This is a genomic window from Fibrella aquatilis, from assembly GCF_017353255.1.
GTDB lineage: Bacteria > Bacteroidota > Bacteroidia > Cytophagales > Spirosomataceae > Fibrella > Fibrella aquatilis.
This window is the reverse complement of record NZ_JAFMYU010000018.1, coordinates 115,343-158,576: the sequence shown is the minus strand read 5'-3', so window position 1 is coordinate 158,576 and position 43,234 is coordinate 115,343. Positions and strand designations below refer to the sequence as shown.

Annotated in this window: 43 protein-coding genes (1 of these 43 only partly in view); 31 read left to right on the top strand and 12 right to left on the bottom strand. The window is 50.3% G+C overall.

The genetic code is table 11. The features are described 5' to 3' along the window. Nucleotides 1-58 precede the first annotated feature (58 nt). Complete coding sequence (locus J2I48_RS20140) at nt 59-925, bottom strand: sugar phosphate isomerase/epimerase family protein (RefSeq protein ID WP_207337288.1); 867 nt, start codon at nt 923-925, stop codon at nt 59-61. Nucleotides 926-1,121: 196 nt separating this feature from the next. Here J2I48_RS20140 and J2I48_RS20135 point away from each other — a divergent pair, with 196 nt between their 5' ends. Together J2I48_RS20135 and J2I48_RS20130 are read left to right on the top strand one after the other, a co-directional pair. After that, on the top strand, nt 1,122-2,030 hold the full coding sequence (locus J2I48_RS20135; protein ID WP_207337287.1) for an LEA/WHy family protein: 909 nt from the start codon (nt 1,122-1,124) through the stop codon (nt 2,028-2,030). 118 nt (nt 2,031-2,148) lie between these two features. Further along, nucleotides 2,149-3,597, top strand: coding sequence for a dihydrolipoyl dehydrogenase family protein (locus J2I48_RS20130; RefSeq protein ID WP_207337286.1), 1,449 nt, complete (start codon nt 2,149-2,151; stop codon nt 3,595-3,597). Nucleotides 3,598-3,666: 69 nt separating this feature from the next. Here J2I48_RS20130 and J2I48_RS20125 read toward each other — a convergent pair whose 3' ends face one another. The 3 genes from J2I48_RS20125 to J2I48_RS20115 form a co-directional block, all read right to left on the bottom strand. Then, complete coding sequence (locus tag J2I48_RS20125; protein WP_207337285.1) at nt 3,667-5,199, bottom strand: serine hydrolase; 1,533 nt, start codon at nt 5,197-5,199, stop codon at nt 3,667-3,669. A 114-nt stretch (nt 5,200-5,313) separates the two neighbouring features. Beyond that, on the bottom strand, nt 5,314-6,612 hold the full coding sequence (locus J2I48_RS20120; protein WP_207337284.1) for a lytic transglycosylase domain-containing protein: 1,299 nt from the start codon (nt 6,610-6,612) through the stop codon (nt 5,314-5,316). A 99-nt stretch (nt 6,613-6,711) separates the two neighbouring features. Continuing rightward, nucleotides 6,712-7,323 (bottom strand): DUF6134 family protein, encoded by a 612-nt coding sequence (locus J2I48_RS20115; protein ID WP_207337283.1) that lies wholly within the window; start codon nt 7,321-7,323, stop codon nt 6,712-6,714. 165 nt (nt 7,324-7,488) lie between these two features. On the opposite strand from J2I48_RS20115, the gene J2I48_RS20110 reads away from it, so the two are divergent. Beyond that, nucleotides 7,489-9,561, top strand: coding sequence for a fibronectin type III domain-containing protein (locus J2I48_RS20110; protein ID WP_207337282.1), 2,073 nt, complete (start codon nt 7,489-7,491; stop codon nt 9,559-9,561). Nucleotides 9,562-9,593: 32 nt separating this feature from the next. Then, nucleotides 9,594-10,406 (top strand): SDR family oxidoreductase, encoded by an 813-nt coding sequence (locus J2I48_RS20105; RefSeq protein WP_207337281.1) that lies wholly within the window; start codon nt 9,594-9,596, stop codon nt 10,404-10,406. A 270-nt stretch (nt 10,407-10,676) separates the two neighbouring features. On the opposite strand, the gene J2I48_RS20100 is transcribed toward J2I48_RS20105, so the two are convergent. The 4 genes from J2I48_RS20100 to J2I48_RS20085 form a co-directional block, all read right to left on the bottom strand. Then, a complete protein-coding gene (locus J2I48_RS20100) occupies nt 10,677-11,276 on the bottom strand; it encodes a hypothetical protein (protein WP_207337280.1) in 600 nt (199 codons plus the stop codon). Nucleotides 11,277-11,485: 209 nt separating this feature from the next. Beyond that, nucleotides 11,486-12,490: a hypothetical protein gene (locus tag J2I48_RS20095; RefSeq protein WP_207337279.1), complete on the bottom strand. Its 1,005-nt coding sequence runs from the start codon at nt 12,488-12,490 to the stop codon at nt 11,486-11,488. Next, the gene (locus J2I48_RS20090) at nt 12,487-14,388 is read right to left on the bottom strand and encodes a baseplate J/gp47 family protein (RefSeq protein ID WP_207337278.1); all 1,902 of its coding nucleotides are present in this window, start codon (nt 14,386-14,388) and stop codon (nt 12,487-12,489) included. The genes J2I48_RS20095 and J2I48_RS20090 overlap by 4 nt, the downstream gene beginning before the upstream one ends. Nucleotides 14,389-14,538: 150 nt before the next feature. After that, nucleotides 14,539-14,979, bottom strand: coding sequence for a GPW/gp25 family protein (locus J2I48_RS20085; protein WP_207337277.1), 441 nt, complete (start codon nt 14,977-14,979; stop codon nt 14,539-14,541). 270 nt (nt 14,980-15,249) lie between these two features. Between J2I48_RS20085 and J2I48_RS20080 the strand changes: the two genes are divergently transcribed. The 23 genes from J2I48_RS20080 (at nt 15,250) to J2I48_RS19970 (ending at nt 34,815) form a co-directional block, all read left to right on the top strand. Beyond that, nucleotides 15,250-15,705 carry a type VI secretion system contractile sheath small subunit gene (locus J2I48_RS20080; RefSeq protein WP_207337276.1) on the top strand — a complete coding sequence of 152 codons (456 nt, stop codon included), beginning with the start codon at nt 15,250-15,252 and terminating at the stop codon, nt 15,703-15,705. A gap of 38 nt (nt 15,706-15,743) precedes the next feature. Next, nucleotides 15,744-17,135: a type VI secretion system contractile sheath protein TssC gene (locus tag J2I48_RS20075; RefSeq protein WP_207337275.1), complete on the top strand. Its 1,392-nt coding sequence runs from the start codon at nt 15,744-15,746 to the stop codon at nt 17,133-17,135. A gap of 69 nt (nt 17,136-17,204) precedes the next feature. Beyond that, nucleotides 17,205-18,464, top strand: coding sequence for a hypothetical protein (locus J2I48_RS20070; protein ID WP_207337274.1), 1,260 nt, complete (start codon nt 17,205-17,207; stop codon nt 18,462-18,464). After that, nucleotides 18,461-18,886 (top strand): hypothetical protein, encoded by a 426-nt coding sequence (locus tag J2I48_RS20065; protein ID WP_207337273.1) that lies wholly within the window; start codon nt 18,461-18,463, stop codon nt 18,884-18,886. The genes J2I48_RS20070 and J2I48_RS20065 overlap by 4 nt, the downstream gene beginning before the upstream one ends. Before the next feature lie 54 nt (nt 18,887-18,940). Next, nucleotides 18,941-19,363: a hypothetical protein gene (locus J2I48_RS20060; RefSeq protein WP_207337272.1), complete on the top strand. Its 423-nt coding sequence runs from the start codon at nt 18,941-18,943 to the stop codon at nt 19,361-19,363. 26 nt (nt 19,364-19,389) lie between these two features. Next, the gene (locus J2I48_RS20055; protein WP_207337271.1) at nt 19,390-19,620 is read left to right on the top strand and encodes a hypothetical protein; all 231 of its coding nucleotides are present in this window, start codon (nt 19,390-19,392) and stop codon (nt 19,618-19,620) included. 112 nt (nt 19,621-19,732) lie between these two features. After that, nucleotides 19,733-20,134: a type VI secretion system tube protein TssD gene (gene tssD / locus J2I48_RS20050; protein WP_207337270.1), complete on the top strand. Its 402-nt coding sequence runs from the start codon at nt 19,733-19,735 to the stop codon at nt 20,132-20,134. A gap of 28 nt (nt 20,135-20,162) precedes the next feature. Next, nucleotides 20,163-20,573, top strand: a complete 411-nt coding sequence (gene tssD / locus J2I48_RS20045; RefSeq protein ID WP_207337269.1) for a type VI secretion system tube protein TssD — start codon at nt 20,163-20,165, stop codon at nt 20,571-20,573. Nucleotides 20,574-20,653: 80 nt separating this feature from the next. Continuing rightward, nucleotides 20,654-22,354: a type VI secretion system Vgr family protein gene (locus tag J2I48_RS20040; RefSeq protein WP_207337268.1), complete on the top strand. Its 1,701-nt coding sequence runs from the start codon at nt 20,654-20,656 to the stop codon at nt 22,352-22,354. A 141-nt stretch (nt 22,355-22,495) separates the two neighbouring features. Next, nucleotides 22,496-22,924, top strand: a complete 429-nt coding sequence (gene tssD / locus J2I48_RS20035; RefSeq protein WP_207337267.1) for a type VI secretion system tube protein TssD — start codon at nt 22,496-22,498, stop codon at nt 22,922-22,924. 127 nt (nt 22,925-23,051) lie between these two features. After that, nucleotides 23,052-23,888 (top strand): hypothetical protein, encoded by an 837-nt coding sequence (locus J2I48_RS20030; RefSeq protein ID WP_207337266.1) that lies wholly within the window; start codon nt 23,052-23,054, stop codon nt 23,886-23,888. Between the two features lie 21 nt (nt 23,889-23,909). Beyond that, complete coding sequence (locus J2I48_RS20025; RefSeq protein WP_207337265.1) at nt 23,910-28,304, top strand: DUF6531 domain-containing protein; 4,395 nt, start codon at nt 23,910-23,912, stop codon at nt 28,302-28,304. Further along, nucleotides 28,301-28,714, top strand: a complete 414-nt coding sequence (locus J2I48_RS20020) for a hypothetical protein (RefSeq protein ID WP_207337264.1) — start codon at nt 28,301-28,303, stop codon at nt 28,712-28,714. The genes J2I48_RS20025 and J2I48_RS20020 overlap by 4 nt, the downstream gene beginning before the upstream one ends. Before the next feature lie 27 nt (nt 28,715-28,741). Beyond that, a complete protein-coding gene (locus J2I48_RS20015; RefSeq protein WP_310587294.1) occupies nt 28,742-29,431 on the top strand; it encodes an RHS repeat-associated core domain-containing protein in 690 nt (229 codons plus the stop codon). 16 nt (nt 29,432-29,447) lie between these two features. After that, on the top strand, nt 29,448-29,795 hold the full coding sequence (locus tag J2I48_RS20010) for a hypothetical protein (protein ID WP_207337262.1): 348 nt from the start codon (nt 29,448-29,450) through the stop codon (nt 29,793-29,795). A 33-nt stretch (nt 29,796-29,828) separates the two neighbouring features. Next, nucleotides 29,829-30,185: a hypothetical protein gene (locus tag J2I48_RS20005; protein ID WP_207337261.1), complete on the top strand. Its 357-nt coding sequence runs from the start codon at nt 29,829-29,831 to the stop codon at nt 30,183-30,185. Nucleotides 30,186-30,228: 43 nt separating this feature from the next. Continuing rightward, nucleotides 30,229-30,702 carry a DUF7716 domain-containing protein gene (locus tag J2I48_RS20000; protein WP_207337260.1) on the top strand — a complete coding sequence of 158 codons (474 nt, stop codon included), beginning with the start codon at nt 30,229-30,231 and terminating at the stop codon, nt 30,700-30,702. Between the two features lie 6 nt (nt 30,703-30,708). After that, nucleotides 30,709-31,437 carry an Imm43 family immunity protein gene (locus J2I48_RS19995; RefSeq protein WP_207337259.1) on the top strand — a complete coding sequence of 243 codons (729 nt, stop codon included), beginning with the start codon at nt 30,709-30,711 and terminating at the stop codon, nt 31,435-31,437. A 68-nt stretch (nt 31,438-31,505) separates the two neighbouring features. Further along, nucleotides 31,506-32,009: a hypothetical protein gene (locus J2I48_RS19990; RefSeq protein WP_207337258.1), complete on the top strand. Its 504-nt coding sequence runs from the start codon at nt 31,506-31,508 to the stop codon at nt 32,007-32,009. 52 nt (nt 32,010-32,061) lie between these two features. After that, entirely contained in the window at nt 32,062-32,241 is a 180-nt protein-coding gene (locus tag J2I48_RS19985) for an RHS repeat domain-containing protein (protein WP_207337257.1), read from the top strand. A gap of 63 nt (nt 32,242-32,304) precedes the next feature. Next, nucleotides 32,305-33,171 (top strand): hypothetical protein, encoded by an 867-nt coding sequence (locus tag J2I48_RS19980; RefSeq protein ID WP_207337256.1) that lies wholly within the window; start codon nt 32,305-32,307, stop codon nt 33,169-33,171. A gap of 236 nt (nt 33,172-33,407) precedes the next feature. Next, nucleotides 33,408-33,944 carry a hypothetical protein gene (locus J2I48_RS19975; RefSeq protein ID WP_207337255.1) on the top strand — a complete coding sequence of 179 codons (537 nt, stop codon included), beginning with the start codon at nt 33,408-33,410 and terminating at the stop codon, nt 33,942-33,944. Nucleotides 33,945-34,086: 142 nt separating this feature from the next. Beyond that, entirely contained in the window at nt 34,087-34,815 is a 729-nt protein-coding gene (locus J2I48_RS19970) for an Imm43 family immunity protein (RefSeq protein WP_207337254.1), read from the top strand. 203 nt (nt 34,816-35,018) lie between these two features. Here the strand turns inward: J2I48_RS19970 and J2I48_RS19965 are convergent, their stop codons facing one another. After that, the gene (locus J2I48_RS19965) at nt 35,019-35,177 is read right to left on the bottom strand and encodes an HIT family protein (RefSeq protein ID WP_229376553.1); all 159 of its coding nucleotides are present in this window, start codon (nt 35,175-35,177) and stop codon (nt 35,019-35,021) included. Nucleotides 35,178-35,396: 219 nt separating this feature from the next. Between J2I48_RS19965 and J2I48_RS19960 the strand changes: the two genes are divergently transcribed. From J2I48_RS19960 to J2I48_RS19945, 4 genes are read left to right on the top strand one after another with little or no spacing between them, the layout of a single operon-like run. Further along, nucleotides 35,397-37,619 carry a DEAD/DEAH box helicase family protein gene (locus J2I48_RS19960; protein ID WP_207337253.1) on the top strand — a complete coding sequence of 741 codons (2,223 nt, stop codon included), beginning with the start codon at nt 35,397-35,399 and terminating at the stop codon, nt 37,617-37,619. A 7-nt stretch (nt 37,620-37,626) separates the two neighbouring features. Next, complete coding sequence (locus J2I48_RS19955; RefSeq protein ID WP_207337252.1) at nt 37,627-37,857, top strand: hypothetical protein; 231 nt, start codon at nt 37,627-37,629, stop codon at nt 37,855-37,857. Nucleotides 37,858-37,860: 3 nt separating this feature from the next. Next, nucleotides 37,861-40,077, top strand: coding sequence for an AAA family ATPase (locus tag J2I48_RS19950; RefSeq protein ID WP_207337251.1), 2,217 nt, complete (start codon nt 37,861-37,863; stop codon nt 40,075-40,077). Further along, nucleotides 40,078-40,593 (top strand): DNA phosphorothioation-associated 4-like protein, encoded by a 516-nt coding sequence (locus J2I48_RS19945; RefSeq protein ID WP_207337250.1) that lies wholly within the window; start codon nt 40,078-40,080, stop codon nt 40,591-40,593. A 20-nt stretch (nt 40,594-40,613) separates the two neighbouring features. On the opposite strand, the gene J2I48_RS19940 is transcribed toward J2I48_RS19945, so the two are convergent. The 3 genes in view from J2I48_RS19940 to J2I48_RS19930 are tightly spaced (at most 46 nt apart) and all read right to left on the bottom strand, a layout consistent with a single transcriptional unit that may run on beyond the window. Continuing rightward, on the bottom strand, nt 40,614-41,567 hold the full coding sequence (locus J2I48_RS19940) for a protein kinase domain-containing protein (RefSeq protein ID WP_207337249.1): 954 nt from the start codon (nt 41,565-41,567) through the stop codon (nt 40,614-40,616). A 2-nt stretch (nt 41,568-41,569) separates the two neighbouring features. Then, nucleotides 41,570-42,667, bottom strand: coding sequence for a DUF262 domain-containing protein (locus tag J2I48_RS19935; protein WP_207337248.1), 1,098 nt, complete (start codon nt 42,665-42,667; stop codon nt 41,570-41,572). A gap of 46 nt (nt 42,668-42,713) precedes the next feature. Next, nucleotides 42,714-43,234: the end of a phosphoadenosine phosphosulfate reductase family protein gene (locus J2I48_RS19930; RefSeq protein WP_207337247.1), read on the bottom strand. Its footprint extends 598 nt past the window's final position; only the last 521 of its 1,119 coding nucleotides appear in the window; its start codon lies beyond the right edge, outside the window; its stop codon occupies nt 42,714-42,716.

Genomic DNA, 43,234 nt, shown 5'->3' with positions numbered 1-43,234 from the left:
GACGCGCCGCACCGGCGGACCGGTCAGCAATACACCCTGGCAAGAAGCATACCTCAATCTAAAAATTCAGCTTCTCCATGTTTTTAAAGCTGACGGCGATGGCTTCGATGGGGGGCTGTTTGCAGACGTCCTGCTCGACGAAGAAGTGCTGGATACCGCCGATCTTACGGGCATCAATGATGCGCTGAAAATCGATGGATCCAGTGCCTACCTCAGCAAATTCACGCTTCTCGGTTTTAGCCATATCTTTCATGTGTACCAGCGGGAATCGGCCGGGGTTTTTCTTAAACAACGCCACGGGGTCCTGCCCGGCAATGGTAGCCCAGTAAAGATCCAGTTCCATCTTCACCAGCTTAGGGTCGGTTCCTTTCAGCAGGATATCGTAACCCAGTTGGCCGTCTACAGGCTGGAATTCAAAGTCGTGGTTGTGGTACACAAACTGGATACCTGCCTTCTTACACACCTCCGCCGACTTGTTGAACAGTTCAGCAAACTGCTTATAATCGTCGGCTTTTTTGCGCTCGTCGGGCATGAGGTAGGCGCAAACCATGTATTTCTGGCCTGCTTCGGCTCCAGCCTCCACAGTCTTTTCCCAGCCAGAGCGGAGTTGGTTGGGCATATAGTGGCCGCTGGGGGTGGTCATACCCAGGCCGGTCAGGTAGGCCTTAAAGTCTTTGGGTGTTTTGCCGAAGAATTTGCCTTCGTTGAAGCCAAACGTTTCCACCTCCTTATAGCCCAGCGCGGCCACTTGTTTCAGCACCCCATCGGGGTCTTTCATGATGGTGTCGCGGAGGGTGTACAGTTGTAACCCAACGTTTTTCAGGGGCTTAGCCTGCGCGTCGAAACGGCTAAGCAGGGGGAATGATAGGGCCAGCGCGGAGGCTTTCAGGAAGTCGGCGCGGGTGGGCAAGGAAGGTCTTGACATGGGTACTTATAGAGTTTATTAGTTGAACGAATCGCCAGGGCGGTTTGGCATTGGATTGAAAAACGGACCAAAAGTCAAACATCAAACTATTTTCAGTCATTACCATACTCAACCGTTATTCAGTGCATCAGTATTCCAAACCATCGTGGAGGCGACCCGTTGAGTGTAGATAGCCACTGACAAACTGCATAACAAAATGAAACGAGGCTGGATTATTGCGCTGACCCTGCTTTTGGTAGGCTGCCTGGGAGCGCTTATTTGGTATAACCAACTGAAAAACAAGGCCCAAGCTGAAGGAGGCGCGTATGATGGTACGTTGAAGCCCCGCCTGGAACTGAGCCGGTTCGATATCAGCGACGTAAGCGACGAGGCCATCAAGTTAAACATGCACTTGCTCATCGACAATCCGTTGCCCGTAAGTTTTACGGCCAAAAAAGTGGATTATATCATCTTCATCGACAACGAGGAAGTAATGCGCAGTGCTTACGAAAAAACCATTTCGGTGAAGTCGCAGGATAGTACGCTGGTGTCACTGCCCGCCCGATTGGAGGTAAAAAAGCTCACAGCATTGTTGAAACGGCTCGAAGCGAAGCATATAGACAGTGCCGACTACCGCGTGGTCAGCGTCTTCGCCCTCGACGTGCCCCTGGCGGGCGAACGCACGTTCACCAATACGCAGACCAAGCGAATGCCCACCTTTCACATCCCCGAAATCAAGATTACCGATATTGATTTTGGCAAACTGGGTCTGAAAACCACCGACGTGACCGCCAAAATCAGTTGCCTGAATAAGAACAAATTTCCGTTCGAGATTCGGGATACACACTACACCGTCACTATCGACGACAAGGAAATTGCCGAAGGAGACCAGCCACAGCCCATCCGAATCCGGGCACAGGCTACTACCCCCTTTGTGATGCCCACAACGGTGAAGCCCGGCCAATCATTGGGATTATTGCCAAAGATGATGTTCGACCAAAAAAATACCAAAGTGGCTATTGCCTTCCGCTGTAAACTCATTGATCCAAATAAGAACCCCATGTTCAACGATAGCAAGTTTGCCAGCACCATACGCGGTACGCTAGCCGACTTTGTGAAGAAGTAGGGGCTGACGTTAGACACTGGATACTGGACGTTGGATGACAAGCAGTTAGTAGGCCATCTACCATCCAATGTCCAGCGCCTAACGTCCACTATCCAACATCCAGTATCCAACGTCTACTATGAACACGCACTACGACATTATCGTGATTGGGGCCGGGTCGGCGGGGCTGAGCGTGAGCATTGCCATGCGCCGGTTTGGGCTGTCGGTATTACTCATTGATCGGCACGAACGCCGCATTGGTGGCGACTGCCTCAACGACGGCTGCGTACCCAGTAAGGCATTGCTTCACGTCAGCAAGCAGGTGCATCAGGCCCGACTGGCAACCGCCTACGGCCCTACACTGAGCGGCGACGTTGATTTGGCGCGGGTGATGCAATACATACGCGACCGGCAGGACGCGATCCGGGCGCATGAGAATGCCCAATACCTCCTCGACGCCGAATCACTGGACGTAGCAATCGGTACGGCTGCTTTTGTGGGGCCAAAAACGATCAGGATCAATGGCCAGGAGGTGTCGGCGAAAAACATGGTGCTTTGCACCGGTTCGCAGCCGCAGCCGCTTAAAGCCGAAGGGATTGAGCAAGTTAACGTGCTGACACACAAGACAATTTTCGATTTGACCGAGTTGCCCAAACACCTCTTAGTGGTGGGTGCAGGCCCCAACGGTATCGAAATGGCGCAGGCTTTCCGACGGCTGGGTAGTGAAGTAACGGTGGTAGGTCGCGACGAGCGAATTCTGCCCAAAGAACCGGCGGCGGCATCGGCGCTGTTGCAGGAACGGCTGGCGGGCGAAGGCATTCAATTTTTGCTCAACGCCGAGATAGAATCATTCACCGACGCGCACACTGCCCAGGTAAAAGTGGCTGATGGTCAACAACATACCGTACAATTTGATCAGGTACTAGCCACGCTGGGCCGCACGTTCGATTACGGCGACATAAACCTGTCAGCAGCGGGCATTGAACTAGACGACAAAGGCCGATTACGCTTAAACAACCAGTTGCAAACCACCAACCAACACGTATTTGCCGCAGGCGATGCCGCCGCCGGGGCACCCGCCGGTGAGCGGTATTTCTCGCACGCGGCAGCGCTGCACGCGTCGTTGATCATCACCAATTTTATTACGCCTGTTTTCGACAAAAGCCTCAGCTACGACCACTTTTCGTGGGTCACTTTCACCGACCCCGAAGTAGCTACGTTTGGCCTGTCGGCGAAGGAATTGGCCACGCGAAAGATTGCCTTTGACACGATTGAGCACAGTTTTGACAAAGACGACCGCGCCGTGGTGGAAGACAATCAGTATGCCCGCATGTGGCTACTGGTAGAACCTGCGGGCCTCAATCCGCTGAGCCGGAAAATTCTGGGCGGTACCATGGTGGCCCCCAACGCAGGTGAGTTGATTCAGGAACTGATTCTGGCTAATCAGCAGGGCCTACCCATCAGCGCGTTCGTGGGCAAAACCTACCCCTACCCCACCGCTAGTAACGTCAACAAAGCCATTTGGGTCGACACCATCGGCAGCAATATCCCCGGCGCACTGAAAACCGCTGTGCAGTGGCTGTATTAGAAGAAGCAAGAGGTAAGAGGTAAGAAACAAGAGGAAATAGCGATGCCATCACTTTGAGTGATGGCATCGCTATTTCCGCGTGAACCTATAGGCATCATATTCCACAAAATCAGACGCTTTCAGATCAAAGCTCGTAGGCTTGCCATTGGTGAGCAGGAATGTGAGCGGGAAGACACCGAACGCCCGGTTTGCGTAGCTGATGCGGAACGTCTGACCGTCCATGTAGTCAAGCTGGGCAGTCAGGCCGGGGTGGTGTTCCAGCGTCATGGTGAGGCCATTGGCGGCAGGTTTGATCGTTACAGTGCCGTATAGCTCGTTGGTGAATGTGCCCGTGTAAGCTGTCAGGAGCATTTCAGATTTATTCTTTTTGTCAACACGCGCCTGCAATACGGCCAATTCCTGCTGCTGTTTAGCTATTTCGGGGCGGGCGCTATTGAGGAAAAACTGACTGCGGTTGGTGTAGGGCACACCCAGGTAGGCATCCAGAATCTGGTAGCGCAGGGCCTCGAAAAAGTTTTGATCGTCGTTGTTGGTCAGGATCGTGATGGCCAGCTTTTCTTCGGGCACAAAGCAGGTGTTGGTCACAAAGCCAAACGCCCCGCCCGTATGCCAGTACACTTGCCGCCCAGCATAATCGGCCTGGAAAACGCCTAGCCCATAGGCACTGTAATGCACAGGAAACACCGGCGACTTACGGCTACGGGTAACGGTGGTCACATCGCGCGTTTTTTGCAGCACCGCCCACGGCAAAATCCGCTGCCCATCCAGCCGTCCACTGTCGAGCTGCATCATCAGCCAGCGGCTGAGGTCTTTCACGCACGAAACCATGCTACCCGCCGGAGCCAGGTTATCAACGTGATCGTAGGGCAAGCGCGTTAGGGACTGAGTGCCGCCCAGCCCGAAACTGCTGGTATGGGGCCGGGCTATATTGGTGCGGTTTTCGGCCCCTGCCGTGAGCATGTAAGTGTTGGTCATGCCCAGCGGCCGCACGATAGTTTGCTCCACGTACTGTTCCCACGATTGCCCCGTTACGACTGGAATCAGTTCGCCAGCAGTCAGGAAGCCCGCGTTACAATAGCCGTAATCCTGCCGAAACTGCCCGGTGGGTTTTAGCAGCCGCATCCGCCTGATGATTTCGGCGCGGGGCAGGTCAGTATCCCAGAAAGTGAAGTCGCCCTGAAACGTTTTAGTGCCAAAGTGGTGGCTCATCAGGTCGCGGACGGTGACGAGTTGAGTGGCGGCGGGGTCGTAGAGGGTAAAACCGGGCAGGTATTTCGTGACCTTATCGTCGAGCGAGAGCTTCTTATCGGCATCGAGTTTGGCCAGGGCCGTGCCCGTAAACAGCTTGGAGTTGGAGGCAATAAAAAACAGCGTATTCTCGTCTACCAGCTCCGGCTTACCTACCTCCCGAACGCCATACCCCTTTGAAACCAGCACCTTACCATCTTTCACAATAGCAATAGCCAGCCCCGGAATCTGCCAGTCGGTCATGCCACGCCGGATGTAGGCATCCAAGCTATCACGAACAAAAGCAGGCTGCGCCGGAGATTGTCCCAGCGACAGGGTTGCGGTGAAAAGGAGGGGGAGGAGGTTCTTTATCATAAATGCAGAATTGAATGAATAATGTACAATGGCTTCGCGTGGGAACACTCCAGTCGCGAAGCCATTGTACATTATTCATTGTACCGCATCGGCGGACCGATTGTTCATTCAATTCTACAACTTCTCCCAGTTCAGTTGCCAGCCGGAGGCTACGGCGTCGCGCATGGGCATGGGAACACCGCGTTGACGGCTTTTTTCTACGGCTACCAGTTTCAGGGGGAGCGTTTCGCGCGTTTGTGACGATACCACGCGGTCGGCACGGAGGTATACCCGGCCTGAGTTGGGTTCGATCAGTTCGACGTAGGCATAGACCAGATCACCAACCGACAGCGTTTGGCCATCGAACTCCTGAGCATTAACTACTTCAAAGACAAACTGTTGACCTTCTGTCACGCGTTCGTTGGTGAGGCTGCGCGTCCGTACCGAGGGCCAGTGACGGGGGGCGGGGGCAGGCACGTCAGCCGCAATAGGTTTAGCCACTGCGGCTACTGCCGTAGTGATCACAGGCCGCACCTCGTTTAGCCGTACTTCGGTCAGTTTGACTTCGGTGGGGCGGCTGGCAGCGGGTTTTTCAGTGGCCAACATCACCACGGCGTTGGTAGGCAGGCCCGCCATTGTGGCTTCGGCTACCTGCTCGTCGGCCTCTGGGTGAGGCTGCTCAATAGCGGCCAGAATGGTTTGGCGTTCAGTGGGGGTTACCACGCCCGTGCGCTGACTCAGTGCCAACACGGTCCGGCTGCTGAGCAGGTCGGCGTAGTGTTCGGGGCGTGAGAGCAGTTCTTTATAAGCAATGGCCTGATACACATAGCTTACCGTTTCAGCTTTGGCAAACGGCAGCATCAGCGGGTGTTCTGAGGGAAACTGCTTGGCTAGTTGGGCAATGTAGGTTGGCCCGGCGTTGTAGGCCGACGCAGCCAGCATCCACGACCCCGTTTGGCGGTACAGTTCCCAGAGGTATTGGCAGGCGGCGTGGGTGGCTTTCACCAGGTTGTAGCGCTCGTCGTTGCGGCGGCGGGTGCTCAGCCCCAGTTTGCGGGCTGTTTGCGGCATCAGTTGCCAGATACCGGCGGCTCCCTTCCGCGACAGGGCATGCTCGTTCAATTCGCTTTCAACCAGTGCCAGGTATTTTAGGTCTTTGGGAATGGCGTATTGCACCAGAATAGGCTCGATGATGGGGAAAATAACGGCGGCCTGTTTCTGAATCTCCAGCAGATCATCAGTGTAACGGGCGCGGCGGCTGAGGGTCTTTTGCCAGCGTTGCGCTACGGTGGGTAAATATTGGGGGAGTTGTTCGCCGCAAAAGCGCAGGTCATCGTCGGTGGTGAAGGCCTGGGTGGTGGGTTGAGGCTGCGCCATCGCGGCGGGACCTGCCAACAGGCCGAAGCCTGCCGTAAAAAGTAGTAGGTGTTTCATGTATGGGTTGCCTAAGAGGCTGATTAGGTTTCGCATCAATGGGGTTACCCCCGGTACTGCTGTTTCACCACGCCTCTTTGCAAACTCCTCATGCTCAACTCAATCCAGCGGGCGTATTATAAAATTCTTCAGGGCGTTTTTTTTAATCACTTTCGCCAAACGGCCGTGTTCGTAGATGTACTCATCTTCCCGACCACCTAAACTGGCCCTGTAGGCTGAACGGGTGGTCGACGTTAACGTAAAGTCATCACCAAAGTACTCGGCGTATACCCGCTGTTTTCCAGCAGGTTCGCTAAAGTACAACATCGTAACGGTATAATCAATCTTTCGCCGCTCCGTAGTCTTACGGGTGTATTTATACTGATTAGCATCAATGTCGTAATGATCGCCTTTCCAGACAGTACTCGACGCGTAATTACCCTTGTTGGTGTGCGCATCAACGGTGGCATTAATCATTTGCCCATTGCGAAACAGACTCACCACGTTGTAATAAATGGTCAGTTTGTAGATCAGAAAATTCACCTGCACGTCGCTGATTTGGGTGTATACTACCTCATTGCCAGGCATAAACTGGCGCGTGGCGGTCATGGTGCCAATGCGCACGCCCGCAACATCGATAGCAAATCGACGCGTTTCTACAGGGCGTTGTTGCGCCACCGAGGGCTGTTGCACCAGGAACAGGAGTAGTACTAGACAAGTAAGCGGACGCATAACACGAGAGTAAAATAAGCTGCAACAGCCGCATCGGCCCAAGTTTTGGGCGATAGCCTGTTCTTGTAAGTACGTCAGCAATTAATAGCTGGATTGGCCGGAGCACGTTACGCTTTCGCTATTTTAGCAGTGCTTAACCCAAACCTTAACTAACGATGTACCCTCATGATCAACGCTTTACGCCACCGTATTTATGTGTTGTCTGCGCTTACCTGGATCATGCTGGGTGCTACCACCTACGGGAAAGGCAACCACGCTAGTCCTGCTCCCACCGCTAACAACCCCGTATGGCCAACCCTGGCCTGCACAACACCTAACATCTACACGGCCTATCCGTCGGTGAATTCGGTGCAACTGGCCTGGGACAACGTAGGTAGCCCCGCCTATCAGCTCGACTGGCGGGTAGCCGGCGCAACCACCTGGCCTAATTCACTGACAGTCAACAGTAATTCGTACGAACTGACCGGACTAAACGGTATCACGTCGTATGAGGTCCGGGTGAAAGCCCTCTGCGCTGACGGCAGTCAGTCGGCCTATTCAACCATTGCCGGTTTCACCACGCTGGCCTGCCAGCCCCCTACCAATTTGCGCGAGTCGACTATTGGCCCCACCACCGCCGACCTGGCCTGGGATAAACCGTATCCCGTAAGCACGGTGTTTCAGTGGCGGGTGGCGGGTACTACCACCTGGCCCAACTCGTACTCGCTACCTGCCAACGGTGGGTCCAGCTACGGCTACAGCCTCACGGGGCTAACCACCGGCACGGCCTACGAATGGCGCATCAAGGCCGTCTGCTCGCCCACCGACGAGTCGGCGTTTACCAGTCCGCGCTCCTTTACGGCCCAGTGTTCACCCCCTGGCCTGATCTATGGCTCAGACGTTAGTGCCACGGCGGCCACGGTCTACTGGGCTGATATTCAACCCTATAACTACGGTGTGCGGTGGCGGGTGGCTGGCAGCAATACAGCCTGGACCGAAAGCCCGACCATTGCGGGCAATTTCTACACCATTACGGGCCTGGTCAACGCCGTTACCTACGAATGGCAGGTGCGGATGATCTGTAGCGGCACCCCCACCGGGTGGTCGGCCTTAAACACCTTTGCCACCCAGTGTTCGTCTACCTACATCTACGGCATCATCCCCACGGCCACCTCGGCGACGTTCAACGTGGCTACCCGCCCGGCGGTGCGCTACCGGATCGAATATCGGGGAGTGGGTACCACCACCTGGCCCAATGCCTTCACCACTACCGAGTCGACGGCGTTAAGCCTGAGCGGGTTAACGCCCAACACCAACTACGAAGCCCAAAGCACGGTACTCTGCGCCGATGGTAGTCAGGCCCCCCCACCATACACCAGCACGTTCACCACCCTACCCGCCGCCGACCTGTCGCTGGCAATGGCCGTAAGCAAGCGGGCACCCCGACTCAGCGAGGTGGTTGTCTTTTCCATTACGGTGAAAAACAGCGGCCCACAAGCGGCCAATAACGTGGTGGCACAGAGCCTGTTACCACCCAACATGACTTTTGTGGGCAGTGCGCAGGGTGCCGTTTCACACAATAACGGCACCGTAAACATAGCCGTGGGTACGGTGCCAGCACCAGGTTCGGCCACGTTCTCGTTTAGTGCGCTGGCAACTGCACCAGGCATCTACCGCACCGCTGCCCAGCTCACCGAGTCGAGCGTGTACGACCCCGACAGCTACCTCAACTCCGGCACTGCCGACGGCGACGATGATGCCGCCACAGTGGACCTCCGAACGCGGGAAACAGGCAACACGATCTATGTATCGCCCAACCCGATCTTCCGCATCTTGCCGCCCGTACAAACCAATCAACCCGCCCCCGGTGCCACTGAGGCCGATTTAAGCCTGGGGCTGCAATCCGATGTCCGGTCACTTTCGGCGGGGGCAAGACTGAATTTGTCGGTAGTGGTGGCCAACCGGGGGGCACTGGGGGCCACGGGCGTGGTGGTGCAACTAACCTTGCCTGCGGGCTGGCAACTGGCGGCTGGTAGTGGGTTCACGCAGGTAGGGCAAACCGTTACACTCCCGGCTGTTTCCGTAGGGCTTAACCAACTAAGTGCACTGGTCGTGCCGCTTACAGTGGCAGGCAGTGGCGAACAGACCCTCCGCGCCCTCATCACCGCCGCCGCGCAACCCGACCTCGATTCCTCTCATAGCAACGCATTCGGCCTCGGCGAAGACGACGAAGCCACCGTGAGTGTGCGGGTGAGGTAGCGTGTGGCGGTTCATTGCCCTACCTTTGCTTCATGAATCAACCGGTTGTTGTTATTACGGGTGCCTCGTCGGGAATTGGCGAGGCGCTGGCGTTTGCGTATGGGCGTACGGGTGCCGCCATCGCGTTTTGTGGTCGCAAGGCCGATGCCCTCCAGCTTACGGCGAAGGCCCTCACCGAAGCGGGCATTACCAACCTGCCCGTGGTGGCCGACGTGAGCATTGCTACCGACATGCAACGGCTTATGGATGAAACCATTGCGCGCTTTGGCCGGATCGATATCCTGATCAACAACGCGGGTATTTCTATGCGGTCGATGTTTGTCGATGCCGACCCGGAGGTGCTGCGTAAGCTGATGGATATCAACTACATGGGCACGGTCTACGCCACGCGCTATGCCCTGCCGCACATCCTGAAAACGAAGGGGTCTATCGTGGGGATTTCGTCTATTGCAGGCTACCGGGGCCTGCCCGTCCGCACGGGGTATTCGGCTTCTAAGTTTGCCATGAACGGGTTTCTGGAAGCCCTGCGCACCGAGTTGCTGCACACGGGTGTACACGTGCTCACGGCCTGCCCCGGCTTCACGGCCTCGAATATCCGCTTCGCCGCCATCGACGGGCACGGGCAGTCTACTGGCGAAACCGTCCGCGACGAAGCGGGCATGATGACCGCCGAAGAATGCGCCGACCATATCCTCCGCGCCGTCAAAAACCGCAAACGTGAACTGGTACTAACCGCCCAGGGTAAGCTCACGGTATTCCTAAATAAATGGCTCCCCGGATTGGCCGATAAGCTTGTGTATAATACGTTAGCGAAAGAAAATAATTCCCCGTTGAAAAGGAAATAGTTTAGAGTTTTCAGTTTTCAGTTTACTGTTGGCTTTGCCAGATAGGTTGCTGTCGCATAGCCGGAACGCCGGACCGCCTTCGACTGCGCTCAGGGTGACAACAACCTTGAATCATCTCTTTGAGATTGCTTTAGTAGCCGGTCCGGTCACCCTGAGCCTGTCGAAGGGACGGGCGACAGCAACCTACCTGGCGAAGCCAACTGAAAACAGCTATTATCTCATACATATTTTATATAACACACTGATCTATAAATACTTAAAACTAAGCATTCACTCCTTCCAAACAACCTGCTCATCTCCCTTTTCATCAACCATCAGCAGCGTCTGTTCATCGTTCCATCTATAAACAGGCCACAGCGGTGCTAACATCTGTCGATGCAAGATGGGGTAAGGCAACGTAGTTAATGCCGTACAGTCATAAATAACCAATTCAAATGGACAGGCCCAATAACAACCATCTACAGCGATTTTTTTGCCGTCTGGCGATGGATAGATAGTGAGCCAAATAAATGGGTCATCGTGATTATAGTAGCTGATTAATTCACCTAATTCAAGATCAATAATTGATTGCCCACCCTGGCATTCAGGTAATAACAAATAGGGTTTATTATTGCGATATAACCAGGCATAAACCGCATCGTCATGGTCGGCAAAAAACGCTAGAATTGGTGTCTCGGTTGCCGCCAGACAGATGGTCGCTTTTGTTATTACCCAGTTTCGGTCTGTATCAGCCTGGTAATACCACTCAAGCGTAAGTCGGTATACCCCACACGGCGATAACACAACCGTGGGTGGTTCAACAGCCTGATTGGCAACTTCGGCATACCGAAGTACCTCAGCACGGACTTTTTCCAGCGTATCCAGCAGCATATTTGAGTTTACTGTTTTCAGTTGGCTGGCGCGAGCATTTGCTCGTGCTTACTATATGCAAGCATCCGCTTGCACAGCCCGCAAGGGCAATACTGTATTGCAAATTCTAATTACCTCATTGCGCATTCGCGCTGTGCAAGCGGATGCTTGCATATAGTAGGCACGAGCAAATGCTCGCGCCAGCCAACTGTAAACTGAAAACTGTAAACTCAAATGTAGGATGCCACACCCAGGATACTGCTGGGGGTTTCATCGTCGGAGAGGGTGAGGTACTGGTTGGCTTCGTCTACGAGGAGGTGGTCGATTACATCGGTTTCGGCGGGGAGGAAATATTTCGTCAGCAGGTTCATGATCTTCCGGCTGCGACCGTCGGCCAGGAAGTCGTTTAGCTGTTCGGCGTTGAGTGGCCCCACCCTGATCTCGTAGGCGGGCATGGTGTCCTGGTACAGCCCTTCCAGCGAAAAGCCGCCCAGTTCTGCCTTCGACAGCGCGTTGGGCGAGGGCACATCGTCGTCGGCCAGAGTGATCAGGTGTACCAGCGGCGCAATGGTCCTGATTTCTACCGGAACGCCCAATATCAGTTCGTACACCTCTGTCACCAGCACGTTGTTATGCACCAGCCGGTGGGCAATGGGCAGCAGGTGGAGCAGGTTATTGAGTTGCCGAATGTCGAGCAGGTCTTTAGGCAAATCCCAGAACTGCCGCAGCACGTCGCCCTGCCCGTTTGGCGCTTGCGACTGTTGGCGGAGCGTCTGTTCGTTCACCAGATACGTGCGCTCTTCCAACTCCATCAGCAGCCCCTGCAAGTAAAATTCCTGCTCCATGGGCTGAAAAAACTGCCGCGCCCCCCGCTGCCGCCGGGCCTGCTCGTCAATATCCTCGAAAACCTCTTTCTGGTCGCGGGTTTCGTTGCTGGGCTGGTGAAACAGGCCTTCGGGAAGGTAGTCATACAGACCCTCGCGGTTCACCTTCACGTTCAGGTACGTGCGCCGCCCTGGGTCTATCGACGCCTCGCCTTCGCCATACACATCGGCGTTGCCCACGCGGGGTTCGCCGATATCCTTGCGGTAGCTCCGCTCGAAAAGGCCCACCGGATGCACCAGGAGGTCTTTTTTGGGGTCGAACCCCTCGAAATACAGTTCCGCCAGGATCACCTCCAGCCGCACGTCGCTGCGCAGTCGGCTCAGTTGATCGGCATAGTGTTGCAGCTTCATAGCGGACGCAGGGCGGGGGTAAGTGGCTGCATTTTCACGCGGTAGGGCAAGTTCATAGCCGACCGTTCCGACAAATACAGCCGACAGCGATCGCATTCGGCGGCCCACTCGGCGGCAGTCAGGTCGGTGCGGCTGCGGGGAATCACCGTCACGTCGAGGCAGCGCACATAGCCTGCCCCTTCAATCAGGTTTTCGGCAAAAGCCTTCTCTACCGTCACATCGACGGGTATGCCGCCCAGCCGCCCGAAAAAGTACGCTTTGCACTCGGCTTCGATGTCGGCCACGGTCACGAGCCGTTGGCGGGTAAGCAGCGTTTGGCGGAGGTGGTACTCCTTTTCGGCAATGCCCGGCTTGTCGCGACCGCCGGTGGTGGTGGTCACCAAAAACAGCGACGCCGGGTCACTCTTGATGGCGTCGTAGCCCCCGTTGTAGGTCAGCGGCGTACCCGCCCCGATGAAGTTACCTGCCTTGCCGTTGGTGCTCCAGAACTCCATGAAAATGTTGCTGTCGTTCTTGCGCGGCTTGATGAATATGTACGGATGCCCGGCCTTGAAACCCTCGTTGGGCATCGACTGTATCTGCTGCCGGAGGTCTTCGAGGTTGCGGTTCAGCTCGTCCAGGGTCTTTACAAACCAGCCCGTTCCCAAGGCCCGGAACGCTCGATTTTCGTCGAGAAGCAGCCGTTGCACGTGCTCCAGTAGCTCACGGGCGTTGCGCTCATCGAAGCGCCCTACGTCGTGAGGTCGCCACATAAACGTGTTGTCGTCCAGTTCGTTGATGTCGCGCAGGGGCGACGACCGGAACAAATCTTTGCTATCGGCATCGTACACGCGGCGGATAAACAAAAACTCGGCGTCTGACTTCAACGGAAACACGTTCAGGGCCGGATTCAGGCGTTGCTGCTGCCGGTTCAGAAAGCGGTTCATCACCGGAAAACAGTTTAGCCGTACCTCCATGGTGGCCACGGCCCTGGCCGGAAACGACCGGCTCAGCCGCAGTTCGAGCCAGAGTACCTCGCGTTTAAACAGTTGCCGCTGCGCCTCGGTCAGGCTGAAACCGGGCGGGTATAAGCCCACCGCCGCCCCCCACTCCGACCGGTCGGGCAGGTCGCCGAGGGTTACAAACGAACGGTGGTGCTGACTCATAATTTCCTGTTCCAGTAGGTGCAGCACGTCGAGCTGCGGCCCCAGGTGCTCGGCATGAGCCGACGCGCTGATGAAGCCATTGTAGACCGGAACGGGCTGGCCATTAAGGTGCCACGAGGTCTGGTAGGGGTCTTGCAGCTTGCGGTAATACGTGGCTTTCTGCTGCACCGATTCGGTTTCCCAGTCAATATAGAGCGGTAGCCCCGCCACCGACGGCACATAGCTATTGAGTTCCAGACCCAGCCAGACCGACTGATAATCAGTCATAAACGTGGGAACCAACTGCTTCTCATGCTCTACCCGTTCGGGGCCGCCGTATTCAATGATCCCTGCTTCGCTCACCATAAACAGCACCGACCCGTTCACTACGCGGCTCTTCACCACGGGCGAAAAAAAGATGTCAGGGGCTACCCCCTCGCGGGCGGGTGGGCGGTGAAAAAACTGCACCGACGGGTCGAGGTCGGCAAGGGTATCGTCGGGGCGGGCGTGGAGAATGGCGTGGGCGGGGCGGGGCAGATCGACCACCTCCGGGCACATCACGTTGGCCAGCCGGTCTATGATACGTCCCCGCGTTTGTTCAATGGCCTTGGCGGTGTTTTCCAGTTCAAAAGCGCAAGCCTCCATCAAATATGTCACCAGCGGATCGACGGTCTCCACATCTTTGGCCCGCATCTGCCAGACGGCGGCGGCGTGTTGCGTAATCCGCTTGCGAATCTCCTCGCGGCTAAAATCTTTCTGCGTAATAGGCTCCATGGAAGGATTTGGGATTTTGGATTGCGGATTTTGGATTGGGCTGACGCAACAGGATTGGGGATTGGGGATTGTTGCTTTCGCACGGGTTTGCGCTGGCGTAAGCCTGCTCTGGCGAAAGCAACAATCCCCAATCCCAAATCCTATATCCTGTTATCTTATTTTCGAAATAAACGGGGCAACGACCACTTCGCGCTGGTAGACGAAGGGGCGGCGGTTGGAGGGGGCAATCTCGGCCGATATCTTGATAACGACCAGCTTGTGGGCATCGGGCGTGCCTTCGCGGTTCACGCTTACCTCCACCTTCACGCGCTCCAGCCGGGGTTCGTACCGCTTAATTGCCGACCGGAGTGAGTTCTCGATGCGGTCGGTCCAGAGGATATAGATCGAGTCGTTGCCTACGTTAAAATCATCGTCCCAAATGGTGCAGCCGAACTGACTGTCGTAGCGGGCTTCGTTGTACTGCGTGGTGGTGATGAGATAGAGGTTGTTGCGAATCGAATCTTCCAGCGAACAGTGGGTGCTGCGGGCCGGGGCCGACTTTTTCGTCAGCAAATCGAGGCGCAGGGGGAGTTTATAGAAGTCGTCGGCCATACGATAGATTGGTTGGAGTGGAAAGGGGCAGTAAGCATACAGACTACCCTAAAACGATATTTTCTAGTATATTTATATACCTTATGGTCTGTCAGCGCGTTATAGTGAGGTGTCATTTCCTGGAATGGCCTGGCAAAAGGGAGCGGTGACCGTTAACTAAGTACCCTCCCATAATGTGCGAGTAAGCCCATAGGAACAGTTGTCAATATACGTAGCTTTGTTTAATTTAGTCGCTCAATCCATTTTTTTGGTTCGTTAAACAGCTAACTAATGTTCAATTTTGACAATACCATGCCCGGTGCCTGGCCCGGCCTGCGCGAGTTGCCCCCCAGCCTGTCGCCTATCAGCATGAACAAGACGCTGTTCGTGTCCAAGTTCACCGACGAACTGCCCTCGGAAGCTGAAGCAGTTGCTGATATGGAGTCGGTCGACGATGTGCTCGAACACTACAAGCCTGAAGTAACGGTCATGCTCAGCAGCCAGAAGGGCGAACCTATGGCCGAGACTTTCCGCTTTAGTCGCATGGGTGATTTCACGCCCGAAGGCTTCGTAGACCAGAGTGAATACCTCCAGGAGCTAAACGACCAGATGCGCGACCTGCAACGCATCAACTACCAGTTGCGGTCGAACAAGATGCTCCAACACGCCGTGGCCAACCCACAGGTGAAAGCCACCATGCTGGCCATGGTGCAGCAAATGATCGACGAGATCGATCAGGCGAGCTAATCAAAGGCGTTATCCACTCCAAACAGACATATCCTGCCATGGCCGAAGCACAGCAGAATCAGGTTCCCAACCAAAAAACGGCCGAGCGCGAAGCGCCAGTCCGCTCATTTTCGCAGCACATCGCCGAGCTGCAACAACTCAAATTTGGTGGTTTTAAATTGCTGGAAACCGCCATTGAAGGTGCCGACAGCCTGAATCCCGAACGCCGGGCCAAACGCGAGATCTTCCTCAAAGAAGCTGACCGTCGGCGCGACCGGCAAATGCTGAAACGCCGCCTGGAGCTTTGGAAGAAGGTGCTGGAGACCGAAGGCACCGTGGCCGAAATGGCCGAAACCACCCAACAACAGTTCGATACCACCGAAGAACTGTATAAGTCGAACATCAAAGAAATTCTCGATGCCAGCCGCGAACTGGAGGCCACCTACCGGGGCGTGGCGCTGTATTTCGCTAACGCGGCCGTCAGCGGTTTTAAAGTGCGCAACATCGTGTTTGTCAACGCGGGCATCAGTCAGCTCGACCCGGCCAACGTATATAATAATGACACGATTGAGTTTGTCCGCAACGAAATTCACCAGGTCTATAACCGCTTCGACTTGCAGGATAGCTATTCGCTGTTGGTGATTCCGGGCTACCTGGGCAAGAAAACCGTAGTTGATGCCTGGGCCAAGATTGCCTCCGACCACAAGCTCATGCTCATCACCGACTACCGGAACATGGGCGATCTGAAAGACACCATCAAGGAGTTTCAGCGCGAGCGGCTCAGTCAGGACGTGCCCCGCTACGCCAACGCCATGATGACCGTGAACCACCTTATTGGGCGGGGTAAGTACGAAGAATTTGGCGAAGAGGAAGACCTCTACATCGAGCCATCAACGGCTTTAGCGGGCAAAATGCACCAGAACCTCATCTCGCAGGTGTCGGCTGGTTTACAGTTTGGTTCGCTGGAGGAGGTAGACGGCGTACGGATGGATTTGCTCAAGACCGAAGTGGGTGAACTGGAAGGGCTGGGCCTCATTCCGTTCACGAAAGAGTTTGCGCGGATCATCCCATTTTCGGGCAAAACGCTGTTTGCGGGCAACAACGTGGGTTTCAAGACCTATTCGGTGGTGCGCGTATTTGACTGGATCATGAAGGTGATGATGAACTTCCTCAACAAGCGCGCGATGGAAAACTGGAGCGGCAAAGTAGAGAAGCAGCTCACCGACGAGATCGTGGCGTTCCTGGACCGCATCAAAGGTCCCGGCAAGATCATCGACACGTTTGATCCCCCCCGTTTCCGGCAGGACCCCATTCAGCCCGACCGGATCATTGTTGACTTGAACATCACACCCTTCTTCCCGGCCAAGACGTTCATCATCAACCTCACCGGCGAAAAAGGCCGCAACGAGAGCACTGGCCGCCGCGACGACTTTAAAGCGGAGATCAAGTAAGCACGCAATTAGCCTAATGACAGACAACCTTGCCCGGAGGTGCTTTTGGCACCTCCGTCTGGCAAAGCTTTGACTAAACCAGCCGAAATTATGGGTGATCCTAAGAAGATAAAACCAAAAGGTCTGCTGCATAATGTGGCGGGAAGACCAGCATTCACTGATGGACAAATAATGAAGAGTGATAATACTCGCGTCACAATAAATAGAACGTATTATAATCCCTACGTCGAGTTGTTAAGACATATTGAGAAAACTCGTTGCATAAATATTACGATTGTTAATGAGACAAGAGAAAAAATTGACGATGAGTTGTTACAGAAATTGCAAGTAGGTTTACCTCCTGCAATGTTGAAGTTAGGATCACTTCATGTTAGGTATAAATATAGAACTGTGGACAACTGGACTAGTTTGAATAAAGAAATCAATCAGGCTGAAAGGGTAACAGATATAGGTGTGAATGACATTGCCGTATCTATTTCGCATGATACTACTCATGCACTATCAAAAGATCTATCAGTTGCAGTTGCCGACAACACAAGAGTTTCAGGACCTGACAGGCCTAAACAACCGTCTAAACCGCCTGGTTTTAAAGTAAGTGTGTATATTCCACCAGTTTTACTCAAATTAATAGCAAGTGATGCTTTATTATTTGCAGAACGTGTTGAGTTAAATAGCAAAGCTACTAACAGATCGCCAATACAGTTTTCTGATAGAAATTCTCAAATATTTCACAGTCGAACAGACACTGTATCACAGTCATCTACACGTGAAAAAATTAGCGAAGGTCTAGAACTTGTAGAGGGTAAATACAATAACACCAAAGACAAAGTAGATTTGTCGAAATTGGTTATTGAGCAAAGAATGCAGAGAGGTTTGCCTGTTTTTGATATCAACAAGATCAGGAAACAAGCACCTTGGATTGCAAAATCAATAAAAGCGGCAGATCGATTAAGTGAAGATGTTGAGATAATAGAATTGCTCACAACAAAGTCTCTACCTAATAAATTTAAAGGTATAGGAACATTGTCTAACGCTCTTACAGCAATTATGATTGTGGATAAAGCTGCAACGGATACTTGGTCTGCAGCCACTATAGTTGACGGCGTATTTTTAGGCGCTGGACTTATTGCTGCGCTTACTATGATACCTGAAATTATTGCTGGAGTTTTGATTGTGACAGTTGCTTATCAAATAGCTGACCTATTTGTAGAAAAGTTGACAGGCAAGTCATTTGGAGATCTTTGGGATGCTATTTTTCCTAGAAATAAACCATACTCTCCACCAATTTACAGTTTTATTGTTGATAGTAAAACGTCTGCTCTCAAATGATCGACCGTTTACTCATTTTGCTTTTCCTTCCTTCAATCTGTAGAACATCTGCCTATGGTGCGACAGACACACCTATTGAACGCACGGTGAGAATAACTAGCTGGCTTATTCGGTCTCCATTCCATTTTTTTTCAATCTATGGAATTGCGATCCCCATGTTAAAAGGCCCTGGCTATTCTATTCTAAATACCATCTTTCTTGTTATTTTAATAATTGGTCTTTGGGAATTAATATTCAGAAATATGAGACTTGACAACCATATAGCTCAATTTTTTGAAAAACATCGAACTCAAAATCAAGCAGAGCAGCTATATGAAACAAATCCAAGCAAAGCTATTTTATATTATAGATTTGTAATATTTTTTTTTATGTTGTGGTCTTTTTTTTGGATGATGAGTTTTTTGTTTTTTGTACAATGGTAGGTGGTATTAGCTGACTAAAAAGAAATTTATATGTTTATACTCTTGACAAAAAACATGCAAGGAAGATTTCTCATTTATCTTTTTTTGCCATTCGTAAGCTTAGAAACTTATGAGAAACAAACAAGGCCTGTTGACCGTGCTGTTCGTACAATCAGTTACCTAATCAGAACACCCTTTCATGCTTTTCTTGTTTACGCTATTGCTGCACCTATAGCAGGTAGACATGCAGATACTATCAATGTAGGTTTTATTGCATTAGTATTGATAGTAATTTTTGAATTTGTGACCAGTAAATACCTGCGAATTGATCATCTCATTGAAAAAAAATTTGATGAGTATAATAGTCAGTCTCAAGCAGAAGGATTCTACCAGAAGGATTCGAAAAAAGCTGTCGCAATTTCTTGGATAGCGATTGTGCTATTTTTTTTATGGGCATTTATAAGCTTGATCAGCATCATATTTTTCATAAAAAGATGAGAACTCATACAACTTATTCACGTGTAATGAAAATTGTGTTTCCATTTGGTATAGTTCACTTTTTTTTTGAAAAAATTATCATTATAGACAAAGTACTTATTAACGCTTTTCATCGTATTTCAATAGTTGCTATTGCGAATGATTTATTAGAAAGAGAAGATAATAATATAAAAATACAGGCATATTTTACAGCTTTTCTTATGATAGCTTTGTATGTGTTTTGGGGAATGAGTCTGTTGCTTTTCGTAAATTGGTGATGTATATCAACGTCTTTCCCATAACAAGTACATAATTAATGGGTTTTGTTCATGTTATTTTGCGTAATGACCGTTTTTGGCGAATCGTGGTAACAATTTGACAGACATTACTATGGCATCATTCCGAGGGATTCTTAAAGTGGGTGCGTTCACGACAGACGTTAACTTTTTCCATCTGTCTATTTTTCAGTCGATGGATTCGCTGGGGCGGCCGGCGTCGTCTACGCGAGGGGGAAGTATCACGGTAGAATTTAATTCTACCTCAGATGGCGTCGTGGCTGAATGGATGATTAACCCGTCGTTGCGGATGGATGGGTCAGTAACGTTTCTGGACATTAACTCTAAATCGACGCTGCGGACTATCACGTTTAGCAATGCGTATTGCGTGAGTCTATCTGAACACGCCGACAATTCGGGGGGGGGCAATCAGATGACGACCACCATCGTTATCTCGCCCGAAGTGGTCAATGCGGGTAGCGTTAAACTAGACAAAAAATGGCCGCTTACTGAATAAGGGAACCACTTACCAAAACAACAGCAACATGGCAGCAGGTATTAGTGCGAAAATGACGGTTGGCGGGACAGATTACCTGCTTAACACCTGTACATACCAATTCTATCAGCCAACCGACCACCTGGGCCGGGCGAAGGCGGGGGTGCGGAGTGGGCTGATCGAGATCACCATCCTGGGGAACAACCATGATACGTTGACAACGTGGGCAATTAACCCCTTCAAAATGTTCGACGGCGATATTACGCACCTCGACAACGATAAGAAGACAATGAAAACCGTTAGTTTCAAGAAAGCCTACTGCGTGTCGTACCGGGAAACGTTGATCCCAAACTCGGCGGGTATTGCTTACCAGTTTGAATTGGGCATCTCGGCGGCGATGATCACCTACAACGGCGTAGAGCACGACAACCAGTGGTCACACCTGAAAGACACGTATTGAACCGGTAACTAATTCGTAATACATTATTGACAATAGTATGTTGATGTATTCGTAAATTAGCTATCTATTCCATAGATCAAATGGCACAACAAGTCGATGTAAACGTTCAGATCGGGGGTACCAAGATTGAGCACTTTACAAGCCTGCGCATTGACCAGGACTTGTTTACGCATCACACCTTCGAGATTGTGGTGGCGTTTGAAGACCTGGAAGATAAGACCGAATTCTTCTTCAAGCGGGCACACAAAGCGTTGGTAGGTAAACCCGCCACGATCAGCTTTACCCCGCGTGCCAAACTGGTTTCGGCCGATTTCAACTTCATTGGTATCGTTACGGAATTGGCCCTGCTCAACAACAGCGAAATGGTTAATTCCTACGTGATCAGGGGGCATAGCCCTACGGTGATGATGGAAGACGGTCAGCAGCGCCGGGCCTGGACAGAGTCTACGCTGAGCAATATCCTGGGTACGGTAGCGGGCGATTACTCGGGTATCGACTTCAAGGTTGCCCCGCAGTATGGTGCGCTAATCGACTACAAAGCGCAGTATGACGAGTCGGCCTGGGCGTTTGTGACGCGCCTGGCGCAGGAGTATGGCGAATGGTGTTATTACGACGGGCAGTCGCTGGTGATTGGCAGCCCGGGTACGGCGAGTCAGTCGTTCGAAATCGATGGCATTCAGCACTTCGAGATGAGTATTGGTCTAAAGCCTACGAAGTACCTGATGCACCATTATAATTACCAGCAGCACAAGTCGTTCGATGCGCCACACAAGCCGGCCACGGGCTACGGACCCTTCGGCGATTTTGCCTACGCCACGTCGTCGGCCACGTTTGGCAACCCTGCGCAACTGATGCCGCTGAAAGATGTCGGCTCGGCGGGTGAGCTGGATGGCCACCGGAGCACGATCAACGCCATCAACGGTACTGACCTGGTACGGTTTAACGGCTATGGTGAGAACCCTAATATTAACGTGGGTACCATTGTGGCCGTAACGGGTCAGAAACTGGTGGCTCCCGGCAAGTACAAGCAAGAGAGCGTGGGCAACTACCGAGTGCTGAACATGAGCCATTTTGTAGACGAAATTGGCAACTACCAGAATCAGTTTGAAGCCGTTCCGGCCACGGCCAGCAAGCCGCCACACAACCCATACGTGCGGCAGCCCATGGCCCTGCCGGAGGTAGCCACGGTGCTCAAGAACCAGGATCCCCTGCAACTAGGCCGGGTGAAGCTGCAATTTCACTGGCCGAATCAACTGGCAGGTAAATCGAGTTGGGTACGGGTGGCAATGCCCTATACGGGTGGCGCACGGGGCAACCTGATGATTCCCGAAATAGACGATCAGGTGTTGATCTCCTACGAAGCTAACCACATCGATTTTCCGATGGTAGTAGGTAGCATTTATCATAAAGACCCGTCTACAAATTATTGGTCTGATAATAATTACAACAAGATTATCAGGACCAAAGGTGGGAATAAGATTGTGATGAAAGACAAGCCCAATGAGCAGGAATTTTTCATTACCAATGCCAACAATAAAGGTACCGGATTGCACATCTCATTTAAAGGCGATGGCACCATCAAGATTTATACAAAGGGTCTGGTGGAAATAACGGCCAAAGACATCACAATGGATGCTACCCATGATATTAACATTCACGCTGAAAATGAAATTAATATTGCCTCAACGAGTGGTAGTATTAATATTAATTCAGGCAAGGAGATGAATCAGGCCGCCACCAACGACATTCATATCAAAGCTACTAATGTAAAAATTCAGTAGCAATAACCAGGCATTTTTATAGTCCGCCGAGGTTCATACTGACGATAATCATTTCTGTTAAATGACTTATCTCTAAGTAATAAATCAGCATTACCCGAGTCCATTTCATAAATCTAACGTTCAACCAAAACAAGTACCACTATGGCTGAAGTATCAGCAGTATCCGCTTATTTCACGTCAGGAGGTTATAGCGACCAGGAGGTCGTGCATTTCTCCTACAAACTAGGTCGCAGCATCGACTCAAAAGGTCGTCCTTCATCGGTGGTGCAGGGCGGCGTGGTGGAGATCGAGGTGATCTCTTCACCACAAGACGGCCCCTTGGCCGACTGGATGGCCAACTCCTACAAAGGGCAGGATGGCACGATCCGGGTGGTCGATCAGGAGAAGAGCACGCTTAAGGAAATCCACCTGACCAACGGTCGGGCTATTGGCTGGGCTGAGCGTTTTGACAAGACGCCCCGTGCTGAGCGCCCTGAGCGTCCTGCGGGCACCTTCACACTGACCATCTCGGCCGAGAAGATTACCTTCTCCGGCGCTGAGCACGACAACAACTGGGGCGACAAAGCATAATCGACGCTTCGTAGATACCCGTTTGATTGTCGGATGGACGAGGTCAGCAGTTGGCCTCGTCCATTTGCTCTACTTAGTATTCCCTTCTGTGCTGAATTAGCAGCTAACACGTAAACAGTACGATTGTATGCTATTGGCGATGCCTCAGATGCCAGGTGCTCAGCGTTGTTTGGTTGACGTGCAAACAACATCTATTTTGGGCAACCTAGCTTATGATAATGTACGTAAATCGGAATTTATAAAGACGCCATTGAAACAGACACCAACCGGCTGGCAATTCCGCGTTGAGCTTGTTCAATTTAATCAGGAAGAGACCGGAGGCCTGGCCCGACTGGATAGTGATACGCTTCAACTACGAAACAATATGCTGGTAGAGACAGACCATACCGGTCAGTTGATTCGCATACTGAATAAAGAAGAATTACGCCTGAAATGGGCAGCATTGCGCCCATCGTTATTGCATAAATATAGCCATGACGAGCAAATTACGCCCGTCATGATTGAGGCCATTGGTTATGTATTGAATGGCGACGGTTATCTGGAAGAGACATTAAACAGAGGATATGAATACAGCCTTTTATTTCCGCCACTATACACAAAAAATTACACAGAGAAACCAATAGCATCGCGTCCAAGAATTATTGCTCGTTTTTTGGGTGATCTGAACCTGACTTTTACCACAACAGCAACACAACGCACCGACCTGCCGCCCGATGCTGCCTATGGTGTTTTCATGGAAGGTGCCGTTGACAAGGCTACCTACCCGACAGAGGCTGTCAGGCAGGGGCTGCGCAACATAACAGACGAGCCTTTACTGGACACAACCCTGAATGCCCAGCATATGGAGAGCTATGAGTTCGACGCCTCCAGCAACTTGCTCTACGGGGCACAATCGACCATGTATGGCGTTTCGGGGGTCTTTTTCACCAGAAATGTAGCCACCATCCAAGCTAGTTTGCTTTAACCAGTTGATCCAACGCTGTTTATGTCTGAACAAAAGTACATACCGGCTTTCTCGCTGCTTACATGCAACAAAGGCACTATGATGGCTCCGTTGCTGGTAACGTTTCATAAGAACACCACGCTCTACGGTCCCAACCTGGCTACCGACCTGGACAAAATGCCGGTGGTGAACATTCCGCCGCTTGGGGTTTGCACCATTACCAAACTACCCTGTGTGCTGATACCCGTGCGGTGGAGTCCGGTAAAGGATGATACGCAGATTGGCTCTGCCCATTTATTGCTGGACAACTCGAAGTTGGAGTGCGGTGTGGGAGGTAAGATCAGCATCCATTTCACCCGCGCCGATGCCATGGCGGCTTTGCCAGCTGCGCCGGCGCCGGATGAGAGCCTGGCTGACAAGGCCGACAATTTTTTCAAAGGAATTGGCGGTCCGTTGGGCACCTACGGCCGGTTTCAGGTGGGTGTAGCCGAGGGCCTATATGAAGGTGGCAAAGGGCTGGTAGGCGGCTTGTGGGGGCTGGCCAAGGGGGGCTGGAACGCCGTTACCCATCCCAGAGAAACAGCGGCCGCCATAGGGCGTGCTGCCGAATGGACAACCCATGGCGAAAACTGGGTCAACGCCGCCACGAGTGCGAAGAATACTATATCAAGTGCAGCGTCGGCAGCCACGAACCCCGACAATTGGGCCAAGGCTGCTGAGTGGGCGCGCACCCGTTCGCCCCGTGACTGGGGCAATATAACGGGGCAGGTAGCCTTTGAAGTTGGCTTGACCGCCGCTACCGCAGGGGCTGGCACAGCCTTGAATGCCGCCGCTAAAACAAGCCGAGTGGCCCGAGCAGCGCTGGCCGTGGGTGAAGCGCTAAACGTAGAAGCCAAAGTTGCCCGGGCTATCACCGCCGCAGGAAAGCCGCTGATGCTTGGTCTGGCCAAAACGGGCGCGCGCCTTGTGCCGGCAGCGCTGAAAGAAGGCAAAGCCGCCCGTGCGTTGCAGGCCGTTGCCAAAGTTGCCAAGCCTGTTAAGTGCTTTCTGTTTGGCGATCCCGTCGACGCAGCCTCTGGTTCGGTGCTGATGCAGGCAACCGATTTTACCATCGATGGGCCTATTCCGCTGGTTTGGGAACGAACCTGGTACTCCCGGTCTATCCATCAGGGCGCGCTGGGGCACGGTTGGCATCACAGCTATGACCTTGCCCTGGTGGTAGAAGAAGACGGGCAGGTAGCCATACGCACCGCCGAAGGCCAGTTAGCTTTATTTGAAGCACCAGTCCGGGGTGGCGAGGGTGTACTGAACCGCACCCACCGGCTGGAGATCTTTCTAACCCAGGCGGGTGAGTACCAGGCATGGCACCTCGACGAGCGGCGTTGGTATCACTTTCTGTCTGAGCGCGAAAGCCACCTTGTTCAGCCCCTGATGGCCATCAGCGACCAGAACGGCTTCGCTGTGCAGTTCGACTACAATTCGGCCAATCACCTGCGCCGCATTACCGACAGCGCCGGGCGGGTTCTTCAGGTAGACACCGATGACCGCGGACAGGTTCGGGCCATCTTCAGTCCGCCGGTGGGGGGCGCGTCCTTTCCGCTGGTGCGGTATGGGTACGATGCGTCGGGTAATTTGACCCAGATTGTTGACGCGGAAGACAACATCAATTCGCTTCAATACCACGGTCATCTGCTGGTTCAACGCACCAACCCACGGGGGGTCAATTTCTTTTTCCGCTATGATGGCCAGCACCACAAAGCCCGTTGTGTACAAACCTGGGGCGATGGCGGTGTATTGAACTATAAGTTCAGGTACGACAGCGACGAACAAACCACCATCTGGAATTCGTACGACCAGATGGAGGTGGTCAGGCATGAAGACGGCCTGGTGTACCACCACGTGAATGCGCTGGGAGCCTCCTACAACTGGTCTTATAACAACTACCAGGAATTACTGACTGAGGTAGACCCGCTGGGCAACGCCAGCAGCTACAGCTACGACAGCCGGGGCCACCAGACTACCCAAACCACCGCTGGTGGAGGCTCCCAAAAAACAAGTTACGACAAGCGCGACCTGCCCGTATCTGGCTCCGACGCACAGGGCGGTTCCTGGCAGTGGACCTACGACGAGCGTGGTAACCTTACAGAACGCGTTGACCCATTAGGTGCGGCTACTACCTACAGCTATGACGCTCAGGGGCACCTGCTCACCATCACCGACGCCACAGGGCAGGCCACCCAACTGCGCTACGACCGTGAACATAACCTAAGCCATATTGCCTCGCCGGGTGGAGCCATCCGCTCGCGTAGTTACGACGAACTGGGTCGGCTCATCAGCTTAACTGATCCCAGCGGCGCTGTTCAACGCCGCCGTTATGACCGGCTCGGCCAACTCATCGAAGTGCTCGAAGACGACGGCACCCGTCGCGCCATGCAGTATGACGGGTCGGGCAATGTAGTGATGGCGCAGGAAGGTCAGCAGCAGGTGAGCTTCAGCTACACGGCCCTCAACCAGATGGCGCAGCGGCAACAGGCGGGTCAGCGCATCCAGTTTGGCTATGACCTGGAAGGGCGACTAACCGGCCTCCTGAACGAAGCGGGGCTGGCCTACCAGTTTGAACTCGATGCCGCCGGACAGGTCATTGCCGAACAGGGGTTCGACGGGTTGCTGCGCCGCTACGAACGCGACAGTGCCGGGCGCGTAGTTCGGGCTATTCGTCCGGCAGGGCGCGTAACCGACTACACCTACACGGCGGGCGGTCAGGTGAGCGAGGTACGCTACAGCGACGGTACAGCCGAACGATACCAGTATGACGGTGCAGGGTCTATTACGGAAGCCAGCAATGACCACACCACCGTTCGTCTGCAACGAAACGGCCTGGGATTGCTCACGGCCGAAACCCAGGGCGAACACACCGTTAGCTACGAGTATGACCAGTTTGGCCAGCGTACGCATATCCGCTCGTCGCTGGGTGCCGACGTTCAGCTAGGCTACGACCGGCTGGGCAACATCGAACGCATGAGCACGGGCGGCTGGCAGGCCACGTTTGGTTATGATCAGCGCGGGCTTGAAATTCAACGGCAACTCAGCGGGGGCATCAGCGTAGGCTGGCAATACGATTCGGCGGGTCGTCCGGTGCAGCAACGCATCAGCGGGGCGGCGGGCCGGGGACGGCAGCGTACGTACCAATGGCGAGGTGGCGATCAGCTGGCGGCCATCGGCGACAGTCAGCGAGGTACCAGCCGCTATGCCTACGACCCCGTGGGTAACCTGGTGGGTGCCACCTATGCCGATGGCACCACCGAAGTGCGCGTGGCTGACCCGGTGGGCAATTTATTTGAAAGTCAGGCCGGGCAAGATCGCCGGTATGGGCCGGGTGGACAGTTGTTGAACAGCAAGCAGGCGCAGTACACCTATGATGCCGAAGGGAACCTAACCCGAAAAGATACCGCCGACGGTCCCTGGCATTACCGCTGGAACGGGGCCGGTATGCTGACCGAGGTGACGCGGCCCGATGGCCAGACCGTGCAATTTGGTTATGATGCCCTGGGGCGGCGGGTGAGCAAAACCTTCCGCGGCAAAACCACCCGCTGGGTCTGGGATGGCGACAAGCCCCTCCACGAGTGGACCGAACTGAGCCTGAGCGACAAGCCCGGCAGCGTTGAGGACGTCATCACCTGGCTGTTTGAAGAAGACAGCTTCGTACCTCTGGCCAAGCTTCAGGGCAGCTCGCGCCAGAGCATCCTGACCGACCACCTGGGCACCCCCCTGGAGATGGTTGACCGGGCGGGGCAGCGTACCTGGGAGGCGCAGACCACCAGCTATGGCCGCATCCGCCTGGGGCAGGGCACCCGCGCCGAGTGTCCCTTCCGCTTCCAGGGGCAGTACGAAGACGTTGAAACGGGTCTCTACTACAACCGCTTCCGTTACTACGCCCCCCAGGAGGGCATATATATCTCACAAGACCCGATTAAATTGGCTGGTGGAATATCCTTATATTCTTACGTTCATGATCCTTTAAGCTGGATTGACCAATACGGACTTGCCAAAAAGGGTGGTTCATATTCTTCAGTCAGAAAAGACAATAAGGGCGGTGAGGTTCACCATACACCTGCTCACAATTCTTATGATGGGTTAAATACAGGAGCGACCCATAGTACTGGTCCAGCTTTCCATATGGACCGTGCAGACCACTTGGGAACTGGCAGTCATGGACATCAAGGTTTAGACGGTAAAGCTTACCGAGCTAAACAACGTAAACACATCCAAGCAGGCAGATGGGACAAAGCTGTTCTAATGGACATTAAAGATATTCAGGGAAATCATGGCAAAAAGTACAATTCTCATATATCTGAAATGCTTGATTATACACACCAAAAAGGCTTAATTAGTGATGCACAACACAAACGACTTAAAGCAAGACTTAACTGCAAATGAAAAGTACAGCCTTAACTTTCTCAATCGTCCCTTTCAAACAGGTTGGCCCATTAGTATTCGGCATGTCTCAAGAAGAGATTCGGAATATCCTTGGTGATCCGGATAAAGAGTCGAAGACATTTACTGGAAGACTTGCTGAAAGCCGAAAAGAAATATCAGTAAAATATAAGAAAGGTCAAATGGAGGAAGTTTCATTTCTTCAGGGGGTAGACCTGCTATTTGAGGAGCAGCGGCTATTAACACAGAGTGGAATCGATTATCTTCTAAACAATTACGAGCACCAAAGTGATTTAGGCTTCACTATCTTTCCAACATTAGGAATTGCATTCACAGGTTTTGGAAAATCCAAAGACACCAAAACGGTATCTGTCTTCAATAAAAAAGTATTAAAAGAGTATTTAACTCAATAAAATTGAGCTAGCTAAATCGTATAGCGAATTAGTTCGCGCCAGAGCATCCTGACCGACCACCTGGGCACCCCCCTGGAGATGGTCGACCGGGCGGGGCAGCGCACCTGGGAGGCCCAGACCACCAGCTATGGCCGCATCCGCCTGGGGCAGGGCACCCGCGCCGAGTGCCCCTTCCGCTTCCAGGGTCAGTACGAAGACGTCGAAACAGGCCTCTATTACAACCGCTTCCGTTACTACGCCCCCCAGGAGGGCATGTATATCTCACAGGATCCGATTAAATTGGCTGGCGGTAGCGCTATGTACAGGTATGCACATGACTCAAATAGATGCATAGACCCACTTGGACTTGCGGAGTCGGTTTACCAATTAGTGGATAGTAACGGAAAGGTAATCTATTATGGAATCACAGACAGAAAGCCTCAAGCTCGAGTGAATGAACACAGGAAGGCTGGCAAACAATTTGATCACATGGAAGTAATAGCTGAAAATCTAACACACGATCAAGCTCGTTCTCTTGAAGGCGGTTTAATCCGAAATAGATTAGCTGAAAGAATTGGCGATTATGGTATAGATGACTCTATTGAAACTAAACTTCAGAAATCAGGTCTTCTAAATAAGAATCGCGGACGTGAGATAGGCCGATGGAACCCAACTGACCCTTTGACTGATGTTCCGAGGTTGAAAAAAACTAAAATTTTACGTCCTAACTGCAAATAAAACAGCAAACAGCTTTATGAAAATTTACAACACGCTTCCCGATGGTAATGAAGCAGCAGACATGGAACCCGCTCATTACTTTAATTTGGCTATAAATCAATTGAACAAAAGTGAAGAACATTTACGTAACACTGACAAAGCCATTCAAGTTATGTTGGTACACATAGACATTTTGGTTTATTTAAGTGAGAAATATCCACGAATGGCAAACTTAAGATTGGAAAAAATTAAAATCCAACAATGGAAAGGCAGTTTTTATTCTTGGTACGAACGTTGCTCTTCTAAAATTCCTGTATCTTACCGACAAGGAATAAAGGATTCAGCGGATTCCTTATTCGAAGAATTGCTTAAATATGGACATTGAACAGAGTATTTATAATTCAAAAAATTAATCTATATGTGGGAGATACAACCTTGGGATAATGATGTTGCTGCTGATTGGTTCAGTAGTATCATGGATAAAAGTAAGCTAGCAGTGCTTGTAAGAAAAACATTGACGTTAGCAGTTGGCGAAACTATTGATCCAGAGCATTCGCCCAAACTTCGTTCAGCAGCTTATTTTTTACTGCATCTGGGATATGTATACGTATGGCCAATTGAAAAGTTAGATGATGATTTAACATTGGCTATTCAGGCATTGAAAGTAGTATTAGCTGATCAAGACTACTGTTATTCAACTGAAATGACTAATCAGGTTAAAACAGAGATTAGGCTTTTAGAGGACAGACTTAATAAATATAAAATTAATAATTAAACGCATAATTTAGCATTATAACAGAATCCATACATAATTTTTCATGGAGTATACTTACTATTTAAGGAACAGCGACAGTCAACACAGAGTGGGATCGATATTTACCATCCTGACGGTACTGGTGGCCGCAATAAATGGGGCGGTGGTACAGTTTGCAGATAATTACCTCATTATGAAACGTTTTAACAATTTCTCATCTGTTTTGCAGGATTGGGAATCAATCCCTGTCCCGGGTCGTCTTTACATTCAAGGTGATAAAAAAGATGGCTGGCAAGAATCTGTTTTTTGGGCGGTATCGAGCAAAGAGGCAAAAGATGCTTTGTTTGTTGATGGGCCATACGGTTCTGTACCCGATTTTTTGAAAGAGGAAAGGGCGAAATCGTTTCTGGAAACAGCTACATTTCAGGACATCATTGACAATAAATTAGAGAATAATCCTCAACTTAGCATCAGTGAAGAAGCCGTATTTTACAATGCTGTTCTATACTATTTAGAGCAGGATGATTTCGAGGATTAAGGCCGAATGCTATTCATTTCCCTCCGGCCCTGGGAAGGTTTTCTAGGTGTGCCTGCCTATGTAGACATGACGCTCACCGAGCAGATTGATGGCAAAGACCCCTACAACAAACCCGTTCGCACAACCAAGTGGTTTGACTACGATGTCTATCAGGGCAATCCCGTACCACCGTCGGGTGAATTTACCTTGCCCGACGAGTTGTACTGCCTCTGTAGTGGTATCAAAACATTCGACACCGATTTTTATTACAGCGGCTACTTCTACCGGTTTATTGTGTCGGAAAAATTCCTCTTGTTTATAGAAAACAATAGCTTTCTGGAAGGAGCCTACGACTATTGCCCGCTGACTGTTTTATCGAAAAAACTAGAGCCGATCACGCAGCAGTCATATTATCTGCTGCGCGTTTTTCGCTTCCATCAGGAGCTGATAAACTGGCAGGATTCGCCAACGGTGCCTAAGAAAGAGTCGTTTAACAAGCAGGTATATTACCTGGAGTTAGTGTTAACGAAAGCAGAGCAGGAGATTCCCGGACTGTTTTTTGCTAATCAGCGCGGTTTTTCTGACTGTTTTTTCTGCACGGAGCCAACAAAACAACTAATTGACGAGCAACGATTTAGGGGCATCGCTCTAGTCAGCCCGGCCGATTATGTAGTCGAGCAGCAGTACCGGGACGATCACCTGTCGGCTACCCCAAAAGAGGCCCGGCAACGTGACAAAATACGGTTCGCCCAATAGCGTTGAGACAGATCTGTGTCTCTGGCCAAGCTCCGGGAAAATATGGCATTCGACGACCCTCCTCACTCATGAGATTCACTGCAAAACCACATAAAGGGCTACTTCCGATTAAATTCGGTATGAGCAAGTCGGACATTAAACCTTTTTTACCCACCATCTCAGATTTTGACATTCCAACTTTTGGGAGCGCCGAAGTAATGCCACTATCTTATTTAAAAATTCACTTCTCAAATGGTGAAGTAGACGAAATCACGGTTTTTACAGGCACCAATAATCACAAAACGGGGCAACTAGCGCAGACAGAACCTGACCTTGACCTTGTTATTGATTATCCTGACTTACCTGAAGACACACTTCTACTAGATCAGGCTTTAGATGTCATCAATAAGAAATTTAAAGCTAAATACGAACCTACCATATGGCTATATCCAGACTTATGTATGTCGTTTTGTGGCTATGACAGATCGCTTGACTACAGGAGCATAACTATTTTTTTAAAGAAAGATTTAGACTTCTTTCTCGAAACTATGAAAGATGCACCACTATCTACTCAGCTTAGAAAGCGCCGGTAAGCCTTTCTGTATCACTACTAACGTTATCAGAATATGAGGGAACGGGGCCGGTATGCTGGCCGAGGTGACGCGGCCCGATGGCCAGACCGTGCAGTTTGGCTACGATGCCCTGGGGCGGCGGGTGAGCAAAACCTTTCGGGGCAAAACCACCCGCTGGGTCTGGGATGGCGACAAGCCCCTCCACGAATGGACCTATGAGCGTAACCGACTGATTCGAAAATATTGTCGATGATCTCTGAGTTAATAAAAAGCCACCAGGCAAAAAAGACACATTAACCCACTTATTTGAAGTTAAATGGAAAATGTCAACCCTTACATTTCAGTAAATTCTATCTATTTTGGCATGCAGCCTTTCCAGGTAGAATCTAACTTGGGAAAGGCTGATCGTATAAAGCCAGTCAGCGCCCAAGAATTTTATGAACTAAGAGATGTTTTCACAATTTATTATACTAACAATGTTGTAACCTCAATCATATTCAACGAACTGGTTGATTTACACATTAATGGTAAATTGTTATCATTTGCAAAAGATATCAAAACTGTTCTTGATACAGAAGATCCTTTTTTTGTCAACGATAATTATGTGTTTCCACAGTATGGCCTGAATGGTTACGGACTTGATCATCCTGAAAACGGTGTAGAGATAATAGTATATGCAAAGAGCATGAAATCTTATTATGAAAAAGACATAAATAGCTTTCCAAGACACTCTGAAATTTTCAGTAAGGAGAATATAAAAAATAATGATTACACAATTATACCTTACAGGTCAGTTGGACGATTACTTTTCGGGAGTTCACCTGATGATATTGAGAAAGCTATTGGCAGACCGAACAAAAAAAATCAATACACAACTGGCGAACTGAGCGAAGTTAGACAAGGGGTATCGACAAAATACAATAAATATAAGAGATTGATTCAAGTTCGTTTTTCAAGAGACGTACCCGTTTTTCTAAATGACGTCTTAATCTCAGACGATGGAGATAAGTCAGCTATTTTTAAGCATTCTGAGATTTATTTGAACAGAGCTTACAAGATATATTTTGAATACGGTATAGCATTTACAGGTTACGACAGTCATCAAAGCGATAATGGTAGTATCATTGTATTTTCAGAAGAGTTGATTTCTTTTTGGAAGAACAAATTTCGACCCTTGTTATAAAAGTACTTTCTATATGCTTATCCATTAAAACCAATTCCTACCACAACAGTTTCCGCTACTACGCCTCCCCAGCAGGGCATGTACATTTGGAATAACTAGTAAACATGGCTGTGAAACATCTTGAGCTACTACCAACTGATAGCCAATCGACATCTTTTTTCGGGGGATTCCCCTGTTTGACTGAATCAACCCCTTGGCCTGCGTGCCCGCTTACCAATCAGCCTTTGTTGCATCTGATGACGCTAGGCGCTGATTTCTTTTACACGCCAACCATCAGGCAGGCTGATTCATTATCTGTTTTTGTCTCGTTTGACTTTGGTAATAAAACCAATGCCATTGCCCTGTCCAGACAAATGGCCGTCAATAGTCAAGATCAGTTTGGCAACACCAAGGCAGGCTACTGCCGGGTTGTGTTACATCAGGCAGGGAACGCACCAACCCCACCACCGTCAGCCGATTACGTTCCCCTCCCCCTGTGCCAGGTGAAGCGAAGTGACTTTTCAGCAGCGGAAATGGCCGACGAAGTAGCCGAACCTGGCAGGGGCCTTGATGTGAGCAAGTTTGGTGGCATACCCGGCTGGCTACAGGATGATATCTTTTTCCAGCCGCGGTATGATTATGCGCTGCAACTGAGCGAGTATGATATACGCCGCCTAAGCCCGGCACACGAGGGCATTTTCCGGGGTGGAATGGGGTATTTGTACATCGACAACAACGCAAAAAAATTATCAACGCCTGCTGAAGGTGGTTATTTCTTTATTCAATTCACCTGATAGGAAGCTGTTCTATTGTGAAACGTTTTAACAATTTCTCATCCGTTTTGCAAGATTGGGAATCACTCCCTGTGCCGGGTCGTCTTTATAGTTAGGGCGATAAAAAAGATAGCTGGCAAGAATCTGTTTTTTGGAAGACAAAATGCCATTTATTTCTCTCCGGCCCTGGGAAGGCTTTCCGGGTGTGCCTGCCTATGTAGACATGACGCTCACCGAGCAGATTGATGGCAAAGACCCCTACAACAAACCCGTTCGCACAACCAAGTGGTTTGACTATGATGTCTATCAGGGCAATCCCGTACCACCGTCGGGTGAATTTGCGTTGCCCGACGAGTTGTATTGCCTCTGTAGCGGCATCAAGACATTCGACACCGATTTTTATTACAGCGGCTATTTCTACCGGTTTATTGTGTCGGAAAAATTCCTCTTGTTTATAGAAAACAATAGCTTTCTGGAAGGAGCCTACGACTATTGCCCGCTGACTATTCTATCGAAAAAACTAGAGCCGATCACCCAGCAGCCGTATTATCTGCTGCGCGTTTTTCGCTTCCATCAGGAGCTGATAAACTGGCAGGATTCGCCAACGGTGGCTAAGAAAGAGTCGTTCAACAAGCAGGTGTATTACCCGGAATTAGTATTGGCTAAAACGGAACAAGAATTACCAGGGCTATTTTTTGCTAATCAGCGCGGCTTTTCCGACTGTTTTTTCTGCACAGAGCCGACAAAACAACTCATTGACAAGCAACTGTTTAGAGGCATCGCTTTGGTTAGTCCTACAGACTACGTGGGCGAACAGCAGTATCGGGATGATCATCTGTCGGCTACTCCAAAGGAAGCTCGGCAACGTGACAAAATACGGTTCGCCCAATAGCGTTGAACATCAGTCGACAGGGCTATCACCTTTTCCACCGCGCCACCCAAAACTCCAACCGGATGCACCCCGTGACTAAACCGCCATCAGCCGGATGCCGGAAAAGTGGAAGGTCCCGGCCCTACGGCCAGCGCATAGAGTGGTTTATTTTACCAAGTTTGCGGTCGCCTGATAACCACGCCTGATAACCAAAGCGTTTGGCCCTACCGCCGTACCACATTTCGCACCCCACCGCCCGGATTGGGTACGTCGCCCACATAATGCGGAATGACGTGGATGCTGGCGTGGGCGAATTTTTGCCCGGCGGCGGGACCGATGTTGAGGCCAACGGTGAAGCCATCTGGTGCGTAACGTAGCTGCAATCATTCTTGTACCTTATTGACGACTTGCCAGCACATCTACCTTATTTAGAGCCTGTTTCATTTATAAGCGTACCTCCGGCTACCGTAGAGACGCAAAATCTTGCGTCTCTACACGTGCGTCAGCAACACGCCCGCACAAACAGATTCCGCTATCCTTACATATTAATAATCCACCCCAAACTATATATTTACAAATAAGACAAAGCCACGCCACCATTCATGCTGCCTGATATTGAATTCCCGAAAAGTGGCGACTACCGGACGGGGGCGGAGCATGACCCGCTGACGTTTTACATGGAAGCGTTGGTAGAAAGCACCCGGCTTGATTTGCTGTTGGGGTATTTCAGTTCGTCAGCTATCAGCGTATTGGCGTTGGGTTTCGCCAAATTCATCAGCAACGGCGGTCGTGTCCGGCTAATTATCAATCACATACTATCTGAGCAGGATAAAGCAGCGGTGCTTGCAGGGTCAACCACTAGTGCAGCAGCGTACTCATTTCACGTGGCCGATTATGAATCCCTTCGCCGGGCGTTGGATAGCTACGGCCACCATTTTTTCGACTGTATAGCGTGGTTGATTGCGACAAAGCGGGTGCAGATCCGGGCCATTAAACCCAAAGACCGGCGCGGCATTTCACACTATAAATCGGGCGTCTTCTACGACGGTGAAAACAAGGTTCGGTTCAAAGGATCATGTAATTTCACAGCATCGGGATTGCTCGAGAACCTGGAAGAATTGGCTGTTACCCTGTCATGGAAAGCCGACCCCGACGCCTTCGCGGAGTATGAACGTACTTACAACCAACTCTTTGACGGGCAAAGCGATTACGCCGAACTTATCTCATTTGACGACATTGAGGCCGTCATCGTGCGCGATTATGGCGGCAAAGACCTTGACGAATTACTGGTTAACGAACAAAAACTAGCCGCCCAAAAAGCGGGCGAAATCCGCAGTCAAACCCACCAAAGAGCCATTAACAAAATCTTGCAGAAGATAGATACGTACCTCGCATCGCCCCGCTTCCCCTACGAAAGCGGCCCCCGCGACTACCAACGCGACGCCTACCAAAACTGGGTGGGCAACGACTACAAGGGCATTTTCGCCATGGCCACCGGCACGGGTAAGACTATTACTTCGCTCAACTGTGTCTTGAACGAATGGGCAAAAACGGGGCAGTATCAGGCGGTTATTTTGGTGCCGACAACGGTGTTGGTGGAGCAGTGGACGCACGAGGCTCGGAAGTTCAATTTTCGCGAGATTATCACCGTGTCGGGCCAATCGAAGGGTTGGCCTGCTGAACTGGGACGAATCACTACCCAGCTTAGCTTTGGCGTGGGTACGTCGTTTATCGTGATTGTGACCTACAAGTCGTTCACCAAACCCGCGTTTCAAACGTACTTTAAACGCTTGCCCAAGACGACTGTTCTCCTCGCCGACGAGGCTCATAACATCGCTTCACCCTCGGTAGCTCAACTTCTCGACGGGGTTCACCTAACCAAGCGTATTGGCCTGTCAGCCACGCCCCGGCGGGTGTATGACCCCGAAGGATCGGCGCATATGGAGGCGTTTTTCCATGATAGCGAACCGTATACGTACAATTTCTCCATGGAACGGGCCATTGCCGAGGGCATCCTGTGCCAATATTACTACTTCCCCCACATTGTGAGCCTAACGCCTGAAGAGATAGTGGACTACTCAGAGATTTCGGCTAAGCTCGCCAAAATCTATGCCCGTACAAAGGGAAGCGATCAGGCCGCAAAATCGGTGGAAATGCTGCTGATGCAGCGGAAACGTATTATTCACAAAGCGCAGGGCAAGCTGACCGCCTTTGAAACGATCCTGAACGACATCATTGCCAAACGAGAGGAAATTGACTACACATTGGTCTACGCGCCCGAAGGCTTCTACGCCGATACGGAAATTGATGAGGAAGCCTTCTCTACAATGACTGAAGACAACCGGATCATTGACTTCTATGCGTCTATAGTGCGGCAAGTGTCACCCACCACGACTATCACACAGTACACGAGCAATTCAGACGATAAGGAACTGGTATTAAAGCAATTTGAGGCCGGACAAATCAACGTCCTGCTATCGATGAAGTGCCTGGACGAAGGCGTTGACATACCTCGAACGGAACAGGCAATTTTCTGTTCAAGCACGGGCAACCCCCGGCAGTTCATCCAACGCCGAGGCCGGATCTTGCGGCAACACCCCGATAAGGGGTTTGCATACATCTATGACATGGTCGTGATCCCCCGCGCCGACCCCAACAGCCCAACCTTCCAACTGGAACGCAAACTGGTGCAGAAAGAACTCGAACGGGTGGTTCATTTTGCCTTTATGGCCACCAACAAATACGAAGCCATGAATGTCTTCCGCGAGGTCTGCGCCGCGTATGAACTCAACTTAGATACCATTCACACCGAACTGTCGGCCTAACGTACCTATGACACAACTCGACATTGTTAAATCATTCCTTGAAGACAGCGAGATTCAGGAGAAGTATAGCCTCTCGCCTGCCGATGTGGCACAAATGACGCTGACAAGCCACTACAACGCCGACGCGCAGGTGTTGGTGGGGTTAGTTCGGCAGATGGTAAACGTAGTAGAAGATGGTAGTACGCCTAACCTGGCGGCCAACCGCCTGAATGCTCATCTCAACACGACGCTCCTGTAGATTATGCTCATCCGAAAAATCAATATCACTAACTTCCTGTGCTATTACGGGGCCGCCAATCAGTTTGAGTTTGTGGAAGGACTGAACATTGTGCTCGGTGCTAATGGCTACGGTAAATCAAAGCTGTATGACGCATTTCAGTGGGTTTTTAGTGATGGTATCACCGATAATGCGCCCCGTGCCACACCGGGTGGGCTAAAGCTGACCAATGCCGTCAAGGGCGACTTAGTATCAGAGAAGGCCAAAGCGGAGTGCGATATAGGCGATAGTGTTGAGACAAAGGTGGTGATCGAGGTGGACGATCAACGCAACGGCAATCCCAGGAAATACCAATTAGTTAGAACGTACCGCACCCGCCGGACAGACGAGAAAACATGGGTGGAACCGGGCAAGAGCGAGTTTCAGATCTTGGAATATGATATTGTCTCTTACAAACCGGTTGCCGAGGCCAAACAGGCCGAAATTCTTGAACGCCTGATTCCGGTCGATGTGCGGCCCTATGTCTGGTTTCAAGGCGAACGGGGCATTAGCAACCTCATCGACACATCAAGCAACGGTTCGTTGAAGAACGTGATCAAACGCCTGTCGGACATTGACCGGTGGGACACCTATATCGAGGTAGCCGAGAGAGCCTACAAAACTGCCCAATCTGCTTTCGATCAGGTATTAAGCAAGTCGCAGAAGAATCAGGTACGTATTGGCGAGTTACAAACCGAGCAGCGATTATTGGAAACGCAGGTACGTCGGCTGGAAGAACAGATTACCAATGCTTCGCAGAATCAGCAGGAGGCGCAGGAGAAAATAGACGCGCTGTCGGCAAGCATTGAGTTTGCCCAAACAATCAGCAAACTGAACCAAGCCCGTAGTCAGGCCGAAGCTGCCTACACCGCTGCCGTGAAACAGTCAGATGCGTTTGATGAGGGGTTAAGCCGGAAGCTGTTTTCCGACAATTGGGTGCTCTTGGGTACGTCGTCGTTGCTCGATAAGTTTGAAGACAAACTAACGGCTTATGATGACGCCATTGCCATACGGAAAGCCACGGCAAACTTAACCAAACAGGCGAACGAGAAACTACAAATCCGGCTACCCGACAACGTACCTGAACCCATGTATGTGCGGCAAATGCTTGACGAAGAGCATTGTAAGGTTTGTGACCGGCCCGCGCCCAAAGGCAGCGAAGCTTATGATGCCATCGTCAGTCTGCTGCTGTCGGAACCCGAAATCATACAGCCCGAACGCCCCCGGAAAAACCTGAAATCATTTTTCAGACAGTTCTATGCCAACGGCTTGGGCATGAAAAGCAGCATCGACAGCATCAACCAACGGGTGCAGCAATCAATACAGGAACAAAACGCTGGACGCGAACGGGTTCGATCTTGCAAAGAAGAGTTCGAGGCGAAAGCCCGCGAGTTGCAGCAACAGGAGCAGTTAAGCGGCATCGTCAACGCCCGCGACATTGTGAACTCGATGAACGGCGCAACGGCAGACATAAAGAAGTTTGAGGGCGATTTGGTGGGCGACCGGAATAAAAAGAAACAGCATGAAGACCGACTGCGGGAGATCAACAGTGAGTTGAGCAAGTTGTCGGAAGGGCAGGTGCCTGCTCATCTGACGCAAAAGAAAACGATCCTGTTTGACCTGATGGAATTGACCAAACGGGTGAAAAAGACGAAGTATCAGGAATTGGTTCAGCAGCTTGAAGACACCGCCAATACCCACTACCGCAACATAAATGCCCCAACGGGCGCGTTCTACGGCACTATTCGCTTCATAGAGACGTCGGACGGAGGATACCGACCAGCCATCTTGGATAACGATGGGCGCGAAGTTGGCAACCTCAACACGTCGCTCGTTAGTTCGTTGAAACTGTCGATCATCATGGCAATTGTGTCGGCCAACAAAACCCGCAACTACGCCTCGTTTTACCCTCTGATCTCGGATGCTCCCGTGTCTGATTTCGACGTGGTGAAAGCCATGACCTTCTTCCGGGAAACAGCCAACACGTTCAGACAGAGTATCGTGATTGTAAAGGAACTACTGGTAGAAGACACCACCCGCATAGGCCGTTACAAACCCGATTTAGTCAGATTGCACGAACTCCGGACAGACTTACAAGCGGCAGACAAGACACTGAACGTTTACCAGTTAGATATGCCCGATGGTGTATCAAACGCGTTTCGTAATGAACTAGAAGTCACGATTCAAAAAGTAAATTGTTAGATGCAAACCCTACTCGACCGCTTCGATAAGAAGACCCCCTATTACCCCAACCGCTACCGGGACATGATCGACAAACTGTCTCGCAAACGCGCCTTCGACACCTCGTCGGGTACGGAGGAAGAGAAGTTTTCGCAGGGTAAAATCTTTGCCAACTACTACGAATGCTTCCTTTACGCTGCCGTACTGGGCATCCGCCAGAACTATCGCGTTCCACTTGACCGGGCTACGGAAGGCACTAAGTTCATAGCCGTTGAATTCTGGCGGCCCCGCCCGCTGGTCGAGTACGTATTCATGGCCCTGTTAGCCCTGTCTGATATAGAACTGATTGACCTAGAGGAAATGGACGAAGATCAGATCGACAGTAAAGCCTTTGACCTGATTAAGCTCATTGAAGAATACGCCTGCGGCGGCTTTGACCTTATGCAGTCAAGATTAGTTGACGAGCCTCAATTATTTGAAAACCCTTACGGCGCGGTAGGATTCTTAAATAGTTTAGAAAGGTCAGCAATGAATTAATCCAGGATTAAAAACTAGATCTATGCTACTGCGTATCTTCTAGCAATATCGCCTAAAAACATGTCGATAAATTCCCTATCTGCTCTATTTTCCTTTGAATATGATAGCATTTCAGCTATTAAACAAAAAATATCTTTCTTATGGACTGCTTTGCAGATAAAATCATCAAAAGAAACTTGACCAATAGGAGCATTTAATTGAAAGATAAACCAGAAAAGCTTACCTAGCTGAAAAATATCTGATTTTTCGTCAATACTGCAATCGAAATTAGTATTAGTCTTTTGCGTCAACATTTTGTTCATAGCTTCGGGCGAAAGCCAACCTATAGGACCGATTCGTTCACCGATATCATCGTAGTCTTTATCTCTATGAGCAACAAGCCCTAAGTCACCAAGCTTCCAAACAGCTTTCTCTTTTTCATCATCTTGATAAAATAGCAAAATATTGTCAGGCTTGATATCACGATGATAATAATCCTCGTCGTGGAGTTCTTTTATAGCATTATAAATATTTAAGCAAAATTTTACCTTTTCTTGCTCATCTATTTCTTGATTCTCTTGCAAATACTCTTTTAGATCAGTATCTGCTTTCTCCATAACGTAGTATGGAAACATATTACCTTTTAGCTCTATAAAACCATCAAAATCGTACTGAACTATGTTCTCTTTACCTTTAGTACCTAAATCTTTCAGTACTTCTATTTCATTTATAAATCGTCCATATCTTCTTATAACAGTTTCTTTAGCATTTCTTCCAGGTTTTGAATAATTACATATTTTTACAGCTCTATCCTTTTTTAACCCAGATAGATCTTTCAGGATGTACACGTTGGAGTTTGCACCTTTTGAAAATTTATATTCAGATAAGTATCTCAAATGATACTTGACCTCTTCGTGCTCTATCCAATTCAAATTGTCATTCAAATCGCCACTCTCTGTCTCGGAAAGGACAATACTTCTGTTCTTGATATCCATCTTCAAAAATAGTTTCTACCAGTAGCTCTTTCAAGTTCTCCTAAATTAACTAGCCAGTATAATCCCTGTTGGGTAAGACTATCATCGTTTAAATTATAAAAGGTTAACAAGTCTAAAATGACGAAGTTAACATCTGGATCATCTTCTGGCCTACTCAAAGGGTGTTCATCCACATTAAGTAATAAGTCATTTAAGAACTTTGATCTTTCATCTCTAGCTCTCTTAGAATTTGATTGACTCACACAATTATTTGCATACTCTCTGAAAGAATAACACCGTTCATTAGAAGGATATATATCTTCCCCGATCAGAACGAGAATTTTGTAGAAATAATCTAATGTTTCTCGCTCAAGATTAACATTATCTTTCAAAAATCCATAAAGCGTATAAAAATCGTTTCTCTGCTTATATCTGGTTCTATTTAACGGGTATATGGCATTGAATCGTTGAAAATGTACTAAAACTTCGCCAAATTGCTCTTCTAAAGCCCGAGCGTCTTGTTCTGTAAAATCTATATTCTCATAAAATCTTTTTTCTACCTGTATTTTTTTATCGGTATTTCCTAATTTTTGTAATGTCAGTAACTCTGCAACTAAGTCTGTATCATTCAATCTTTTTAAAGTAGCATCAGTAAATAGATTCAATGAAGTAAAATCATTCTCCGTAGAAAGTTTTTCAACAAGATTTTGCTGTTGAGTGCTAGAATATTGGGCCCTTGCTATTTCCGGTCTATTTAACTTAGTACCATACTTATTTACTCTATAGTAAAAGTCCTCAATTTCTGATTCATTAGTTTCGGAAATTATGTAAACAGCTATTTGATAACTAGAGTAGAAAAAATTAGCATCTATTTCTTGAATGTACAATTTATCCATATCGGGAAAATAACCTTTATGATATCCAAGAATAGCCCTAGTTCTTTGTTGGCCATCAACCATCTCAAATTGACCATCTACATTACGATATATGAAAAACGCAGGTAAAGGATATGAATGTTTTATTGAGTCAATAAGTTTTCTCTTAGCAATCGGGCTCCAGATATCACCACGTTGATAAGGAGGATTAAGATTTAACTCTCCAGAATCAAATAATGAGATCATTTGTCTTAGATTCCAAGTCTCTATGTTAAATACCATAAGTTATCTATTAAATAAAACAAGCTGCACAACCCTCACTTTCTGCGTCGTTAAGGATGTCCAACAAGTATGGTGATTTTACTTTTTCGGCGTTGCGTTGAGTCCTCTTAAGATACTCTTCTTTAATCGCCTGTATTCGGGCGGGCTGTATCATCTGTTCGAGGGTTTCTTCGTCATTCCATGAGTAGCCGTCTTTCTCGTAGGTCATTGCTTCGGCGAAGCGGTCGGGGTGCTGTTCGTAGAGCCAAATCCATTCGATCTTCTGCTGATAGAAGCAGAAAAAACAGCCCGACCGGCTCCGGGCGTACTGCCCCTGCTTGCCGTTGACGCTGAAATCAAGCTTTTCGTAATAGGCCGGTACGCCCACGCCGCTTTCCCGCAGCAGCCGGAAAATATCGTCGCGCACCAACACCTCGTCATTGTCGATCAGCGGAAAGGTCGGTTCCTGTGCTAACGGGTAGGCCGTTTGTTGCAGGTACGTATGCACCAACCGGTTGAACAGCCGCGTGTCGGTGTCGAGCAACAGGTTCA

What these genes read in the sequence shown, in the direction of transcription:
- J2I48_RS20140 (WP_207337288.1), bottom strand. Translation starts at nt 925, where the DNA reads ATGTCAAGACCTTCCTTGCCCACCCGCGCCGACTTCCTGAAAGCCTCC.
- J2I48_RS20135 (WP_207337287.1), top strand. Translation starts at nt 1,122, where the DNA reads ATGAAACGAGGCTGGATTATTGCGCTGACCCTGCTTTTGGTAGGCTGC.
- J2I48_RS20130 (WP_207337286.1), top strand. Translation starts at nt 2,149, where the DNA reads ATGAACACGCACTACGACATTATCGTGATTGGGGCCGGGTCGGCGGGG.
- J2I48_RS20125 (WP_207337285.1), bottom strand. Translation starts at nt 5,199, where the DNA reads ATGATAAAGAACCTCCTCCCCCTCCTTTTCACCGCAACCCTGTCGCTG.
- J2I48_RS20120 (WP_207337284.1), bottom strand. Translation starts at nt 6,612, where the DNA reads ATGAAACACCTACTACTTTTTACGGCAGGCTTCGGCCTGTTGGCAGGT.
- J2I48_RS20115 (WP_207337283.1), bottom strand. Translation starts at nt 7,323, where the DNA reads ATGCGTCCGCTTACTTGTCTAGTACTACTCCTGTTCCTGGTGCAACAG.
- J2I48_RS20110 (WP_207337282.1), top strand. Translation starts at nt 7,489, where the DNA reads ATGATCAACGCTTTACGCCACCGTATTTATGTGTTGTCTGCGCTTACC.
- J2I48_RS20105 (WP_207337281.1), top strand. Translation starts at nt 9,594, where the DNA reads ATGAATCAACCGGTTGTTGTTATTACGGGTGCCTCGTCGGGAATTGGC.
- J2I48_RS20100 (WP_207337280.1), bottom strand. Translation starts at nt 11,276, where the DNA reads ATGCTGCTGGATACGCTGGAAAAAGTCCGTGCTGAGGTACTTCGGTAT.
- J2I48_RS20095 (WP_207337279.1), bottom strand. Translation starts at nt 12,490, where the DNA reads ATGAAGCTGCAACACTATGCCGATCAACTGAGCCGACTGCGCAGCGAC.
- J2I48_RS20090 (WP_207337278.1), bottom strand. Translation starts at nt 14,388, where the DNA reads ATGGAGCCTATTACGCAGAAAGATTTTAGCCGCGAGGAGATTCGCAAG.
- J2I48_RS20085 (WP_207337277.1), bottom strand. Translation starts at nt 14,979, where the DNA reads ATGGCCGACGACTTCTATAAACTCCCCCTGCGCCTCGATTTGCTGACG.
- J2I48_RS20080 (WP_207337276.1), top strand. Translation starts at nt 15,250, where the DNA reads ATGTTCAATTTTGACAATACCATGCCCGGTGCCTGGCCCGGCCTGCGC.
- J2I48_RS20075 (WP_207337275.1), top strand. Translation starts at nt 15,744, where the DNA reads ATGGCCGAAGCACAGCAGAATCAGGTTCCCAACCAAAAAACGGCCGAG.
- J2I48_RS20065 (WP_207337273.1), top strand. Translation starts at nt 18,461, where the DNA reads ATGATCGACCGTTTACTCATTTTGCTTTTCCTTCCTTCAATCTGTAGA.
- J2I48_RS20060 (WP_207337272.1), top strand. Translation starts at nt 18,941, where the DNA reads ATGCAAGGAAGATTTCTCATTTATCTTTTTTTGCCATTCGTAAGCTTA.
- J2I48_RS20055 (WP_207337271.1), top strand. Translation starts at nt 19,390, where the DNA reads ATGAAAATTGTGTTTCCATTTGGTATAGTTCACTTTTTTTTTGAAAAA.
- tssD (WP_207337270.1), top strand. Translation starts at nt 19,733, where the DNA reads ATGGCATCATTCCGAGGGATTCTTAAAGTGGGTGCGTTCACGACAGAC.
- tssD (WP_207337269.1), top strand. Translation starts at nt 20,163, where the DNA reads ATGGCAGCAGGTATTAGTGCGAAAATGACGGTTGGCGGGACAGATTAC.
- J2I48_RS20040 (WP_207337268.1), top strand. Translation starts at nt 20,654, where the DNA reads ATGGCACAACAAGTCGATGTAAACGTTCAGATCGGGGGTACCAAGATT.
- tssD (WP_207337267.1), top strand. Translation starts at nt 22,496, where the DNA reads ATGGCTGAAGTATCAGCAGTATCCGCTTATTTCACGTCAGGAGGTTAT.
- J2I48_RS20030 (WP_207337266.1), top strand. Translation starts at nt 23,052, where the DNA reads ATGCTATTGGCGATGCCTCAGATGCCAGGTGCTCAGCGTTGTTTGGTT.
- J2I48_RS20025 (WP_207337265.1), top strand. Translation starts at nt 23,910, where the DNA reads ATGTCTGAACAAAAGTACATACCGGCTTTCTCGCTGCTTACATGCAAC.
- J2I48_RS20020 (WP_207337264.1), top strand. Translation starts at nt 28,301, where the DNA reads ATGAAAAGTACAGCCTTAACTTTCTCAATCGTCCCTTTCAAACAGGTT.
- J2I48_RS20010 (WP_207337262.1), top strand. Translation starts at nt 29,448, where the DNA reads ATGAAAATTTACAACACGCTTCCCGATGGTAATGAAGCAGCAGACATG.
- J2I48_RS20005 (WP_207337261.1), top strand. Translation starts at nt 29,829, where the DNA reads ATGTGGGAGATACAACCTTGGGATAATGATGTTGCTGCTGATTGGTTC.
- J2I48_RS20000 (WP_207337260.1), top strand. Translation starts at nt 30,229, where the DNA reads ATGGAGTATACTTACTATTTAAGGAACAGCGACAGTCAACACAGAGTG.
- J2I48_RS19995 (WP_207337259.1), top strand. Translation starts at nt 30,709, where the DNA reads ATGCTATTCATTTCCCTCCGGCCCTGGGAAGGTTTTCTAGGTGTGCCT.
- J2I48_RS19990 (WP_207337258.1), top strand. Translation starts at nt 31,506, where the DNA reads ATGAGATTCACTGCAAAACCACATAAAGGGCTACTTCCGATTAAATTC.
- J2I48_RS19985 (WP_207337257.1), top strand. Translation starts at nt 32,062, where the DNA reads ATGCTGGCCGAGGTGACGCGGCCCGATGGCCAGACCGTGCAGTTTGGC.
- J2I48_RS19980 (WP_207337256.1), top strand. Translation starts at nt 32,305, where the DNA reads ATGGAAAATGTCAACCCTTACATTTCAGTAAATTCTATCTATTTTGGC.
- J2I48_RS19975 (WP_207337255.1), top strand. Translation starts at nt 33,408, where the DNA reads ATGACGCTAGGCGCTGATTTCTTTTACACGCCAACCATCAGGCAGGCT.
- J2I48_RS19970 (WP_207337254.1), top strand. Translation starts at nt 34,087, where the DNA reads ATGCCATTTATTTCTCTCCGGCCCTGGGAAGGCTTTCCGGGTGTGCCT.
- J2I48_RS19960 (WP_207337253.1), top strand. Translation starts at nt 35,397, where the DNA reads ATGCTGCCTGATATTGAATTCCCGAAAAGTGGCGACTACCGGACGGGG.
- J2I48_RS19955 (WP_207337252.1), top strand. Translation starts at nt 37,627, where the DNA reads ATGACACAACTCGACATTGTTAAATCATTCCTTGAAGACAGCGAGATT.
- J2I48_RS19950 (WP_207337251.1), top strand. Translation starts at nt 37,861, where the DNA reads ATGCTCATCCGAAAAATCAATATCACTAACTTCCTGTGCTATTACGGG.
- J2I48_RS19945 (WP_207337250.1), top strand. Translation starts at nt 40,078, where the DNA reads ATGCAAACCCTACTCGACCGCTTCGATAAGAAGACCCCCTATTACCCC.
- J2I48_RS19940 (WP_207337249.1), bottom strand. Translation starts at nt 41,567, where the DNA reads ATGGATATCAAGAACAGAAGTATTGTCCTTTCCGAGACAGAGAGTGGC.
- J2I48_RS19935 (WP_207337248.1), bottom strand. Translation starts at nt 42,667, where the DNA reads ATGATCTCATTATTTGATTCTGGAGAGTTAAATCTTAATCCTCCTTAT.